The sequence below is a fragment of the Bacteroidales bacterium genome, from assembly GCA_035353855.1.
Lineage (GTDB): Bacteria > Bacteroidota > Bacteroidia > Bacteroidales > CG2-30-32-10 > DAOQAK01.
Map to the genome: position 1 here is coordinate 1 of DAOQAK010000023.1, position 54,339 is coordinate 54,339.

The 54,339-nt window shown below is 33.8% G+C and carries 41 protein-coding genes and 6 tRNA genes; 32 read left to right on the plus strand and 15 right to left on the minus strand.

Features of this window, described 5'->3' with window-relative positions:
* Positions 1-139 precede the first annotated feature (139 nt).
* Both pckA and PKK00_07310 read left to right on the plus strand, forming a co-directional pair.
* Positions 140-1,777, plus strand: a complete 1,638-nt coding sequence (gene pckA, locus PKK00_07305) for a phosphoenolpyruvate carboxykinase (ATP) (protein HNW98203.1) — start codon at positions 140-142, stop codon at positions 1,775-1,777.
* Between the two features lie 154 nt (positions 1,778-1,931).
* Complete coding sequence (locus PKK00_07310; protein ID HNW98204.1) at positions 1,932-2,126, plus strand: cold shock domain-containing protein; 195 nt, start codon at positions 1,932-1,934, stop codon at positions 2,124-2,126.
* A 78-nt stretch (positions 2,127-2,204) separates the two neighbouring features.
* Here the strand turns inward: PKK00_07310 and dnaN are convergent, their stop codons facing one another.
* The 3 genes from dnaN to gldG all read right to left on the minus strand — a co-directional run bounded on the left by dnaN (position 2,205) and on the right by gldG (position 7,014).
* A complete protein-coding gene (gene dnaN, locus PKK00_07315) occupies positions 2,205-3,332 on the minus strand; it encodes a DNA polymerase III subunit beta (GenBank protein ID HNW98205.1) in 1,128 nt (375 codons plus the stop codon).
* A gap of 80 nt (positions 3,333-3,412) precedes the next feature.
* Positions 3,413-4,483, minus strand: a complete 1,071-nt coding sequence (locus PKK00_07320; protein HNW98206.1) for a DUF4340 domain-containing protein — start codon at positions 4,481-4,483, stop codon at positions 3,413-3,415.
* Between the two features lie 26 nt (positions 4,484-4,509).
* Complete coding sequence (gene gldG, locus PKK00_07325; GenBank protein ID HNW98207.1) at positions 4,510-7,014, minus strand: gliding motility-associated ABC transporter substrate-binding protein GldG; 2,505 nt, start codon at positions 7,012-7,014, stop codon at positions 4,510-4,512.
* Between the two features lie 136 nt (positions 7,015-7,150).
* Here gldG and PKK00_07330 point away from each other — a divergent pair, with 136 nt between their 5' ends.
* Positions 7,151-8,386: a competence/damage-inducible protein A gene (locus PKK00_07330; protein HNW98208.1), complete on the plus strand. Its 1,236-nt coding sequence runs from the start codon at positions 7,151-7,153 to the stop codon at positions 8,384-8,386.
* A gap of 123 nt (positions 8,387-8,509) precedes the next feature.
* Here PKK00_07330 and PKK00_07335 read toward each other — a convergent pair whose 3' ends face one another.
* The 5 genes from PKK00_07335 to PKK00_07355 all read right to left on the minus strand — a co-directional run bounded on the left by PKK00_07335 (position 8,510) and on the right by PKK00_07355 (position 14,201).
* Positions 8,510-9,136 (minus strand): hypothetical protein, encoded by a 627-nt coding sequence (locus PKK00_07335; GenBank protein HNW98209.1) that lies wholly within the window; start codon positions 9,134-9,136, stop codon positions 8,510-8,512.
* Between the two features lie 559 nt (positions 9,137-9,695).
* A complete protein-coding gene (locus PKK00_07340; protein HNW98210.1) occupies positions 9,696-10,640 on the minus strand; it encodes an endo alpha-1,4 polygalactosaminidase in 945 nt (314 codons plus the stop codon).
* An 83-nt stretch (positions 10,641-10,723) separates the two neighbouring features.
* Positions 10,724-12,742, minus strand: a complete 2,019-nt coding sequence (locus PKK00_07345; protein HNW98211.1) for a glycosyltransferase family 39 protein — start codon at positions 12,740-12,742, stop codon at positions 10,724-10,726.
* Positions 12,743-13,283: 541 nt separating this feature from the next.
* Entirely contained in the window at positions 13,284-13,823 is a 540-nt protein-coding gene (locus PKK00_07350) for a DUF4395 domain-containing protein (GenBank protein HNW98212.1), read from the minus strand.
* A 303-nt stretch (positions 13,824-14,126) separates the two neighbouring features.
* Positions 14,127-14,201: transfer RNA gene (locus PKK00_07355), tRNA-Val, on the minus strand.
* 449 nt (positions 14,202-14,650) lie between these two features.
* Between PKK00_07355 and PKK00_07360 the strand changes: the two genes are divergently transcribed.
* The 19 genes from PKK00_07360 (at position 14,651) to PKK00_07450 (ending at position 32,095) form a co-directional block, all read left to right on the plus strand.
* Positions 14,651-16,834 (plus strand): S9 family peptidase, encoded by a 2,184-nt coding sequence (locus PKK00_07360; protein HNW98213.1) that lies wholly within the window; start codon positions 14,651-14,653, stop codon positions 16,832-16,834.
* A 143-nt stretch (positions 16,835-16,977) separates the two neighbouring features.
* A complete protein-coding gene (gene rpsU, locus PKK00_07365) occupies positions 16,978-17,175 on the plus strand; it encodes a 30S ribosomal protein S21 (GenBank protein ID HNW98214.1) in 198 nt (65 codons plus the stop codon).
* Positions 17,176-17,278: 103 nt separating this feature from the next.
* Positions 17,279-18,163, plus strand: a complete 885-nt coding sequence (locus PKK00_07370) for a tyrosine-type recombinase/integrase (GenBank protein ID HNW98215.1) — start codon at positions 17,279-17,281, stop codon at positions 18,161-18,163.
* A gap of 16 nt (positions 18,164-18,179) precedes the next feature.
* Entirely contained in the window at positions 18,180-18,479 is a 300-nt protein-coding gene (gene raiA / locus PKK00_07375; protein ID HNW98216.1) for a ribosome-associated translation inhibitor RaiA, read from the plus strand.
* Between the two features lie 190 nt (positions 18,480-18,669).
* Positions 18,670-18,743, plus strand: a tRNA-Thr gene (locus PKK00_07380).
* A 28-nt stretch (positions 18,744-18,771) separates the two neighbouring features.
* A tRNA-Tyr gene (locus PKK00_07385) sits at positions 18,772-18,853 on the plus strand.
* A 13-nt stretch (positions 18,854-18,866) separates the two neighbouring features.
* Positions 18,867-18,939 (plus strand) — tRNA-Gly (locus PKK00_07390).
* 8 nt (positions 18,940-18,947) lie between these two features.
* Positions 18,948-19,019 (plus strand) — tRNA-Thr (locus PKK00_07395).
* A 63-nt stretch (positions 19,020-19,082) separates the two neighbouring features.
* A complete protein-coding gene (tuf, locus tag PKK00_07400; protein HNW98217.1) occupies positions 19,083-20,270 on the plus strand; it encodes an elongation factor Tu in 1,188 nt (395 codons plus the stop codon).
* A gap of 76 nt (positions 20,271-20,346) precedes the next feature.
* A tRNA-Trp gene (locus PKK00_07405) sits at positions 20,347-20,419 on the plus strand.
* A 22-nt stretch (positions 20,420-20,441) separates the two neighbouring features.
* The gene (secE, locus tag PKK00_07410; GenBank protein ID HNW98218.1) at positions 20,442-20,633 is read left to right on the plus strand and encodes a preprotein translocase subunit SecE; all 192 of its coding nucleotides are present in this window, start codon (positions 20,442-20,444) and stop codon (positions 20,631-20,633) included.
* 72 nt (positions 20,634-20,705) lie between these two features.
* Positions 20,706-21,251: a transcription termination/antitermination protein NusG gene (gene nusG / locus PKK00_07415; GenBank protein ID HNW98219.1), complete on the plus strand. Its 546-nt coding sequence runs from the start codon at positions 20,706-20,708 to the stop codon at positions 21,249-21,251.
* Positions 21,252-21,296: 45 nt separating this feature from the next.
* Positions 21,297-21,740, plus strand: coding sequence for a 50S ribosomal protein L11 (gene rplK / locus PKK00_07420; GenBank protein HNW98220.1), 444 nt, complete (start codon positions 21,297-21,299; stop codon positions 21,738-21,740).
* A 48-nt stretch (positions 21,741-21,788) separates the two neighbouring features.
* Positions 21,789-22,484: a 50S ribosomal protein L1 gene (rplA, locus tag PKK00_07425; GenBank protein HNW98221.1), complete on the plus strand. Its 696-nt coding sequence runs from the start codon at positions 21,789-21,791 to the stop codon at positions 22,482-22,484.
* Positions 22,485-22,519: 35 nt separating this feature from the next.
* Positions 22,520-23,041 carry a 50S ribosomal protein L10 gene (gene rplJ / locus PKK00_07430; GenBank protein ID HNW98222.1) on the plus strand — a complete coding sequence of 174 codons (522 nt, stop codon included), beginning with the start codon at positions 22,520-22,522 and terminating at the stop codon, positions 23,039-23,041.
* A 31-nt stretch (positions 23,042-23,072) separates the two neighbouring features.
* Complete coding sequence (gene rplL / locus PKK00_07435; GenBank protein ID HNW98223.1) at positions 23,073-23,444, plus strand: 50S ribosomal protein L7/L12; 372 nt, start codon at positions 23,073-23,075, stop codon at positions 23,442-23,444.
* Between the two features lie 100 nt (positions 23,445-23,544).
* Positions 23,545-27,354: a DNA-directed RNA polymerase subunit beta gene (rpoB, locus tag PKK00_07440; GenBank protein HNW98224.1), complete on the plus strand. Its 3,810-nt coding sequence runs from the start codon at positions 23,545-23,547 to the stop codon at positions 27,352-27,354.
* A gap of 66 nt (positions 27,355-27,420) precedes the next feature.
* On the plus strand, positions 27,421-31,719 hold the full coding sequence (rpoC, locus tag PKK00_07445; protein ID HNW98225.1) for a DNA-directed RNA polymerase subunit beta': 4,299 nt from the start codon (positions 27,421-27,423) through the stop codon (positions 31,717-31,719).
* A 61-nt stretch (positions 31,720-31,780) separates the two neighbouring features.
* A complete protein-coding gene (locus tag PKK00_07450; protein HNW98226.1) occupies positions 31,781-32,095 on the plus strand; it encodes a DUF3467 domain-containing protein in 315 nt (104 codons plus the stop codon).
* Positions 32,096-32,470: 375 nt separating this feature from the next.
* On the opposite strand, the gene PKK00_07455 is transcribed toward PKK00_07450, so the two are convergent.
* Positions 32,471-33,565, minus strand: coding sequence for an ISAs1 family transposase (locus tag PKK00_07455; protein ID HNW98227.1), 1,095 nt, complete (start codon positions 33,563-33,565; stop codon positions 32,471-32,473).
* A gap of 302 nt (positions 33,566-33,867) precedes the next feature.
* On the opposite strand from PKK00_07455, the gene PKK00_07460 reads away from it, so the two are divergent.
* From PKK00_07460 to PKK00_07495, 8 genes are all read left to right on the plus strand, one after another.
* A complete protein-coding gene (locus PKK00_07460) occupies positions 33,868-34,563 on the plus strand; it encodes a hypothetical protein (GenBank protein ID HNW98228.1) in 696 nt (231 codons plus the stop codon).
* A 238-nt stretch (positions 34,564-34,801) separates the two neighbouring features.
* On the plus strand, positions 34,802-35,377 hold the full coding sequence (locus tag PKK00_07465; protein HNW98229.1) for a hypothetical protein: 576 nt from the start codon (positions 34,802-34,804) through the stop codon (positions 35,375-35,377).
* A 69-nt stretch (positions 35,378-35,446) separates the two neighbouring features.
* On the plus strand, positions 35,447-36,313 hold the full coding sequence (locus tag PKK00_07470) for a hypothetical protein (GenBank protein HNW98230.1): 867 nt from the start codon (positions 35,447-35,449) through the stop codon (positions 36,311-36,313).
* A gap of 97 nt (positions 36,314-36,410) precedes the next feature.
* Entirely contained in the window at positions 36,411-38,468 is a 2,058-nt protein-coding gene (locus PKK00_07475) for an RHS repeat-associated core domain-containing protein (GenBank protein HNW98231.1), read from the plus strand.
* A 20-nt stretch (positions 38,469-38,488) separates the two neighbouring features.
* Positions 38,489-39,187, plus strand: coding sequence for a hypothetical protein (locus PKK00_07480; protein ID HNW98232.1), 699 nt, complete (start codon positions 38,489-38,491; stop codon positions 39,185-39,187).
* A gap of 256 nt (positions 39,188-39,443) precedes the next feature.
* Positions 39,444-40,520, plus strand: coding sequence for an RHS repeat-associated core domain-containing protein (locus PKK00_07485; protein HNW98233.1), 1,077 nt, complete (start codon positions 39,444-39,446; stop codon positions 40,518-40,520).
* Positions 40,514-40,891 (plus strand): hypothetical protein, encoded by a 378-nt coding sequence (locus PKK00_07490; GenBank protein HNW98234.1) that lies wholly within the window; start codon positions 40,514-40,516, stop codon positions 40,889-40,891. Before PKK00_07485 ends, PKK00_07490 begins: the two co-directional genes overlap by 7 nt.
* Before the next feature lie 491 nt (positions 40,892-41,382).
* Positions 41,383-41,550 carry a hypothetical protein gene (locus PKK00_07495; GenBank protein HNW98235.1) on the plus strand — a complete coding sequence of 56 codons (168 nt, stop codon included), beginning with the start codon at positions 41,383-41,385 and terminating at the stop codon, positions 41,548-41,550.
* Positions 41,551-41,607: 57 nt separating this feature from the next.
* Here the strand turns inward: PKK00_07495 and PKK00_07500 are convergent, their stop codons facing one another.
* The 3 genes from PKK00_07500 to PKK00_07510 all read right to left on the minus strand — a co-directional run bounded on the left by PKK00_07500 (position 41,608) and on the right by PKK00_07510 (position 46,692).
* Positions 41,608-42,168 (minus strand): DUF4143 domain-containing protein, encoded by a 561-nt coding sequence (locus PKK00_07500; GenBank protein HNW98236.1) that lies wholly within the window; start codon positions 42,166-42,168, stop codon positions 41,608-41,610.
* A 225-nt stretch (positions 42,169-42,393) separates the two neighbouring features.
* Positions 42,394-42,744, minus strand: coding sequence for an AAA family ATPase (locus tag PKK00_07505; protein HNW98237.1), 351 nt, complete (start codon positions 42,742-42,744; stop codon positions 42,394-42,396).
* A gap of 708 nt (positions 42,745-43,452) precedes the next feature.
* Complete coding sequence (locus PKK00_07510; GenBank protein HNW98238.1) at positions 43,453-46,692, minus strand: PDZ domain-containing protein; 3,240 nt, start codon at positions 46,690-46,692, stop codon at positions 43,453-43,455.
* Between the two features lie 608 nt (positions 46,693-47,300).
* Between PKK00_07510 and PKK00_07515 the strand changes: the two genes are divergently transcribed.
* Positions 47,301-48,482, plus strand: coding sequence for an aminotransferase class I/II-fold pyridoxal phosphate-dependent enzyme (locus PKK00_07515; protein ID HNW98239.1), 1,182 nt, complete (start codon positions 47,301-47,303; stop codon positions 48,480-48,482).
* A gap of 271 nt (positions 48,483-48,753) precedes the next feature.
* Positions 48,754-50,676: a DUF349 domain-containing protein gene (locus tag PKK00_07520; GenBank protein HNW98240.1), complete on the plus strand. Its 1,923-nt coding sequence runs from the start codon at positions 48,754-48,756 to the stop codon at positions 50,674-50,676.
* Between the two features lie 116 nt (positions 50,677-50,792).
* Here the strand turns inward: PKK00_07520 and PKK00_07525 are convergent, their stop codons facing one another.
* From PKK00_07525 to PKK00_07535, 3 genes are all read right to left on the minus strand, one after another.
* Positions 50,793-51,548, minus strand: a complete 756-nt coding sequence (locus PKK00_07525; protein ID HNW98241.1) for a LytTR family DNA-binding domain-containing protein — start codon at positions 51,546-51,548, stop codon at positions 50,793-50,795.
* Positions 51,549-51,559: 11 nt separating this feature from the next.
* Complete coding sequence (locus PKK00_07530; protein ID HNW98242.1) at positions 51,560-53,893, minus strand: histidine kinase; 2,334 nt, start codon at positions 53,891-53,893, stop codon at positions 51,560-51,562.
* A gap of 82 nt (positions 53,894-53,975) precedes the next feature.
* Positions 53,976-54,339: hypothetical protein (locus PKK00_07535; GenBank protein HNW98243.1), on the minus strand; the 364-nt coding region annotated here is incomplete at its 5' end.

Sequence of the window (54,339 nt, forward strand, 5' to 3'; positions counted from 1 at the left end):
TTTCAGCTTTCTTTGTTCCCTGTTTGAAATTTTTGAGGAAACTCCAAAAATAATTGATAAAAAAATACCTGTACATTAAAGTATTTTATACTTTTGAGTACAAATTAATTTAACCGATTATTTATTTAAAATAAAAACCATGTCATGTAATTGTTGTAAGCCTGTAACGATTGATTTATCAGCGTATGGCATAAATGAAACAAAAGAGATTTTTTATAACCTCTCTTATGATGAACTTTATAAACACGAAACCAATCCTGCTCTTGAAGGACTTGAAAAAGGTTTTGTTACTAAGACCGGAGCATTGAACGTTGATACCGGAATTTTTACCGGTCGTTCACCCAAAGACAAATATATTGTTAAAGAAGAAACTTCTGAAAATAATGTATGGTGGGCTGCACCTAATCGTAAAGGTTCCGATAATAAACCTATCAGTGAAGAAGTTTGGAAATCATTGAAAGGAATTTCTCAGAAACAATTAAGTGGAAAAAAACTTTATATTGTCGATGCATTCTGCGGAGCAAATCCAAACACACGTTTGAGTCTTCGCTTAGTTACAGAAGTAGCTTGGGCAGCACATTTTGTAAAGAATATGTTCATTCGTCCTACAGAAGAAGAACTGAAAAATTTCAAACCCGATTTTTCAATACTTCATGCATGTAAAGCTACCAATCCCAACTGGAAAGAACAAGGCTTGAACAGTGAAGTTTTTGTTGCATTCAACCTGAAAGAAAGAATGGCTGTAATTGGTGGCTCTTGGTATGGCGGTGAAATGAAAAAAGGAATGTTTTCGGTTATGAATTATTTCCTTCCATTGAAAGGTATTGCATCAATGCATTGCTCAGCTAATATGGGAAAAGATGGCGATACTGCTATTTTCTTCGGATTATCAGGAACCGGTAAAACCACTTTATCTGCTGACCCAAAACGATTGCTTATAGGTGACGATGAACATGGCTGGGATGATGAAGGTGTTTTTAATTTTGAAGGAGGTTGTTATGCAAAATGTATTGATTTAAGCAAAGAAAAAGAACCCGATATTTACAATGCAATTAAACGTGATGCTTTGCTTGAAAATCTGGTATATGATAAAGAAGGAAATATAAATTTCAAAGATGGCTCGAAAACCGAGAACACCCGTGTTTCATATCCTATTTATCATATTAATAATATAGTAAAACCGGTTTCAAAAGGCGGGCATCCTAAAAGTATCATTTTCCTTACAGCCGATGCATTTGGCGTTTTACCTCCTGTTTCTAAATTAACGCCTGAGCAAACCATGTATCATTTTTTGAGCGGTTATACTGCAAAGGTTGCCGGTACCGAAAGGGGAATTGTTGAACCACAGCCAACTTTTTCATCATGTTTTGGCGCAGCATTCCTTTTATTACATCCTACTGTTTATGCAAAGCAACTTGCTGAAAAGATGCAGAAATATGGTTCATCAGCTTATTTGGTTAATACAGGTTGGATTTGCGGACCATACGGAGTAGGACACAGGATTGATATTCCTTCAACCCGCGCCATTATTGATGCCATTCTTGATGGAAGTCTTAAAAATGCAGAATACGAAAAACTTCCAATATTCGGATTAATGATTCCAAAGGCTATCAAAAATGTTGACAGTAAACTTTTACATCCTCGCAACTTATGGAAGAATCCGGAAGATTGGGATACAGCTGCAAAAAACCTTGCCGGAAAATTCATTAAGAACTTTGAGAATTTTACTGATAATGAAGAAGGTAAGCGACTGATAACAGCTGGTCCTTCAATATAACTTTTCCTTGTTTTTTATATAATACGATGTACTCAATATGTAGTATGTCGTATTTTTTTTTACTTTAATTTTAAGAAAATTATTGTTTGTTATAAAATTTAATTATATCTTTGTGATGCGAATAACTGAATTATTAATTTTAATTTTTTAATTAATGGCTACAGGTAAAGTTAAATTCTTCAACCGTAAAAAGGGTTACGGGTTCATCGTAGATGACGAATCCCAGAAAGAAATCTTTGTTCATATTACCGGTTTAATCGATCGCGATATGAAAGAAAACATGTCAGTTACCTTTGATATCGCCGAAGATGAAAAAGGTAAAAAAGCTGTAAATGTAAAAAAAGCATAATTTCTTTTTTTGCCCTTCATAAAAGAGGCGTTCCGTTAACGGAACGCCTCTTTTTTTTGTACCTGATATGAAAACCTGTTAGGTATTCAGCATTACAGGCATTACCAACATAAGCAGATCTTCATTTTTATTTTCTTTATCAACAGGAAGTAAAAGTCCTGCGCGATTAGGAGCTGACATCTCGAGGCAAATTTCATCGGTGTCAATGTTGTTAAGCATTTCTACAACGAATTTTGAGTTAAAGCCTATTTCCATATCTTCTCCATCGTACTGGCAGCTCAGGCGTTCTTTTGCTTCATTAGCAAAATCTAAATCTTCAGCTGAAAGTGTCAACTCTTTTCCGCTGATACGGAAACGTACCTGGTGAGTTGACTGGTTTGAAAATATGGAAACACGTTTAATCGAATTCAGGAAAGGAATTCGTTCAATAGTAAGTTTGTTGGGGTTTTCAGTTGGAATTACGGCAGAATAGTTCGGATATTTACCGTCAATTAGGCGGCATATCAGGCTGAAGTTCCCGTATTCAAAAAATGCATTGGTATTATTGTATTCAATTTTAACATTACTGTCTTCGTGTGAAAGCAAGTTTTTAAGCTGATTCAAGGGTTTCTTTGGAAGGATAAACGAAGCAGTCTCTTCCGATTTGGTATCCTTACGGGTATAACGAACCAGTTTGTGTGCATCGGTAGCTACAAATGTAACGCTGTTGCCTGCAATTTCGCAAAATATTCCTGACATTACAGGGCGAAGTTCATCGTTTCCGGCAGCAAAAAGAGTTTTGTTAATTGCTGTTGAAAGAACAAATGAAGGCAACTGTAATGATGAAGAATTACTGAGTGTAGGAGTTTTAGGGAATTCTTCGGCATTATGACCTGATAATTTATATTTCCCTTCTCCTGCTGATATTTCAATACCATAAGTTGATTTTATATCAATAGTAAATGTGATAGGAATATCAGAAAATGTTTTTAAAGTATCGAGCAATATTTTTGCTGGTATTGCAACACTTCCAGGTCTTTCAGCCTTAGTAACCGCTACTTTTGCAGTCATAGTAGTTTCTAAATCGGAAGCAGAAATAATAAGCCCTTCTTTATCAAGTTCGAAAAGAAAGTTGTCGAGTATAGGTAAAGTGTTGGTTGTGCTGATAACTCCGCTTATAGCCTGAAGCTGCTTTAATAATAATGTACTGGAAACGATAAATTTCATAAAAATGGTTTTATAATTTTGGTTTACAAAAATACTTTTTTTATGAAAAAATAAAAATTATTTTTTCTGCCTGCAATGTACTATTTTTTTTCGGATACCGGTGCTGTTTTAATAAAATATGAAAGCGGTCTCAGTATATTATCGAAAACATAGAACTGAATAATTGCAAAATCTTTATTATAGTTAAATAATGCATAAAGCCTGTCCTTATCATAAATCATTGGAGTTCCGTCAAGTTCCATTTCCCCTTCATAAGGCTTCTTGTGAAATGTTTTAATGCTTAATGATTTTCCTGTAATATCTGTAACAGTAAGAATATGATAAGGGGTTGTCATTATAATGGAATCTTTATTATGTAATTTAAAATCGGTAACCATTGATTCGTATCTGATGTTTTTGAAAGCAGAAAGAAAACGGAGAAGGTTAGTTGTATCGTAATTAGCGATGTAAGCATTTCTGGAAACAGACATTAATTTAAAATTGTTGTTTCCTGCATTTTCGACCAGGTATGATTGTTCTGGTTCTGATGGTATTTCCATTTTAACAGATTTGATATTCACCAGTTCAATATTAAAAATAGTTTGATCGCGCCAGTCATTTATCAGTGGGCTGAAGCGCGATGACAAATACCCATTGAACCCGGGAACATGTGTGATATAAGGTATTTCAGCATCTTCCAAAATCATATACGTTCCCATTAAGTTTTGTGTCTGGTCGCCAACATAATAAGTTTTAACAAGTTTTTCATGTGGGAAAAGTTCCAATCCGAGGAAATCAATGCGGTATACTGTTTGGTAAATTTCAACTTTCACTCCAATCGTTGATAAACGGGTTAACACATTTTCACGTGCTGTTTTAGGAACGGTTTCCTTTACTTCAACTTTCTTTATGGTTTTCAATAAAGTATTTATCTCATCATCTTTTGCAGGTAGTGAATCATTGATTCTCCAGTCGCCGGGAGATTTTTTAATAAGTGTCAGATGATGGTTCGATTTATCGGAAAGAAATATTTTTGTTATCAACGATGTATCGGCTACAGCAAAAGTGCTTTCTTTTGATGATAATGTGCTTTTAGCATCGTTATATGTATAAGCAAGTGCAATGAATATAAGCGCTAATGCAATTAGCAGGATCAACCTGTTTTTTTTCATAATAGGTAAAGAATTATATATTTATATTATCTGCGGTATTTACGTTTTCTGATTAAGCTTTGAATGATGCCGAATAGAATTATCAGGAATATCGGAAAACCAATATTGGTGATTTGAATCATCAGTTTTTGTTTTGATGTTTTTGTTTTATCAAGCAAACGGAGTTTTAGTTCGCGTGAACGTACTTCCATCAATCCGGAATCATCGCACATATAATCGATACAATTCAGAAGAAAGTCTTTATTGCCGAATGTTTCAGAAGTATATTTGTCATATCCCAGTGGTAATGGATATTTTACATCGCCATAGGTTTGTACCTGGTTTTTGATAATGTCTCCATCAGAAACTACTATCATTTGTGTTGGCACACCTTCTTCTTTGAAATCAATTTCTTTGTTACTTGCTATAGTATCTTCAAGACGATTCTTGAAAATGGAAGTAAATTTTCCTTCAAGTAAAACGGCAACAGGTAGGAACGATTTATTGAATAATCTTTCATCCGGTTGTTTCTTCATTATATCAAGGCTTATAGAAACAGGAGTTTGAAGGGTACGCGAATATTTTGAAGAGGTAAGAAGAATGGTTTTTGAAATGCCTTTTGCAGTAACAGTATCAATACTGCTGACGAATTCAAATTTAACGGCATTCAAATTATTCACGATAGGATTTTTTATTGCAGGCATCACTACAGGGAAGAAATACCATGGTAAATAGCTTAGTTGTGGCTGTGTACCGATGTTCCCGGTTTTAACGGGTATCGGCATTGCATCAATATCCTGTATCAGGTCATAGTTCAGGCGGACACCATATTTGAATAACTGGTCTTCAATGCCCAGTTTCTGTGCTATTCCAATAGTTGCATCGGAAGCACGCAGACTGTCCATGCTGGCGAATATAGGGTCGATAAGCCACAACACTTTCCCGCCTTTCATAATGAACTGGTCGATAATGAATTTATCTTTTATATCAAAAACAGAATCGGGTTTTGCAATAATGATGGCTTTAAAACCTTTAAGAGCTTTAAGCTGATGGTTTATAGTTACACGTTCCACATTGTAATAATCAGACAGCGTTGTTGAGATATCCCCGGTTTCGTATTTGTCCAGTTCTCCATGTCCTTCAATAAATGCAATTTTCGGTTTTGTAACAGAGGATAATTTTTTAATAACACTGGCAATATTGTATTCAAGGGTTTGGATGGAATTATTCAGTACGGCTTCGCGTGCAACTCCTAACTGTGTGTTAAGCAGCTGCAGCGGAAGTTCTCGCCCTTTATACGATACAATAGCTCCCGGAAAAATTACTTTCTGGCTTGTGCCGTCATTGGTTTTCTCCTGGATACTGGTAGGAAGCAGCCCCGACTGTACAAGTTGTTTATATAGATTTTTAAATTGTGTTTTATCTTCATCCGCATTGGGATTGATAAATTCATATTCGATGTTGTCGGAATAAGCCCTGAACTGGTTAAGCATTTCGCGAGTTTCATTCCGTAAATGCTTAAACCCGGCAGGTAGATCCCCATCGAGATATATTTTAAAATACACAACATCATCCAGGTTCTTAACGATTTTCTTTGTAGTTTTTGATAATGTGTAACGTTTTTCGGAAGTTAGGTCTAACCTTGCAAATACAAAGGAACTAATGATGTTTAATGAAATGATAATTAATAAGCTTAGTGAAAAATTTATGATATTCTGTTTTATAAGATTATTTTTTTTCGATACTTCAGTAACTTCATTATTCTTATCAGTTTGCTTTTTATTTTTAAAAAAGAAAAAAGTTTTTTTTGTTTCATGACGGCTCCATTTCCTGCTTTCGAGCGAAACTTTACTAAGCAATATAAAAATAATGATTACACTTAAAAAGTAAAGTATATCTCGTGTATCAACAACACCGCGGCTTATAGAAGAATAATGAACATTGATTCCAAGTTGTTGTATGTAAAATGAAAGACCTCCGAAAAAATCAAATGAATAAATCATTTCAAAGCCCATGTAAACAAAGGCACATAACAGAAGGGATATGATAAATGAGATGATCTGGTTATCGGTAAGCGATGATGCAAATAACCCGATAGATACAAATGTAGCAGCAAGAAATAGCAGCCCGATGTATGAACCCCATGTACCTCCCGCATCAAGGTTTCCGATAGGGCTTCCCAGGTAGTAAACTGTAGCGTAATAAATTAATGTAGGGAGTAAAGAAAATAAAACCAGTACAACACCGGCCAGGTATTTTGCCATAACAATCTGTAGGTCGGATATTGGTTTGGTTAAAAGCATTTCAATAGTTCCACTGCGTTTTTCTTCGGCAAAAGAACGCATCGTAATTGCCGGGATAAGAAACAGGAAAACAAATGGTGCGAGCATAAATAACCCGTCGATATTGGCATAGCCATTTTCCAGTACATTAAAGTCGAGTTGGAAAACCCAAAGGAATAAACCGTTTATAAGCAGGAATACTGTTATTACTATGTAGCCGATTAAAGAACTCAGGAAGTTCCTGATTTCACGTTTGAAAAGTGTATACATTCAGTGAAAGATAAATTTTTAAAACTATTTGCGAAATTAATCTTTTTTATGATTTTGGTAGAATCGTTTAAGAAAAATTAACATTGATATTGTTTGCACTTTTTCTGCTAATTTTACACGATAAATATATTTTGAAATGAAAGCGTACATAATAAATATTGGTGATGAGTTGCTGATAGGGCAGATTGTGAACCTTAATGCATCGTGGATGGCAGAACAATTGAACCTGGTAGGGGTTGAGGTTTGTAAAATTATTGTTGTAGGTGATAAAGAGGAAGATATTAAAAATGCATTATACGTTGCCACAATGGAAGCTGATTTGATTTTTCTTACCGGCGGACTTGGCCCTACGAACGATGATAAAACCAAAGATGTATTGTGTGAATATTTCAATACAAATCTGGTTATACATGAACCTTCATTAAAAATGATTACCGAGTTGTTTAAAGCAAGAGGTTGGGGACTTACTGAACTGAATCGTAAACAAGCTGAAGTCCCTGAAATATGTAAAGTCATTTTGAATAAACAAGGTACTGCTCCCGGTTTATGGTTTGAACAAAATGAAAAAATATTTATTGCTACTCCCGGTGTTCCTTTTGAAATGAAAGCGATGATGCTTGAACATATTCTTCCTGCTATTGAAAAACTTTTAAAAGCGCCATGGGTAGTGCATAAAACCATACATACACAGGGCGTAGGAGAGTCGTTCCTTGCTGAAAAAATTGCATCGTGGGAAAATGGAATACCATCACATATCAGCCTGGCTTATCTACCTTCGCCCGGTTTGGTAAAATTACGTCTTTCAGCTAGAGGCAATGATAAAATGCAATTGAGAAAAGATATCAATGAACAAATAAAAAAATTATTGGAAATAATCCCTGATTTTATTTTCGGATATGATAGCGATACCATTGAATCGGTTGTTGGAAATATTTTAAAAGAAAAAAACAAAACGATGTCTGCTGCCGAAAGCTGCACTGGTGGAGCTATTGCGCAGCGCATTACTTCGATTGCCGGAAGTTCAGCATATTTCAAAGGTTCAGTTGTTGCGTATTCCAATGAAGTGAAAGAAAATATTCTGGGTGTAAACCCTGCAACGCTTTTGAAGTTTGGCGCTGTTAGTGAAGAAACAGTAAAAGAAATGGCAGCAAATGCAAGAGCGAAATTAAAAACCGATTATTCTGTTGCAGTGAGTGGTATTGCCGGTCCCGATGGCGGAACTCCTGAAAAACCTGTAGGTACGGTATGGATAGCTGTTGCTTCTGAAAAAAATATTATTGCTAAAAAATTTCAGTTCGGGAATAATCGGCTTGTAAATATTGAACGTGCTGGTGTAACCGCATTGAGTATGCTTATGAAATGTATAAGTTGATTTTAGTTTTTGCCTAAAATTTTTTATTAAAAATTCCATAGCATCATAAACCATCAACCAAACCAGCGGCTCAACCTAAAAACCTATAACAAATATTCAATAAATAAACTTTTGTCTTTTATTTTAATGTCTATGCCTTCCTGAATGTTTTGATGGGAAAATATAAGAAGCAATATAACCGATATTGTATGTTGATGAATTGTTATCGCCTTGACCGTAACGGAAGTAAAATGAAGCAATGCCGCTTTCTGCACGATAACCAATTTGCATTTCACCAACATAAGTTTTAAATAGATCTCTGGTTGTTAATCCCTGGAATTCCGTTTCAAGTCCGTAAATTTCTGTCATGGAATATTGCAACCCTCCGCCCAACGAAAAGCCGAATTTGCCTGTATTGTCAGTTAAACCTGAAAGTCCGCCAAAATTCATTTTGCATAAAAAGGGAAACGATAATGCTCCTATTCCTTTGAATTCTTTATAACAGAAAGCTGTAATTCCCCAGTTTATCTGCACTTCTCCTGATATAGAAAATTTATTATATCCTAAAAATAATTTTGGTCCTATAATAATATTTGCAATAGCATTACCTGCAGTATGAAGTGTGGTGTCGCCTGCTCTTTCAGGGTTTGTAAAATGTTCATATAAATCTAAACCATAATTGAATCCCATCCTGACCTGCGATTTTACAGGGGAATTTGAAAAAAATGGAATTAAAATTATTGAAATGATAATTATTTTAATCGGTTTCATGCTATGAAATTACAGTAAAACCTAATGGTAATAATGAATCCAAAATTTCAGTTGTGAACATTTTTATTAACTGATGTTACGCAAAATCATTATTTGTATCGAAACAACATTATTTTATTATACCGATTGTATATATGTAATAGTCCAATAAATTGTACTATAACATCTATGTCATCGGCATAACCATTGTAAAATTTAAAATATTCTTTGGACTATTTTAAATTAACAATTGGTATTATATGTCTCGTTAGGGACAACAGCTTGGTAAAAAAGGTACAACTCACTCCTTGTTGTACCGTAGGTACTAAACTTTCAAGACCACATAGCTTTCAAATACGTTCAGTTAATTGGGTTGTGCCTATCTGCCTCGTCGGCAAGACAGGCAGCACACAACTTCATAGTGGTTATATATTTTACAAGCGGTTATGCCTACCTGCCTCGTCTCGTCGGCAAGACGGGCGGCATATACTCTTAAATCCTTATTAATTAAAGTTTTTAAAATTTTATTTTGAGTTTTGCGTAACATCAATTATTAACTAATTGATGATTGCAGGAAAAACTAATCTTTAAAATATAAAAAATAATAAGCTTCAACATTATCAAGGTAAGCACCGTCGAATCCGGCATCAGTAATTTTTTTAATGTACGAATCATCGTTGCCGTAAATAATTTCCTGCCATTCTTTATCCCAAAATTTTACCCATCTTTCGTCTTTATATCCTTCGTATTTCCTTTTCATCCAGCAAGGGTGAATAGTGTTCCATTTCTTTTTCCAGTAATATCGCCAGTTTTCAGCAGCGCCAATATTAATATAAGAAATTAATAAACGTTTTCCTCCATTGGCTTTTGTTTTAAGTTGCGATATTTCTGTTGATGTAAGTATGTCATCGTTGAAAAATAAATCCATTATGATTACATCAAAATTAGTAGCGTCAATAGCATTTATCATTTGTTCTTTGGAAGAAAAATTATCGGTATTTATGAGATACAGATAATTTTTAGCTTCTTGCAAAGTATTGATATCATTAGTGTTTTCGTTGATTACACTGTCGGGGATATATTTATAATCATAATTTTCGCTTGAGCGCGGAAAGCATATAAAGCCTTCGCTTTGGCTCAACTGTATTGCATTTGCAATATTTGTATTATCACTAACATAATCGGCAACTAAAACTTTTTTTGAAGAATTTTTTATTTTACGTGCCATGAATAATCTCCCATCATCTTCAACAGGGCCTTCTTCATAAAATAATGATTCAATACCAATGCCGTCGATGGCTGAGATATACGTAGCATTAAATCCTTCTGTTGTATCACAATCAGTGAATGCCAGTTCAATTCCGTTCTGTGGTATAATTATAAAACCGGGTTTTATTTTTTTTGAATAATCAGAAATGCTGATGATAAAATCCTGCATTTTTATTGCGGCTTTGTCGGAACGCTTTTCTTTGGAGCAGCTTATTAATAAGGTAATGATTAAAATATAGAAAAATATTTTTTTCATTATTTATTCTTTTTATGATGGAAGCAATTTTCCCGGACTTGTTTTCTTGTGATGTTAATAGCTTGTCCGAATTTTTTTATTAATTAAAATATTTTAAATCCGAAATCATCGATGAATAAATCATTTTTCCCTGTATTCCAAATGAACAATGAAAATTCATAATCATTACTTTTTACCTGGGGTAATTGAAATAGTAAATCTACTTTTTCCCATTTTTTTTGATGTTGTATAATATCGTTTAAATTATAAGTTTTATAATATGTGTTTTGTCCGTTTTCGCTTATTGATACAACAATTTTACAATCGTTTAATGTTTCATAAAAAAAGTTTGAACTGAATAATAATATTCTGCTTTTGTTTGTTATTGAAGGTAATTCCTTTGTTTTGTATGTTATGCCGTATTCTTCATTTTTTGTCAACATGCCGGATTTATTACCTGAAAATGAAATCGTAGTAGTTGAATTTGTATTCTGCCATGAGTCAGTAGCACTCGTATCGTATGTCATAGTGGATTGAAAAACGGGAGATTTATCATTAATGCCAATAAACTCGTAAAGCGTTTTATTTACCGAACTGTCATCTGATTTGCAAATCGAGATTTTACCGTTATCATCGATCTTTTTTATTTTTGAGATTATTTCAGGGTATTGTGAATAAATGTCGGAAAGGAAAAATTCATTTTGAAAAACAACATAATCGTAATTCCATTGTAATGCTTTTGAAATATTTTCTTTTGTCGTCGATAAAACAAAATATCCTTTTCTACCCATTAGTATAAAGGGTATATTTGGTGCATAGGCATCAATCACTAACATTTTTGAATCAGTGGGTATATGTATAGAATCCAGGTATACCTTGGAATTTTTAAAATTATTGATTGTGGCCATAGTCCTGTCCCATTCACCTGTAATTCGTCGGTCTTTTTGTGAATATGCAGCATTGATAATCATTGGAACACTAATTAACAATATTATTAATAAAAAAATTAAGTTGCTTCTTTTTGTATTTATTGACGGGATTATTGAAACCACAATGACCAGGAGCAAAATAACTGGTAAATAAAAAGTATCCAGAAAATAATAGTCATGCTCAGGAAACTGGTGAAGCATTAATAAAGCAAAACAAACACATCCGCAAAAAATTATAAACATCAAAAATAATAATGTTAGTATTTCTTTTTTTATTTTAATCTTTTTTGCAATGATTATTATAATTGAAGTTATTACTAAAACAAATAAAACTACGTAATGAATAGTTGAAAAATATTGAGTAAGCCAATTATGTTTTACAATTTTTATAATCTCGATTGCATCATGAATGCTTGTTACTGGCAGTAAAAAATTTAAAAAAATGGACCCATATTTCTCTCTTAAATATTTATTATAAAAATAAATAACGATTATTGACGCTAAAGAAATAAGAACAGGAATTATTTTTTGTTTTATTTGAGTCTGACCACGAATTATTCGAATTATTTCAAGACCATAAATCGCAAGTAAAAAAATAATAAACGTTGTTCTGCTTAGTGCAGCCAAAGTAATAAAAGCTATGCAAATATTAAAATGATTATTGTTTTTATTTAGTATATATTTTGTGTAAAAATAAATGCCAATAATTGTATTTGCTAAAGAAGGTATTGTAGGCAGAAATCCATTTTGATAATATACAAAAACGGGCGATGTTGCAGCGAATACAGTAATAAATATTGATTTATTAAAACTTCCGGTTAAAAGATGAGATAGTTTAAATAAAAAATATAGTCCCAGAAAACTATACAGCAAAATATATAATCGAAAAATCCAGGGTGAGTTGTCGCCCGATATTTTCATAAAGACTGCAGGTATAAAATCATGTATGGGAAAATCAACAGCAGTAATACTTTCATGAGATGGTGATTTCCTGCTATCTGGATATAGTACAAAAGTTTCAGGTTTGAAAAAATTTAGGTTGTTGTTTACAAATCCCAAAGCAAGTGCATATCTGTCCGATTGTGACCACGCGTGAATGTGTGAAGGAAATTCATTTATGTTTTTATAATGAAATAATATCCCTAAAAATATTATTATTATAATTGCTGAAAAGTTTTGTTGTTTTATTCTCATGGTATGATGGTATGTTTGCTGACAAATATGAAGTTTTTTAGTGGTGAAAATTACTATTAAAATTTAAACAAGCCAAATAAAATAAATACATCGCTCAGTTTTCCATATCTGCATCATATCCTGAAAGCGTATGATTATGATTTGATACAAATCTTTTTGATCAACCATTGTAAAATTTAAAATATCCTTTAGGCTATTTTAAATTAACAATTAGTATAAATCATTTTCGTATCGGTATAAAAACAATTTCGAATATCCATTATTCAATATCGAATGATGAAGTAAAATTTGGGTATTGGAAATTCTATGTTCGTTATTGGATATTAAAAATACATCAATTCGTTTTATACCGACAGAAAAGAGTTTTGCAAAAATATTTTTTGTTTTCTGTACGATATAACTCGTTCTAAACAGTTTTGCCATTGCAAACCTAATAAGAACGAGTATAATTTTAATACCAGGAATTATAAAAATCAGCAGGAAGTTTCTCTCAGTATGTTGGTGTAGGGATCAAACCAACGATATTTAAAAATCAAGTGGCTTATTTCTTAACATCGCAGCTATCCCCCATGCAATTGGGTCTTTCTTTAGGCTTAGGGAGAATTTTTACACGAATGAATATATCATACACTTTGCATCCTACACAAATAGCAAAAGCTGTTTCAAGGTACAGCATAAGCAGGCAAAGCATACAAAGCGGACATACTGTATGGAAAAGCGATCCGTCATTTTGCAGGAAGAGTGATAAAACAAAAATGGTAGAAGAAAGTAACAACCCAATGCTCCAGGCAAACTTCTTCTGAACAGCACCAATAGGAATAGGTGTCTGCTTTCTGACAAAAATCCACGCAAGTAAAACTGTAGGTGAGAATTTAGGATTTATAAAAAGACCGATCAGAAAGTTGATTACCAATCCACCCATAACATAAGGAATGATCACATACTTATGTAATACAAATCCGTTAATAGTCGCAATAAGTCCGAAAAGGAACATGATCCCGGCACTTGCTCTCATGCGCCTTTCGTTTAATACCTTGTAGGGTTTTCCGTCAATGTATTCGCCAAAACTAAATGTAGACATATTTTATTTCCTCCTTTGCAAAGATATTATAAGTATACAGAATCTTAGCAGATTTGTAAAGCAAAATGCGCTTAGATTCTGTTATGCCGATTTATCCCGACTTGTCGTGGATAGGAAATTTTTGCAACCGAACTTGTGAGCTCATGAATACCTTCAAAATAAAATAAGTTATGAATAAATCATTTCCGTATCGGTATACATATATAAATAATGATTATAGCCAATATCGGTAATACCTTATTTATATAAATTATCAAGGATTGTATTTATAGAAATAAAAAGTTTTAGCGAATTGAAACTTAGTGAGTCTTAGCAGGATCGAACTGCTGACCTCTTGCCTGTCAAGCAAGCGCTCTAAACCAGCTGAGCTAAAGACTCTTTTTGTTCTTTATTGTTTTTTATACAGAATCTTAGCAGATTTGTAAGCAAAATGTGCTTAGATTCTGTTATGCCGATTTATCCCGACTTGTCGCGGATAGGAAATTTTTGCAACCGAACTTGTGAACTCATGAATACCTTCAAAATAAAATAAGTTATGAATAAATCATTTCCGTATCGGTATAATTTATTGATACAAATTTAATGTTTTTAAAAAACCAAACCTGAAATTATTTTTATAATTTCGCTTCATTAATAATATTCTTTAATATGAAATATTCATGCAAACGAAAAATATACACTAAACAAAATGATTAAAATAAGTGAAGAAAAAAAAAGCATGGATATTCACGAGCAAGCCAGTGTTGCGCCCCGATGAATATCGGGGGTGCGAGCGAGCCTGCCCGACTGGCAAGGCGGGTAATTATAAAAACTTAAAATTTAAACAGATGAAAAAAATATTCCTTATATTCCTAATTGTAACAGGCTGCTTATCCCTTAATGCACAGGGAATAAAAAAAGATATTACCCTGGAAGACATCTGGCAAAACTATATTTTTTATCCGCAATCGCTGGGCGATGTGGTTCATATGAAAGACGGTGAGCATTACTGTATGCTCGAAAACGATATCATGATCAACGAATATGAGTACAAAACAGGAGATAAAATCAAAACTATAGTAAGCACTGACCAACTTATACCTGGTGGCGGGAAAGAAGGCATCGCTATTGATGATTATAAATTCAGCGATGATGAAACAAAAATTCTTATTGCAACAAACACTGAAGATATTTATCGTCATTCCAGCATTTCTGATTATTATATCTGGGATATCAAAACAGAAAAACTTTCTAAATTATCGAATGGCGGAAAGCAGCGGCTGGCGGCATTTTCACCTTCCGGAAATAAAGTCGCATTTGTAAGAGACAATAATTTATTCATTAAAGATTTGAATTCAAATAAAGAAAATCAAATTACTTCCGACGGGCTTTTGAATAACATCATTTATGGAACTACTGATTGGGTTTACGAAGAAGAATTCAGCTTTACCAATGCGTTCTTCTGGTCACCAAATGGCGATAAACTGGCATATTATCGGTTTGATGAAAGTAAAGTAAAAGAATTTGATATGGTACTTTATGATAGTTTGTATCCTACCTTATATAAATATAAATACCCCAAAGCCGGTGAAGATAATTCGATAATAGGAATTTATGTTTACGATTTAAACTCTGCAAAGACCACAGCAATGGACATTGGTAAAGAAACCGATATTTATATTCCGCGCATAAAATGGACAATGGATAATGATATTCTTGCTATTGAGCGCATGAATCGTTTGCAAAATAAATTTGAAATCCTTTTAGTCAACGCAAAAACAGGGAAATCAAATGTGGTATATAAGGAAGAAAATAAATACTATATCGAAATTACCGATGATCAGCTTACATTTCTGAAAGACGGGAAACACTTTGTAGTTACAAGCGATAAAGATGGGTACAATCATATATACTTGTACAAACTTGACGGAACATTGATAAAGCAGCTTACTTCCGGGAAATGGGATGTTACCGAATTAAAAGGTATTGATGAAAACAAAAAAATAATATATTATATTTCTGCTGAAGAATCACCTATAAACCGAGCACTGTATTCTGTAAAGCTTGATGGCACTGGTAAAATAAAACTTTCAAAGAAAACAGGAACTAATGATGCCCGCTTCAGTGAAACGTATAAATATTTTATCAATGATTGGAGTGATGTTAACACACCTTCTTATATAAGTATAAATAAAGTCGACGGAAAAGAAATCAAAGCGCTGGTTGAAAACAAAGATTTAATAAATCTTACAAAAGAATATGGATTTACTTCTACTGAGTTTTTTACTTTCAAAACTTCTGATGGTGTCGAGCTGAACGGGTGGATGATAAAACCACCTTATTTTGATGCTAATAAAAAATATCCTGTATTGATGAATGTATACGGAGGTCCGGGAGTTCAAACCGTTCAGAACAGTTGGGGGTATTTCGATTTGGCATGGCACCAGATGCTTGCACAAAAAGGTTATATAATTGTTTCGGTTGATAATCGCGGAACAGGGGCGAGGGGAGCCGATTTTAAAAAATGCACCTACGGACAATTAGGTAAACTTGAATCCAACGATCAGATTGAAGCAGCGAAATACCTGGGAACGCTTTCATATGTTGACAAAACACGCATCGGTATTTGGGGCTGGAGTTACGGTGGATACATGACCGCATTGTGTTTAACAAAAGGCGCCGATTATTTTAAAACCGGAATTGCTGTTGCGCCTGTTACCAACTGGCGGTATTACGATAATATTTATACCGAGCGTTACATGGGACTTCCTAAAGATAATGCAAGTGGCTATGATGAAAACTCGCCTGTTAATTTTGCAAAAAAACTGAAAGGGAATTTCCTTTTGATTCACGGTACAGCTGATGATAACGTGCATTTCCAGAATTCAATGATGTTGTCGAATGCTTTAATTAAGGCCAACAAGCAGTTTGATGAATTCTTTTATCCTAATAGAAACCATAATATTTCCGGTGGATATTCACGGTATCACCTTTTTAAAAAGATGACGGATTTTATTTTAGAAAAATTATAAATCATTACGACTTTGTTTTCATTTTGAGAAAGTTCAATGTAAAAAAAACACGAAGTCATTTTTTTATATTAAAATAAATTTATATTTTTGCAATCCAATTAAAAAAAACACATTTAATAACAAAAGAAAGAAAGAATTTAAAAATGATTATTGTTCCAGTAAAAGAAGGCGAAAGCATTGACAAAGTTTTGAAAAAACTTAAACGTAAATTCGAAAAAACCGGAGTTGTTAAAGAATTACGCGAAAGGCAGAAATTTACAAAACCTTCCATAAAAAATAGAGACCAAAGGTTAAAAGCCATATATATTCAGAAACTTCAACAAAGTTTACCTGGCGCATAAGAAAGATATTTTTCTTTTATAAGGAAGAAATATTTGTATTTACTGTCATTATGGTAGTATATGGGATACAAATATTTCTTTTTTTTTGTCCTAAACTCAAGAAATGTCAAGGGAGCGATTTATACAATATATAAAGTTCGAAAAGAGATATTCTGTGAATACGGTTATTTCTTATGAAAACGATTTATCCCAATTTGAATCTTATCTGAATAATGAATTCGGCATAGCCGGGGCATTTAATTCCGATTACCTGCAAATACGCTCATGGCTTGTATCCCTTATGGAAAGTGGCATTACCGCACGCTCCGTTAACCGGAAAATTACTACATTGAAAACCTATTTTAAATTCTTAATCAAAGAAGGTATTATCAAAGAAAACCCAATGGCAAAAATTCTGTCGCCTAAAGTTTCAAAGCGACTTCCTGTTTATGTGGAAAAAGAAAAAATGGATTTATTATTTGATAAAGTAGATTTTGGTGAAGGTTTTTCCGGTTCAAGAAATAAGCTTATTTTTGAAATGTTTTATTTAACAGGTATGCGTTTATCGGAATTGGTGAATTTAACAGAGAATGATATCGATTTAGTTAAAAAAAATGTTAAAGTAATTGGAAAGCGTAATAAGGAACGATTGATACCGTTAAGTAATACATTGGAAAAAGAAATTTCAGAGTATCGAAAATTAAAAAACGAATTACCAGAAAGTTATGAAAGGAAATATTTTTTTATTACAAATAAAGGTAAAAAAATATATCAAAAATTTGTTTACCGGCTGATAAATTATTACCTTAGTGCTGTAACAACGTTGGATAAAAAAAGTCCACATATTTTAAGACATACATTCGCTACTCATATGTTGAATAATGGGGCCGACTTGAATGCAATAAAAGAAATATTGGGGCATGCCAACCTTTCTGCAACGCAGGTATATACTCATAATACAATTGAAAAGTTAAAAAAAGTTTATAAACAATCACATCCAAAAGCTTAAAAAAACAGGAGGATTTATGAAAGTCAAAATTAGTACCATCCACTTTAAAGCGGATAAAAAACTTGAAGATTTCGTTCAGGAAAGATTACAAAAATTATCAGGTATTTATGATGGTGTTATTGGCAGCGATGTAACACTTAAACTTGATAAAAACAGTACCACTGAAAATAAAGTTGCAGAAATCAAACTATTTATAAAAGGAAATGATTTATTTGCAAAAAAACAATGTAAGAGTTTTGAAGAAGCTACCGACACGGCAGTTGATGCTTTGCGTAAACAATTAACCAAATACAAAGAAAAGATTCAAGGACTATAAAAAATAATTAAAATTTATTTAGTTGATAATCAATAAATTAATATTTGAGTAAAAATTATCGAAAAAAAGTTTGGCAAAATTTTTGGTTATTAATAAATGTATTTATACATTTGCAGACCTTTTTAATGGGGTCTGCTTTTTTTATGTCTTTTATCAGGCAGTACAGTAACCTCAAGTTCTTAAGGGTAATGCCGATGTAGCTCAGTTGGCCAGAGCAGCTGATTTGTAATCAGCTGGTCGGGGGTTCGAATCCCTCCATCGGCTCAAAGTTCTTTTAAATTCTGATTTATGCGGGGAGGTACCAGAGTGGTCAAATGGGGCAGACTGTAAATCTGTTGGCGACGCCTTCGGAGGTTCGAATCCTCCCCTCCCCACGCTAATGTTTATGCGGAAGTAGCTCATTTGGTAGAGCGGTAGCCTTCCAAGCTACAGGTGGCGGGTTCGAGCCCCGTCTTCCGCTCATGACAGGCCGGTGTAGCTCAGGGGTAGAGCACTTCCTTGGTAAGGAAGGGGTCATGAGTTCAAATCTCATCATTGGCTCAAAAAATAAAAATAAAAACTCAGGTAATTAAATAAAATTTAAAACTCTAATATCAAATCTATATGGCAAAAGAAAAATACGATCGTTCCAAACCACACGTGAACGTAGGTACAATTGGTCACATTGACCACGGTAAAACTACTTTAACTGCAGCTATTACTTTGATTCTTGCTGAAAAGGGATTATCAGAGTACAGGTCATTCGACTCTATTGACAATGCTCCAGAAGAAAAAGAAAGAGGTATTACCATCAATACCGCTCATGTTGAATATTCAACATCAAAAAGGCATTACGCTCACGTTGACTGCCCCGGACATGCTGACTATATTAAGAATATGGTTACCGGTGCTGCTCAAATGGACGGTGCGATATTAGTTGTTGCTGCAACTGATGGTCCTATGCCACAAACTCGTGAACATATTCTTCTTGCATATCAGGTTGGTGTTCCTAAAATGGTTGTATTTATGAATAAATGCGACATGGTTGACGATCCTGAATTATTAGACTTGGTTGAAATTGAAGTAAGAGATCTTCTGACTTTCTATAAATTCGACGGTGCAAATACTCCGGTTATCCGTGGTTCTGCTCTTGGTGCTTTGAATAAAGAACCAAAATGGGTTGATAAATTAATGGAATTGATGGATGCTGTTGATAGTTATATTCCTCTTCCTGTACGTGACGTGGAAAAAGAATTCTTAATGCCAGTTGAAGACGTTTTCTCAATTACAGGTCGTGGTACTGTTGCAACAGGAAAGATTGAAACAGGTGTTATCAATTCAAGTGATCCTGTTGATATTATTGGTATGGGTGCAGAAAAACTGAAATCAGTTGTTACAGGAGTTGAAATGTTCCGTAAGATTCTTGATAGAGGTGAAGCTGGAGACAATGTAGGTTTATTATTAAGAGGTATTGACAAAGACGAAATCCGCAGGGGTATGGTTATTGCAAAACCGGGTTCAATTAAACCTCACAAGAAATTTAAAGCAGAAATTTACGTATTAAAGAAAGAAGAAGGCGGACGTCATACTCCATTCCATAATAAATACCGTCCTCAGTTCTATTTCAGAACTACCGATGTTACTGGTGAAATAGTTCTTCCAGAAGGTATGGAAATGGTAATGCCTGGCGATAACCTTACTATTACAGTTGAACTGATTGCTGAAATCGCAATGAACCTGAATTTACGTTTTGCAATTCGTGAAGGTGGCAGAACAGTAGGGGCAGGACAGGTTACTGAAATTTTAGATTAATACAGATATTAATAAAAAGTTGATAGGGTATTTCGGTTTTTCCGGAATACCTTTCTCTGCTAAAATAAAAAGGTATACGGGTGTAGCTCAATTGGTAGAGTAGCGGTCTCCAAAACCGTTGGTTGGGAGTTCGAGTCTCTCCACCCGTGCAAGTAAATAATATAAGTAAGAATGAAAAAAATAATAGGTTATATAAAGGAAACTTACGATGAATTGTTACACAAAGTTTCCTGGCCCTCTTGGAGTGATTTACAAAGTAGTGCAATTGTTGTGTCTATTGCTTCCCTAATCATTGCCCTTGTGGTATATTTGATGGATGCTTCATTTAGTACTATATTGAAACAGTTTTACAAATTGTTTTAATGAAGTGTAATATGCTGAAAAATAATCTATTTTTTTATAAATAAATCAACACTTTTCAATCTGCAGCGTAATATGAGCGAACAGGAACCTAAAAAGTGGTATGTGGTGCGTGCTATCAGCGGGAATGAAAAAAAGGTGAAGCAGTATATCGAGAATGAGATAAACCGTTTAAACCTTAGTGAATATGTTTCCCATGTACTCATCCCTACTGAAAAAGTATATCAGATCAGGAAAGGAAAAAAAGTTAGCAAAGAGCGAAACTATTTTCCCGGATATGTTCTGATTGAAGCTATTCTCACAGGGGAAATTCCACATATCATTAAAAATGTACCCGGGGTTATTGGATTTCTCGGGTCAAAAGGGGAACCTGTACCAATGCGTCCTTCAGAAGTGAACAGGATTCTCGGTAAAGTGGATGAACTTTCTTTGAAAGAAGAAGAATTAAATGTTCCATTCATTGTTGGAGAAACAGTTACTGTAACTGACGGACCATTTAATAGTTTTAGCGGAGTTATTGAAGAAATCAATGAAGAAAAGAAAAAGCTGAAAGTTATGGTTAAAATTTTTGGCAGGAAAACTCCACTGGAATTAAGCTTTATGCAAGTTGAAAAAGAATAATTAACAGCCATCCCGTAAGGGATCAAAATCAAAAACAGATTAAAAATGGCAAAAGAAGTTAGCGGATTAATTAAACTACAAATCAAAGGTGGTCAGGCCAATCCTTCACCTCCGGTAGGACCTGCATTGGGTTCTAAGGGTGTGAACATAATGGAATTCTGTAAACAGTTTAATGCTCGTACTCAGGATAGTGCCGGTAAGGTTATCCCGGTAATCATTACTGTTTATAAGGATAAAACTTTTGATTTTATTATTAAAACACCTCCTGTTGCTGTTCAACTTATTGAAGCTGCAAAATTAAAATCAGGTTCTCCGGAACCTAACCGCAACAAAGTTGGATCAGTTTCTTGGGATCAAATTAAACTAATTGCCGAAAATAAAATGCCCGACCTGAATTGCTTTACTGTGGAATCAGCTATGAGAATGGTAGCAGGAACAGCAAGAAGCATGGGTTTGACCATTAAAGGCAATGCTCCTTTTGAATTATAACTAACTGTAGAGGGGATTTAATAATAAGTTATTAGAAAAAACTAAAAAATGGCAAAACTTACAAAAAAACAGAAAGAAGTTTTAGCTAAGTTCGATAAGGACAAAATCTATTCTTTGTCAGAAGCGGCAGCACTGGTAAAAAGTGTTAACTATACCAAATTCGATGCATCGGTTGATGTTGATGTACGTTTAGGTGTAGATCCCCGCAAAGCAAACCAAATGGTAAGAGGTATCGTAACGCTTCCTCACGGTACAGGTAAAGTTGTAAGAGTTTTGGTGCTTTGTACTCCGGATAAAGAAGAAGAAGCTAAAGCAAACGGAGCCGACTATGTTGGACTGGATGAATATGTTGAAAAGATTAAAGGCGGTTGGACAGATGTTGATGTAATAATCACTATGCCCAGTGTTATGCCTAAAGTAGGTGCTTTGGGAAAAATTCTTGGCCCGCGCGGACTTATGCCAAATCCTAAAACCGGTACGGTTACTATGGAAGTTGGTAAAGCTGTAAAAGAAGTAAAAGGCGGAAAAATTGATTTTAAAGTTGATAAATATGGTATCATTCATACCCGCGTTGCGAAAGTATCGTTTGATGCAGAAAAAATTGCCGACAATGCCAGAGAACTGTTGCAGACTATCATTAAATTAAAACCTGCATCAGCTAAAGGTACCTATATCAAAAGCATTTATATGTCCAGCACCATGAGTCCGGGTATACAGATTGAACCAAAATCTGTATCCTTATAATTATTGGTGTTCTAAATTATGAAGAATTAAATGATATGAGAAAAGAAGACAAAAATCAGATCATCGATTCCCTGGTAGAACAACTGAATAAACACAGCAACTTCTATCTGGCAGATATTTCTGAATTGAATGTTGATACAACAAATAAACTCAGAAGGCTTTGTTTCAGAAGAAATGTTGAGCTTCAGGTTGTAAAAAATACCTTGCTTAAAAAAGCGATGGAAAAAACCAATAGGGATTTTGGTTCATTATACGATGTATTAAAAGGTACTACTTCAATCATGTTCTCCGATACAGGAAACGTTCCTGCACGATTAATAAAAGAATTCAGGAAGAATTTTCCTAAACCTGTTCTTAAAGGTGCATATGTAGAAGAAACATGTTTTGTTGGTGCAGACCAATTAGAGGTACTTGTAAATATTAAATCTAAAAATGAACTTATCGGCGATATCGTTGCATTGTTACAGACACCTGTAAGAAATGTAATAGGAGCCTTACAATCAGGCGGTCAAAACATCGCAGGAATCGTAAAAACATTATCAGAAAAAAGTAATTAATCAATTTGTAAAACAATAAAAATAAAATAAAATGGCAGACATTAAATCTTTAGCAGAACAGTTAGTAAACCTTACTGTAAAAGAAGTTAACGAATTGGCAAAAGTTTTAAAAGAAGAATACGGTATTGAGCCAGCAGCCGCAGCAGCAGTAGTTGCAGCACCTGCAGCAACAGCCGCAGCAGCTGAAGAAAAAACACAGTTTGATGTAGTTCTTAAATCAGCCGGTCCTCAGAAACTTGCTGTTGTTAAATTAGTAAAAGAGCTTACCAGTCTTGGTCTTAAAGAAGCAAAAGAATTGGTTGATGCAGCTCCAAAACCTATAAAAGAAGGTATTACTAAAGACGAAGCTGAATCATTGAGAAAACAATTAACTGAAGCAGGAGCAGAAGTTGAAGTTAAGTAATAATTTGATAATTATTTAAGTACAGGCTTTTTTATATAAGAGGCCTGTACTTTCTTATTTTTTTAATCACTTTATTTACGTTAACTTAAATCTTCCAACCTTGGCACAGAAAAATATTAAACAGCGCGTCAATTTTGCGTCAACGACAAATCAGTTTGATTATCCTGATTTCTTGGATATCCAGTTAAAATCCTTCCAGGATTTTTTTCAATTGGAAACCACATCTGAAGATCGTAAGAACGAAGGGTTATATAAAGTTTTTGCAGAAAATTTCCCAATTACTGATGCAAGAAATAACTTCGTTCTTGAATTCTTAGATTATTATATCGATCCACCCAGGTATTCAATTGACGAATGTATTGAAAGAGGTCTTACTTATAGTGTTCCTCTTAAAGCAAAATTGAAATTGTATTGTACCGATCCTGAACATGAGGATTTTGAAACCATCATTCAGGATGTGTATTTAGGTACCATACCTTATATGACTCCTAAAGGCACTTTCTGCATTAATGGTGCTGAAAGAGTTGTGGTTTCACAGTTACACCGCTCACCCGGTGTGTTCTTCGGTTCCAGCAGGCATGCTAACGGAACACCTTTATATTCGGCACGTATCATTCCTTTCAAGGGTTCATGGATGGAATTCGCTACCGATATAAATAACGTGATGTATGCTTATATCGACCGTAAGAAAAAATTACCTGTAACCACTCTTTTAAGAGCTATAGGTTTCGAGAGCGATAAAAGCATCCTCGAAATATTTGGTTTAGCTGATGAAATAAAAGTCAGCAAAACCGGCCTGAAAAAATATGTTGGTCAAAAACTTGCCGCAAGAGTATTGCGTTCATGGGTAGAAGATTTTGTTGATGAGGATACCGGTGAAGTTGTTTCAATAGAACGTACTGAAGTGATTATTGACCGTGAAACGGTTCTTACCAATGAACATATCGACCTGATCGTTGATGCAGGTGTAAAATCTATCCTTGTTCATAAAGAAGAAAGCAACTATTCCGACTATGCAATTATCTATAATACCTTACAAAAAGATACTGCAAACTCGGCAAAAGAAGCTGTTGAATATATTTACCGTCAGCTTAGAAATGCTGAACCACCTGATGAAGAAACAGCACGCGGAATTATTGAAAAACTTTTCTTCTCAGACAAACGTTACGATTTGGGTGATGTTGGACGTTACCGTATCAATAAAAAATTGAATCGTGATGCTTCTATCGATAGTAAAGTTTTAACAAAAGAAGATATTATTTTAATTATCAAGTTCCTTATTGAACTTGTTAACTCTAAGGCTGAAGTGGACGATATTGACCACTTGAGCAACAGAAGAGTCAGAACAGTTGGCGAGCAGTTATATGCTCAGTTTGGTGTTGGTCTTGCACGTATGGCAAGAACAATTCGCGAAAGAATGAATGTTCGCGATAACGAAGTGTTTACTCCTACCGATTTGATAAATGCAAAAACACTTTCTTCCGTTATCAATTCATTTTTTGGAACTAACCAATTGTCGCAGTTTATGGACCAGACCAATCCTCTGGCAGAAATTACTAATAAACGAAGATTATCAGCATTGGGCCCCGGTGGATTATCACGCGAGAGAGCAGGGTTTGAAGTACGTGACGTTCACTACACACATTACGGACGACTTTGTACTATTGAAACACCGGAAGGACCGAACATCGGACTTATTTCATCGCTTTGCGTTTATGCAAAAATCAATCAGCTCGGTTTTATTGAAACACCTTACCGCCTTGTGAAAGAAGGAAAGGTTGAGCTGAAAGAAAAGCCTATTTACCTAAGCGCTGAAGAAGAAGAGATGAAAGTAATTGCACAGGCAAATACTCCTCTTTTAGCCGATGGAAATTTTGAAGAACCCAAAATCAAAGCCAGATACTTAGCCGATTATCCAATTGTTGAGCCTGAAAAAATCGACTTGATGGATATCGCGCCTAACCAGATTGCTTCTATTGCTGCATCATTAATCCCGTTCCTCGAACATGATGATGCCAACCGTGCTCTTATGGGGTCGAACATGATGCGTCAGGCAGTTCCACTGTTGAAACCTGAAGTTTCTATAGTAGGTACAGGACTGGAAGGCACAGTTGCAAGAGATTCCAGGGTACTTATAAATGCAGAAGGCGAAGGCGTTGTTGAATATGTTGATGCAAATGAAATTGTAATCCGTTATTCAAGAACGGATGATGAGAAACTTGTAAGTTTTGATGATGATATCAAATCTTATAAACTTCTTAAATTTTCTAAAACAAACCAGAATACTTGTTTGAACCTTAATCCTATTGTACAAAAAGGGGATAAGGTTAAAAAAGGACAGGTTATTTGTGAAGGTTATGCAACTAAGAACGGTCAGATTGCATTAGGACGAAATCTAATGGTAGCTTTCATGCCATGGAAAGGATATAACTTTGAAGATGCAATCGTAATTAATGAAAAAGTTGTTCGTGAAGATTGGTTTACTTCATTGCATATTGATGAGTATATTCTTGAAGTTCGCGATACCAAAAGAGGTATTGAGGAATTAACAAATGATATTCCTAATGTTAGTGCAGAAGCAACAAAAGACCTGGACGAAAACGGTCTGATACGTATTGGTGCTGAAGTTGTTGAAGGGGATATTCTTATAGGAAAAATTACACCAAAAGGCGAAACCGATCCAACTCCTGAAGAAAAATTACTCAGGGCTATTTTCGGTGATAAAGCCGGTGATGTGAAAGATGCTTCTCTGAAAGCGCCTCCATCATTACGTGGTGTAGTTATCGATAAAAAATTATTCTCCCGTGTAATAAAAGATAGAAAGACAAAAACTAAAGAAAAAGTTCTCCTATCTAATTTGGAAGATAATTTCAATAAAGCTGAACAAGAACTTAAAACAAAACTTGTAGATAAGCTTATTATATTGGTTTCAGGTAAAACTTCCCAGGGTGTTCATAACAACTTTAAAGAAGTGGTGATTCAGCGTGGAGCTAAATTCACACAAAAGATGTTGATGGGTATTGATTATACTTCTGTGAACCCTAACAAGTGGACAACTGATAAAGACAAAAATGATTTAATTAAGGAATTACTCCATAATTATAATATCAAACTTAAAGATATTCTTGGACATTACAACCGCCAGAAATTCTCGGCTACTGTTGGTGATGATTTACCAAGTGGTATTGTACAACTTGCAAAAGTTTTTGTTGCTAAAAAACGAAAACTAAAAGTGGGCGATAAAATGGCTGGTCGTCACGGAAATAAAGGTATTGTTGCAAAAATTGTTCGCGACGAAGATATGCCTTTCCTTGAAGATGGCACACCTGTAGACATTGTTCTTAACCCTCTTGGCGTACCTTCGCGTATGAACCTTGGGCAGATTTATGAAACTGTTTTAGGTTGGGCAGGAAAGAAAATGGGTATACAGTTTTCTTCACCGATTTTTGATGGAGCCACAATTGAAGAAATCAATGAATATATGACCAAAGCAGGTTTACCCGAAAACGGAAAAGTATTCCTTTATGATGGTGGAACCGGCGAACGTTTCGATCAATCAGCTACTGTTGGTGTAATATATATGATGAAACTGGGACATATGGTTGACGATAAAATGCATGCCCGTTCTATAGGCCCATACTCATTAATTACTCAGCAACCTCTTGGTGGTAAAGCACAATTTGGAGGACAGCGTTTTGGTGAAATGGAAGTTTGGGCACTCGAAGCATTCGGTGCAGCTAATATTCTTCAGGAAATCTTAACAGTAAAATCCGATGATGTTGTTGGAAGAGCCAAAGCATACGAAGCAATTGTTAAGGGCGAAACCATGCCGACTCCTGGTGTTCCTGAATCATTCAATGTATTGGTTCACGAGTTAAGAGGACTTGGTTTGAATATCTCATTTGATTAATTTCAAATTTAAACTTGAAATATAACAGTACAAATTTTTTCTTAGTTAAATATATCGATACAATATATGGCCTTCAGAAAAGAGAACAATGTAAAGAGCATCTTCAATAAGATAACGATAAGTTTGGCTTCACCTGAAGCAATACTTGAACGTTCCAGCGGAGAAGTGCTTAAGCCTGAAACCATCAATTACCGTACATACAAGCCCGAACGCGATGGATTGTTTTGCGAAAGAATATTCGGACCGGTGAAAGATTGGGAATGTCATTGCGGCAAGTACAAAAGAATACGTTACAAAGGTATTGTTTGCGACCGCTGCGGTGTTGAAGTTACCGAAAAAAAAGTAAGAAGAGAAAGAATGGGGCATATACAGCTTACAGTTCCTGTGGCTCATATATGGTTTTTCCGTTCATTGCCGAATAAAATTGGCTATCTTCTGGGATTGCCTACTAAAAAGCTTGATACCATTATTTATTACGAAAGATATGTTGTGATAAATCCGGGTGTAAAACAGGTTGATGGTGTTAATTATCTTGATTTTCTTACAGAAGAAGAATATTTCAATATTCTGGAAACTCTTCCTAAAGAAAATCAAATGCTCGACGATGACGATCCAAATAAATTCATTGCAAAAATGGGTGCCGATGCGTTACATGATCTATTATCAAAATTGGATTTAGATCAGCTTTCATACGATTTGCGTCATAAAGCAAATAATGAAACATCACAGCAAAGAAAACAGGAAGCTTTAAAAAGATTGCAGGTTGTTGAATCTTTCCGCGATGGAAACAAACGCCTTGAAAACAGACCTGAGTGGATGATTGTTAAAGTAGTTCCAGTTATTCCGCCTGAACTTCGTCCTCTTGTTCCTCTTGATGGTGGTCGTTTTGCTACATCTGATTTAAATGATTTATACAGAAGAGTTATTATTCGTAATAACCGTTTAAAAAGATTAGTTGAAATTAAAGCTCCCGATGTTATCCTTCGCAACGAAAAGCGTATGTTACAGGAAGCTGTTGATTCATTATTCGATAATTCAAGAAAAGTAAATGCAGTAAAAACCGAATCGAACCGTGCTTTAAAATCATTAAGCGATAGTCTTAAAGGTAAACAGGGGCGTTTCCGTCAGAACTTACTTGGTAAACGTGTTGATTATTCTGCACGTTCGGTAATTGTTGTAGGTCCTGAACTTAAGCTGCACGAATGCGGTATTCCAAAAGACATGGCTTCTGAATTATTCAAGCCATTCATTATCCGCAAAATGTTGGAGAGAGGTATTGTAAAAACCGTTAAATCAGCAAAGAAAATAGTTGACCGCAAGGATCCTGTTGTTTGGGATATTCTTGAAAATGTTTTAAAAGGTCACCCTATATTACTGAACCGTGCGCCTACACTGCACCGTTTAGGTATCCAGGCTTTCCAGCCTAAATTGATCGAAGGTAAAGCTATTCAGTTACACCCGCTTGTTTGTACCGCATTCAACGCCGACTTCGACGGTGACCAGATGGCTGTTCACGTTCCACTTGGTCATGCTGCGATACTTGAAGCACAAATGCTGATGCTGGCTTCGCATAATATTCTGAACCCTGCTAACGGAGCGCCTATTGCTGTTCCTTCGCAGGATATGGTACTGGGTCTTTATTATATGACCAAAGGCCGCAAGAGCAATAATGATCATATTGTTCATGGTGAAGGAATGAAATTCTATTCTCCTGAAGAAGTTATTATCGCGTATAATGAGAAGAAAGTTGACCTTCATGCTTTTATTAAAGTAAGAACAGAAGATAAAGGCGAGATAAAAATAATTGAAACTACTGTTGGGCGCGTTCTTTTCAATCTTGTTGTTCCTAAAGAATATGGTTATATCAATGAACTTTTAACGAAGAAATCGTTAAGAGATATCATTGGTGACATATTGAAGAAGACAGGTATTAAAGCTACGGCAAAATTTCTTGATGATATTAAAGATCTTGGGTTTAAGATGGCATTCAAAGGTTGTTTATCATTTAAACTCAGCGATGTTGTAATTCCTGATGTAAAAGAACAATTCATTAAACAAGCCAATGGTGAAGTGGATGAAGTAATGAATAATTACGGAATGGGATTCATTACAAACAATGAGCGTTATAACCAGATTATTGATATCTGGACACATACCAATTCTAAGATTACTCAATCCCTGATGGATCGTTTATCGAAAGATCATAGTGGATTCAACCCTGTTTATATGATGCTTGATTCTGGTGCCCGTGGTTCCAAAGAACAGATTCGTCAGTTGTGCGGAATGAGAGGTTTGATGGCTAAGCCACAAAAATCAGGCGCTACAGGTGGTGAAATTATTGAGAATCCTATTATCTCTAACTTTAAAGAAGGCCTTTCTATTCTTGAGTACTTTATCTCAACACACGGTGCACGTAAAGGTCTTGCCGATACTGCTCTTAAAACAGCTGATGCCGGTTATTTAACACGTCGTTTGGTTGATGTGGCTCAGGATATTGTTATTAACGAGGAAGATTGCGGAACATTGCGCGGATTAACTACAAGCGCTTTGAAAAACAATGAAGAAGTTGTTGAAAGTTTATACGACAGAATTCTTGGTCGTACTACCTTACACGATATTTATCATCCATTCACCGGTAAACTGATTATAGCAGCCGGACAAGAACTTACAGAAGATGTATGTTCAGAAATTAAAGATTCTCCTATTGAATCAGTTGATATTCGTTCCGTGTTAACCTGTGAATCGAAACATGGCGTTTGTGCAAAATGTTACGGACGTAACCTGGCTACAGGTTATATGGTGCAGAAAGGCGAAGCCGTTGGAGTTATTGCAGCACAATCAATCGGTGAACCGGGAACACAGCTTACTCTTCGTACATTCCATGTCGGTGGTGTGGCTGGTGTTAATATTGCTTCTTCATCAAGCGTTGAAGCAAAATTCGATGGAATCGTTGAATTTGAAGAGTTACGTTATATTGAATATGAAGCATCAAAAAGCGAAAAAGGTAACGAACCTGAAAAATATGATATCGTTATAGGTCGTTCCGCTGAAATGAGGATTGTTGATAAGAATACAAAAATTATTCTTACCAATAGTCAGATTCCTTATGGCGCAAGATTATTCTTTAAAAACGGTGATGTTGTTAAAAAAGGCGATTTGATTTGCGACTGGGACCCATTCAATGCAGTTATACTTTCTGAACATTCAGGAAAAGCAGCATTTGAAAATATCATTGAAAATATGACATTCCATGTTGAATCGGATGAACAAACCGGTTACCATGAAAAAGTTATTATCGAAAGCCGCGATAAGAGCAGGAATCCTGCTATTAATATTGTTGATTCTACAAAAGAGATTATCAAGACATACGATTTACCTGTAGGAGCACATATCATTGTCAGCGATCACGATAAAATTAAAGCTGGAGATATACTTGTGAAAATCCCGAGAAATGTTGGGAAAGCAGGCGATATCACAGGCGGACTTCCACGTGTTACTGAATTATTTGAAGCACGTAATCCTTCTGACCCGGCTATTGTTTCCGAAATTGATGGTGTAGTTTCATTCTCTAAAAAAATTAAAAGAGGAAATCGTGAGGTTATCATCACATCGAAAACAGGAGAAGAAAAACGTTACCTGGTTCCATTATCAAAACAAATACTTGCACAGGAAAATGACTATATAAAAGCAGGTACTCCTTTATCTGATGGCGCTATTACACCTTCCGATATTCTGGCAATTAAAGGACCTACAAAGGTTCAGGAATATTTAGTGAACGAAGTACAGGAAGTTTATCGTTTACAGGGTGTGAAAATTAACGACAAGCATTTTGAAGTTATTGTTCGCCAGATGATGCGTAAGGTTGAAATTGTTGACCCAGGCGATACTAAATTCCTTGAAGGAGAAATTGTAAATAAAATTGATTTCTTTGAAGAAAACGATTGGATATTTGGGAAAAAAGTTGTTGTTGAAACCGGCGAATCACCAAACCTGAAACAAGGACAAATTATTACTGCACGTAAATTACGCGATGAAAATTCATTGCTGAAACGTAAAGATAAGAAACTTGTTGAAGCACGCGATGCTATTCCCGCAACATCCAGCCAGATATTACAGGGTATTACCAGGGCTTCATTGCAGACCAAGAGTTGGTTATCAGCTGCATCATTCCAGGAAACTACCAAGGTGCTTACTGAAGCTGCCGTTAGTGCAAAAGATGATGATTTGGCAGGCTTGAAAGAGAACGTTCTTGTAGGTCATTTAATTCCTGCCGGAACAGGATGCCGTGATTATGATAACATAGTTGTAGGTTCAATGGAAGAATATCAAAGCTTGTTAGCATCAAAGGAAGCAGTTGCTGAATAATAGTTTAGAATGCGAATCGTAAACCTGATCCGTCATGGCGGACTAAAATCTAAAATTGAAAATGGCAGACGAACAAAACGTAAATAACCAGGTGAACATCGAGCTACCCGAAGATGTAGCAGATGGAATATATTCAAACCTGGCAATAATCACGCATTCCAATTCTGAGTTTGTAATTGATTTCATAAAAATGCTTCCGGGAATTCCAAAAGCAAAAGTGAAATCACGTATTATTCTTACGCCTCAGCATGCAAAACGATTGCTTACTGCTTTAAAAGAAAATATTGCCAAATACGAAGCGGCACATGGCGCTATCAAAGTAACTGATATTACTTCATTTCCGATGAATTTCGGTGGTCCGTTACCTGAGGCATAAAAAGAAAAATTTCATATAGAATTATAAAAGCTGTTTCTGTTTAGGAACAGCTTTTTTTATTCGTTAACTTGTTTAAACTTGCCGTTAACTTATTCAATAGAACCCAAAACTGGCAGGGCAAACGCATCTAAATTAATACAAATACTATGAAGTTCAACTGTTTATAAAAATACATAATTCAAATATTTTTAATTTTTGATTAAATTTTTAAAAATGATTTCAGTGTTTTCAATGGTTGTAGAAGCTAAAATTTAGATGCGTTTGCCCTGCCAAAACTGGTTAGTAGTTTTATTTGATTTTTTTATAGGTTTATCTTTACTATGATAAAATTGATATAAAAAAATTATTATTATAAAATATCAGGGCGAACGCATTTTAATTTTTCAAGATTTTTAAAAGGAAATCATTATCCCAAGCAGCATCAAGTCTTTTGCCCCTTACACTACGTTTCTTTGATTTATCTTGTTTGACCAAAGTAAGAGCGACTCTATTGATAATTGAAAAGTTTTCAATAGCATTAACATTATGTTTCATGCTCCTATCCTCTCCAAAAGAAACATCTAAAACCCAATGCAAGGAATTTTCTATTCCCCAGTGTTTTCTTATAGCTTCTCCCATTTTTTTTGCGTCAGGTTGTAGGCTGCTTATATAAAATCTGGTCTCTGTTTCTATTTTACTATTGGATTTAATTGTTCTTTGCGCTTCTACTTTTATTATTGATTTCATATCCTTCCATTTTTGAGTACATGAGATATGTGAAAGATCAGTGTATACATAACATTTTCGCTGTTCAATCCGTCCATGCCCAAAATCATTTTCCTCAAATTGGTCAATCGGTTTTGTAAATCTGACAACATCTGGAATGCCTTCTTCTAATGTACCCTGATTACCTTTAACGGCCAATATATAATCAGCTCCTTTCCTCTTAATTTTTTCTGCTATTTCTGTCTGGCATCCCATTGCATCTATTGTAACAATGCAGCCGTTGAGTTCAAGAACTTCCAAAAGTTTTGGTATTGCTGTTATCTCGTTTGATTTTTCATCCGTTTTTACCTGGCCCAATAGCATATGATTGTTGCTTGACCAGGCACTAACCATGTGTACAAAGGATTTAGAACCCTTATTTCTGGAACCTCTTATGGTTTTACCGTCGATACTGACAATTTCTCCTTCTGTTATTTTTGCTATTGACTTTACCCAATTTATAAATGCTTCTTCAAGCTGTTTGGGATCCAATAAACTAAAGAGCCTATTAAATGTATCGTGAGAAGGAATGCCGTTGGGCAATTTCAAAAACTTTCGTAACCATGACTCTTTCGCTATTCCATAGTTCTCTATATCATTCCATGTCTCAGAACCACATATCACTGCTGCTATCGTGATGAAAATTATGTCCTCTAATAGATGTTCCTTACACCTTTCTATTCGGGGATCTTTTATTTCTGTAAAAAAATTAATTGGTGCTTCCATTTTTTCCTGAAAGCAACTAATTTTTTTATTCCATACGACAAATTAATATGGGTAGTTTTCAATATCGCCCTGTTTGTAATTATAATGCGTTCGCCCTGAGGACACTCGTCTTGCCCTTGACATTTTCGGAAATACGGCTACCTTTGCTTCTCGGAAGATGAAGGACGATTTAAACGAAAATGTTCTAAACTCTTTTAAAAAAAATGTCCAACTTATAGGGGGTTAAGACACTTTTTCAATAAGTACGACTATTTTCAATACGGTACATACAATTATTATGGTTATAGTAATCCTTATTCGCTATGGTAACAGGTTTAAAATTGTTTATATTGAGTTTTGGAGTGCTTTTTTATTCTTGTGCTGGTATTGTTCCCATAAGAGTTAAAAAGAATTTTACACTTTGCTATGACTCAAATGCTAATAATAACCATTCAAAAATTCAAATGAATGGTTATTATATGTTTATTAATAATTATCGATACACATACGATTATAATGGAAAATTAACCGATACAGTTCCCTGTAATCCTACTTATCATAGAATAATATTTTTTAAGGATGGTATAGTTGTTAAAGGACAATTTGGAGGGTTAAAATGTGCCAATTGTGATACTGAAACAACAAATCAGTTTTTAAAAATGGTATCGCAGAACAAACAACCTGAAACATCTGTTTTCTATGGATATAATTGGGGCGTATATAAAGTTATTGGTGATACAATAAAAATGCAAACTGTAAATTCTCAAACATGGCCTAATCCATATTGGTACTTATTTGAGAATTGGTATTTAATAAATAATGATAGTTCCCTATCTCCAATTTATAGTAAGAATTTGATTGATGACAAAGAAATAAGAGGAGATGCTGAAATACCTAAAACATATAAATTTATTGAAACCAATTTACAGTTACCATCGGATACCTGGTTAAAAAAGGAGAAATGGTTTTGGTGTAATAAAGAAGATTGGAAAATATATATAAAAAATAAAAATAAATAACTTTGTGAAAATATATGATTTAGAACTTTTAAAAAAATGTATTAAACCTAAAAAAAATGATTAAAAGACTTGGAATAAAATATAATATTTGGCTAATCCTGATATTTATAAGTATTCAATCTTCCTCACAAAACATATTCACAAAAAAAGGTATATGGGAAATAATCCTTGGTATGTATTTAGTGCAAATTATCTTGAATGTCAAAATAGAATATTAAATTATAATCCTTAAAAACAAATGAAAATAAAATTAAATTTTTATATAAAAAAAAAGCTAGGTTTACTTATAATATTCATAGCTTTAATATTTAATTTAAAAGCCCAAGATAGTACAAATATTTTTATTAAAATTAACGCCCCTGCAAAAATTAAAAAAAGTGGTATAGTAAAAGTAGAGTTATTTTTAAATAATAATAGCGATAGTACAATTTGTTTAATGAAACAAAAAATCATTCAGACAAATTTATATAGCTTGAACCTAGATAAAAACTTATCAAAATGGCAATTGATATTAATGAAAGATGATTCTATCTTAGAATGTTCTTATTCGCTTGGATTTTATGATGAAGTTCAAAATAAAAATTGGAAATATTTTAATAAGGAAGAATCATTTTGTGTAAATGCTCATTCAACATATGTTTTTAAATCTTACCTCTATATATTTCCCATAAAAAGATTTATTCGAAATGAAAAGTATAAGGTAAAAATCTATTATCCGTCAAAAGCAATTAGTTACCCTAATAAAAATATATTTATTTCAAATAATGATATTGAAACTTCAACTTATTTTGAGTTTATTTATACAGGAAAATAAATCACTATTACAAAGGTCAAGCATATTTTTAAAAAATTACAAAAGTGTTCATCAATTAGTAATTTATTTATGATTAATGTAAAGAATAAACATTTAATAATGTTATTGTGCCTTGTATTTTTATACTTTACAATTTATTCGCAAAACATATATACAAAAAAAGGTATATGGGAAATTAATGGTGGGTACGATATAAATGTTCCTAAAGTTTCGAATTATAATTATATTCAATTTATTGGAACAGATCCATCATATGCTCCATATAATAGCTATATTGATGTAAACGTGAAACCGATTACTGTTAAAACTCCTTATATTAACTTATGCGGGAATTTTCTTATACATAATTTCAATGACAAAAATATATTCCGTTTAGGGATCGGGGCCTTCTATTATCAAAGAAATTACCAGTTTACATATTCTGGTAAAGATATAACAAGATATACGGTATATTTCCCTTCAATACCAGATTCAGCAATTCATATAGGAAAAGAAGCTTACAACATGAATAATTTTGGAATAAATTTTTCTTTTATTCATTATTATAAATTAGCTAAGATTGGTTTTCTATTTAATAAATTAGAAGTAAATTTTGCAAATCCGTATATCTACCATCATAAATTTAGTGATACTTCTCGTTATGTAAACGGAAAAGTTAGTATAACAAATTTTTATGGGTACAAAGGTATTCATACAATGATTGGGTTCCCTTTACCTACCATGACATTAAATTATTATTTAGGGTTTAGTTTTATCCTATTTCCAAATCTTTCTATTACTCCAAATATTGGGATGCTATTGTTAAGAAAAGATTTTGATAATAAAAGACATATACATTATTGGGATCAAGATTTGTTTAATGAAGGAACATACCAGATTAATAAACATTATCTTTTTATGAGGGGAGGTATTACTTTGAATTTTACATTTAATTAACCCTTCTTTAATAAAATGGTTCAAATCAAGACTGCTATATGAACGTAGATAAATTGATTATTCTATTAGAAATAATAATAAACCTCATGGTGTGGGTATGCTTTCTTCATTAACTTCTTCGAATGGTTATGCCGAAAATTATACATACAACGATCTCAGCCTTATATCAAAGAAAATTACAACCATTGATGGTACTTCATATTCGCAGGATTATACCTACGATAATTTAAGCCGTCTGCAAAATTATTCATACCCTTACAATAGCTCTGCTGAATTTTCGTTACAATACCAATACAACACTATAAGCGGCGATTTGCAAAAAATTATTAATACCAATACCTCTGATGTGATTTGGGAATGTTCGACAGTGAATGCGCTTGGACAGATTAGTTATTACAAAACCTCAAACGGTATTATTAGAACAGATAAAATATATGATCCGGTTAATCATTTGTTAACGGGTATAAGTTCAAGTACCGGAGGTATGGTTAATTACAAGCAGTTACTGGAATACACGTACAATAGCAAATTCCAAATGGAAACCCGTAGTGATAATATAAATAATATTACCGAAACATTCACTTACGATAAAAATCGCTTAAGCTCATCATTAGTTACAGGGCAGTCTATAGTTGAAACAACATTTGAAGATGCGACCGGTAATATTGAATATAAAACCAATTTGGGCGACTATGATTACGAGCTTGCGCAACCTCATGCAGTAAATAAAATAACACCGCATACAGGCGAAAATACTATTGTTTCGACTGATCCACAAGTAATAAATTACACTTCGTTCAATAAAGTAAACGATATTACCGAAGGCGATTATTACATGGACTTTGTATATGGCGCCGACCATCAGCGTATAAAAACCGAACTAAAAAACAGTTCGGGCAATTCGTTAATAAAACAAAAATATTTTATTGATAATTTAGAAATAGAGAAAAATGCGGATAACTTGTATCGGAAATTATTTTACATTTACGCTACCACAGGCATAGTGGGTATTTATGAAATGAAAAGCACAGGAATAAATAAAATGCACTACGTGTATACCGACCATTTGGGTTCCTATAATGTAATTACCGATGCAACTGGAAACGTTGAAGAACAATTAAGTTTTGATGCGTGGGGACGCAGGCGTAATGCAACCGACTGGAGTTACACTAATTTGCCAACTACATTTTTATTCGACCGTGGTTATACCGGGCACGAACATTTGGATGTATTTAATTTAATAAACATGAATGGACGTATGTACGACCCATTAGTTGGGCGTTTCCTTAGCCCCGATAATTATACACAAAGTGCTACCACGCAGGGCTTGAACCGCTACAGTTATTGCTTAAATAATCCATTAGCTTATACCGACCCAAGTGGGTATTTAGCTTATGGTGCAGGTTACAACACAGGACAAGATTTGGCAGCTATTAATCATCAGTTGCAAATGGAAAACTATGATTGGTTTAATGATTTAAAAGCTGCTGTTGTTAAAGGTGGCAATTCAATAAGTTTTACTTTTACAAATGTATCAGGTTATGGTGAAGGAGCTGATGGGTGGTATACATCTGCTGAAAAAGCTGCGAAAGCGATAACAGATTATGTGCTTAAAATTTCCCAAGCAAATGCTACTGCCTCGTTGAATGGGTGTGGTTTTATTAAATTCTCGGAGGATGGTGTATATATTACAAGAACTGGTGCTATTAAAACTTTAAAAGCTGAAGAAGGTGAAAACGCTAAATATTGTTCAACAGTAATAATTTATAACGGTAAAATACTATACTCGGGTTATTTAGTTGCAAGTGAAGCAGGTTATAATTTAGGAACAAGAGACAAATTACTAAATAGTCAATATAAATTGTTAGCTGATGATGAACATAAAATTGTTGCAGGTACTACAAATAAATGGCCTTCGTTTCTAATTGATGAAGGAAATCCAAATACAAATGATGATGATATTTTGTTGCATCCAGGTTATATGATAAATAATTTCTGGGGTTGCTGGGGATTTAGTGAAGATTTGCCTGCGATTGAAGTCAATGGACCTCATTATGATAAAATGCTAAGATTAAATTATAAGAACATGGAGAGTATAATTCTAAATCTGCAAAAAAATTATTATGATAAGGGCATCTCAATATATTTAAAATAAAAAATCAAAATCCATGTATTATGAAACTACAATATATTTATATTATATTCTTAATGTTTATTACAAATTGTAAAGCACAAGATACAATTAAAAAAAATAATTTTAACAACGGTTTAGCAAATTATAAACTAAAAAATTATAAACAGTCATTAATTGATTTTGATAAAGCAATTAATGCTGATTCAAATTATGCAGAAGCATATTATCAGAGAGGTTTGGTAAAAGAAAAGTTACAAATGAATTGCAAAGAAGCCTACACTGATTATACTAAAGCAATATGTCTAGGAATAAATAAAGCAGAAGTATATTGTGCAAGAGCCTTTTCAATGAATTGTGATGCTTATATTGACAGTAAATATAATAAATACATATTTGACGATATTGAAAAAGCTTTATATTTGGATAGTACATATGCAGGGGCATATGCTACAAGAGCAATCTTTCGAATTTATCGTTATTATGATTCTACAAAAGTATTTTCTGATCCTATCCCCGATTCCATTTATAAAATGGCAATTAATGATTATGATAAGGCTATAAAATATGATACTATAAATACATATTATTATGTTAATAGAGGTTTGTACAAAATACATATTAAAGAAATCGAAAATGCTTGTGAAGATTTTAAAAAAGCAGCAGAAATGGGGGGGGATTACGAAAAACAATATTATGATATTTATTGTATAAAACAGAATGGTATAAAAGAAAATAAATAATTATTTTCTTTATGAGCCTGTTTAAAATTTTATAAAATATTTTACTATCAGTAACTTATAAAATTACATTTATATTATAATTAAAGAACTTGTTTTCTTATAAAGCCCATTATTTCTGTATTTTGATTTTTATAAAAATAGTATACATAAAATTAATGAATGAAATTTAAACAGGCTCTATACTTGAAAAATGAAATTGAACTTGGATAAAATGATGAAACATTTTTAAAGATATATAAAAATTTATGTAAATAAAATGCACTACGTGTATACCGACCATCTGGGTTCGTATAATGTAATTATCAATGCAGCAGGAAATGTTGAAGAGCAATTAAATTTTGATGCATGCTTGCCCGTCCGTAATGAAATGAAGGCGGGGGGACGCAGGCGTAATGCAACCGACTGGAGTTACACTAATTTGCCAACTACATTTTTATTCGACCGTGGTTATACCGGGCACGAACATTTGGATGTATTTAATTTAATAAACATGAATGGACGTATGTACGACCCATTAGTTGGGCGTTTCCTTAGCCCCGATAATTATACACAAAGTGCTACCACGCAGGGCTTGAACCGCTACAGTTATTGCTTAAATAATCCATTAGCTTATACCGACCCAAGTGGGTATTTAGCTTATGGTGCAGGTATAACAGCCTTAAATGGGGGTAATTATGATGATGTGTTTGGCGGCATGGTTTCAGGTGCTGTTATGGGTGGGTTCTCAGGTGCTGCCGCAGGTGGTGTGAATGCTGCTTTTGGAGATTTTAGAGGTGTTGCGGGTGGTGGTTTGAAAAATGCATTGTATGAAGTTGGTTTTTCTTCAATTAAAGGAGGAGCATCTGGACTTGCTGCAGGTGGAGTAATGGCTGCAATGAATAGAGATGCCTCTTATTTATGGAAAGGAGCTGCTTATGGCGCAGCATTTGGCGCAGGGATGGCAGGAATGAGAATTGCAACAATGGGACCTACATTTATTCCAGACCCTGAAATATACTGCGATTTAGAGGATTATGGGCAAGTATATAGAAGCGGTTCTATATTCACTCCTAGAGGTGCTGGTATTACTTTAGGTCGAAATGTTGTGGTTAAATTAACAGGAAATACTGATTATGACAGGTATTTGCTTCATCATGAGACAGGGCACATTATTGACATCAATAAAATGGGGGCTTATGGATTTTATAGAAGAACGTTGTCGGAATACAGACAATATAGTTTAAAATATGTTTATGATACACCTGGTACATTAGAGTGGTCTGCGGAGTCACATGCATTTCAAAGACTTGGTTATATTTATAATTCATTTGGTAAAATTCAATATACATGGTAGCACAAAAAAAATATTTATCTAGGTATATAAAACTGTATTTGGTTTTGGCTTTGCTTATTCTGTTCATTTATTCTTGTGATTGCATACAACATGTTCAAGGTGTAATTATAGATTCATCGACAAAGGTTCCCGTTGATAGCTCAAGTATTACAAGATATTATAAAGGTGACACAGTGAATATTCACAATGGATGTTTGTATACTGATATAAACGGACGATTTGAATTTACAACAATGGCAGGCGGTTTATTTGGATGTCCTCGAATTAGGTTATTGATAAAAAAAGAAGGCTATGAGGCTTTAATTAAAGAATATCGGTCTTGTTGTACAGATAATGACACGATATTACTGAAAAGGACAATAAAAAAATAAGAAAAGTTATTGATAATGCTAGTTCGCCATCGTGCAGAATGATAAAATAAATATTAATTACCTGAATAAAACAAAAGCCCCGAATCTTTTTCATTTCGGGGCTTTCAATAAAATATAGGGATAGTCCTTTAATAAAAAGGGGGATATTTTATTTAAAGAATTCCTGATAACTTGTATCGGAAATTATTTTACATTTACGCTACCACAGGCATAGTGGGTATTTATGAAATGAAAAGCACAGGAATAAATAAAATGCACTACGTGTATACCAATCATCTTGGTTCGTATAATGTATACAGAATCTTAGCAGATTTGAAAAGCAAAATGTGCTTAGATTCTGTTATGCCGATTTATCCCGACTTATCGCGGATAGTGAATTTATGCAACCGAACTTGTGAGCTCATGAATACCTTATCGGTATAATTACCGATGCAAGCGGAAATGTTGAAGAGCAATTAAGTTTTGATGCATGCTTGCCCGTCCGCAATGAAATGAAGGCGGGGGGACGCAGACGTAATGCAAGCGATTGGAGTTATACAAATGTTCCAACATCGTTTATATTTGACAGGGGATATACAGGGCATGAACATTTGGATAATTTTGCGTTAATAAATATGAATGGGCGACTTTATGATCCAGCGATAGGGCGAATGCTTTGAGTAAAAAAGAAAACAATTTTATACGCTAATAAGGGAATTCAGAATTGAGATTTAGAATCATGAAATATATTCAAGATAATTATCTTTGTTGATTACAATAAATTTTGAGTCGGGATAAGTTTGTTTCCATGCAGCAGGAGTTTTGCATTTTGAAGTATTGTATTTAATTTCAAATGCAAATAATTTTCCATCGCGTTCTTCAATAAGGTCAATTTCCTGCTGGTCGTATGTCCTCCAGAAAAAATAATTTGAATGAACTTTCGAAAATTTCTGAAATTTAATTCTTTCGCTTATAATATAATTCTCCCATAATTGCCCTGTATCATTTCTTAATTCAAGTGTATTGAAATTTGAAATTACAGCGTTACGAATACCATTATACCAGAAATAATATTTTGAATTTTTTACAATTTCTTTTCTTAAATTTTTACTGAACCCGTTTAATTTAAAAATGATAAAAGTTTTTTCAAGCAGGTCTATGTAGCGTTCAACAGTATTACGGCTTAATGATACTTTTTGCCCTATTTCAGAATACGAGACTTCGCTACCTGTTTGAAATGCAAGCAAACGAAGAATATTAAGTATTTTGTAAGAGTTTTTTATATTATCCAATTCCAAAATATCTTTCAGTAAATATGAGTTAATAAGACTGTTTAAATATTCCTGTTTTTCGGCAAAACTTTTTAATAAATATGTTTCAGGATAAATTCCATAGATTAACTTATGTTCAAAATTAGCTTTTGATTCTATAATATTTTCATGTTTTTTTAACTCACATTGTGCAAATGGAAAAAGATTAAAGTTAATATTTCTGCCTGTAAGCGGTAGCGGTTCACCTAATTTCTATGATATATCAAATACTGATGAGCCTGTTGCAATAATAGTGAGCCCCGGTATTTCGTCAATCATCAGTTTAAGAATATTTCCTATTGAATTTATTTTCTGCGCTTCATCAATTATTAATAATTTATTTTTCCCGATTATATTTCGATAATTAGCAATGCTTCTTTTTTCAAGTAATGATGATGTTGTATAATCATCGCCATTTAATAATAAATAGGGTGTTTTAATTTCTTTGAGGATTTGTTTGATGAAAAAAGTTTTCCCTGTGCGTCTTGCGCCAAGTAAAACCAATACTTTTCCCGATTTTATCTTTTTTAAAAACTCATGTTTTATATATCTTTGTATAATCATTTTGTGTTAATTTATTTAATTAGATGAACAAATTCACATTAATTCATTCAACAAAACAAATAATAATGCATATTTCAGAAGTCAGAATGCAGAATGGAATTGGAAGTTTAAAATCAACAGTTATTAATAACTACAAATGACGATGAATGACTATGAACTATAGTGAAGCGTATGATAAAAATATCTTTGCGCCCTTTGTGTAAATTCTTTGTGTTTCTTTGCGGTTAATGGATAAGCAGATAAGGGAATTTAATATGCAGTATTCAGTCAACAGTTGGCAAATTACAATGTATGACTCTGCACGGCAAGCTAATGACTATTAATAAATGTCTGACAAATTTCTCTGTGAACCTTCGTGGAATCTTCGTGTAGCTCTGTGTAAAAAAAAAGAAAACAAGTTTATTAGATAACAAGGAAATTCAAAAGTTGGAAATCAAATAGCAGTCTTCGGTCATCAGTTAGCAATATTCAATCATGACTACTAATGACAATGAATGACAGCGCAGCGTAATAACTATTTAACAACAAATGACAAATGAGGTATAAGGGTATAAGGTATAAGGTATAAGGGTATAAGGTATAAAGTATAAGGGTATAAAGTAACATCAAGCCCCATTACGGTTAATAATACCAAACGCCAAACATTGAACATCAAACATCAAACGTCGAACATCGAACATCGAACGTCAAACGTCAAACTTAAAAACCTTACTTCGTTTTATCAGGAAAATCGGGTATTCCCGGAAGGTCTTTGTAATTTTTTAAATCTTCCAGAATTTGTTTTATCGCAGCATTAAGCTGTTCATCTTCGCCGCTGTATTCTTTTGCAGGGTCGTTGTCCACTTCAATATCAGGCTCTACACCATGGCCTTCAATAACCCATCCTTTGCCTTCGCTGCTGTAATGCCCGAATTCAGGGCGAAGCAGGTAGCCGCCATCCATCAATGGCAATGTGCCGCGTATTCCGATAACACCGCCCCATGTGCGTTTGCCAATAAGTTTACCGATGCCAAGCTTTTTGAATTTGTATGGGAACAAGTCGCCGTCTGATGCAGAGTAATTGTCAATTAAGCAAACTTTTGGTCCATATAAAACTGCTTCCGGACTTTTTTCCGGTGTGGTATTTCTCGACATGCCCATTATTTGTACCTCGCGTATCAGGCGTTCAATAATCATTGGTGAAACATTTCCGCCACCATTTCCGCGGTCGTCGATGATTAATGCTTTCTTGTTTAACTGCGGATAAAAATGTTTTACAAATTCATTCAAACCATCAACGCCCATGTCGGGAATGTGGATGTAGCCTACTTTTCCATCAGTTGCTTTATTTACATTTTCAATATTTTCCTGTACCCAATTGTAGTAATACAAATCGGATTCATCAGAAACAGGAACAACAATTTCTTTATGACATCCTTGTGTAGTCGATATTTTATTAATAGTCAGTTCAACTTGTTTATTTGCAGTGTTTACAAAAAGTTCGTAAATATCTTTTACATTTTTAGTTGATTTGCCGTTCACTTCAATAATAAAATCTCCTTCGTCAACATTAACACCAACGGCTGTTAGCGGTGATTTAGTTTTTGCATCCCAATTTTCGCCTTTTAATATTTTATCTATTTTAAAATATCCGCTTTCTGTGTCTTTGGTAATTTTAGCGCCAAGCAAACCTGTTTTGATTTTTGTAACTTCAGGAATGTCGCCGCCACCGGTATATGCATGACCAATATTTAATTCGCCAATCATTTCGCCAATGATGTAAGTTAAGTCAGCACGATGATTAACATAGGATACAAGAGGTTCATATTTGTCGTGCATCTTCTTCCAGTTCACGCCATGCATATCGGGGTCGTAAAAGAAATCGCGCATTTGCCGCCAGCTTTCTTCAAATATTTCTTTCCATTCCGCTTTTTTATCAACCCAAATATTCATATCGGAAAGATTTACATTATCTTTAAGTTCTATGTTCGACTTAGGTAAATCAATGATGTAGAAGCTACCATCTTTACTGACCAGCATTTTCTTTTTATCGAAACTTACTTCATAATCGTTGCATTCAATAATTTTATTTTCTTTCTTTTCTTTAAGATCAAAATCTTTTAAAGCTGCTGATTCTTTATCAGAGCGTGCCATGTAATAAACCTGGTCGCCAATTACATTTATATTCCAGTAGGTGCCAGCATCAATGGTAAGAACAACAATGCGGTCTTTTATTCCGGTAGTATCAATACCTGTATCGGTTTTTGTTTCCGATGGTTTATCCTTGCTGGCAGTATTGACAGTCATTTCATTTTTAACAGCTACTTCATCATTTTCGGGTTTAAGAGGATTGGGGACAGATTTGTTAAGTGTTACAAAATAGATTTTACTCATATTGGAATAAGCGTAATTCCATTCAACAGCGCTGTATGTGGGATTGAAGTCCCTGTTTGATACAAAGTATAAATATTTTCCGTCGCTGCTGAACGAAGGAGAACCCGATTCGTACCATTCATCAGTAACTGCACATTTCGATTGCGAATCAACATTGTACAAATAAATTTTGCTCATCGTTGATTTTACTGGACGCGTGTATGCTATCCATTTCCCATCGGGCGACCAGGTGTAATCAGTGAATTCCCAATCTTTGTCATAGTCAATTTGTGAAACTTTTTTTGTTTCAATGTCGACATATTGGAGGCGAAGTTTTTTATCGGCCCACATAATTTTTTTACTATCGGGCGACCATGCAAGCGCGTATTTGTATGTATCGGCATTCTTGGTAATTTGAACCGCCTTACCTTCGCCATTCTGCGGAATGATAAAAATTTCATCTTCGCCGGTTGTATCAGAAATATAAGCGATATATTTTCCGTCGGGCGACCATGCAACATTACGTTCGTGAACACCTGATGTTTGTGTAAGGTCGCGTGTAATGCCTGATTTTGCTGGTACGGTGAAAATGTCACCACGTGCATCAAAAGAAACTCTTTTGCCATCGGGCGAAACAGATGATGAATTGATGAACTTGGCTGCATCTTTAAGTTCATTGCGTCCGGTAACCTGGTCATCAGCAATAATGATTTTTATTTTTTCAGTTTTCTGTGTTGTGATGTCGAAAACATAGATGTAGCCGCCATTTTCAAAGATGATGGCATTATCACCTAATGATGGGAATTTAATATCGTATTCAGTGAAGTTGGTTATTTTTTTGGTTTCTTTGCTTTTGATGTCGTAACAAAAAAGATTCATTGTTCTGTCGCGGTCGGAAATGAAATAAATTTTATCACCAACCCACATGGGCATTATATCCTGAGCTTCGTTGTTTGTAATGTTCTCGGTTTTTTTTGTGGCGAAATCGTAAATCCATATATCATCGGCCATTCCGCCTTTATAATATTTCCATGTTCTGAATTCACGGAATACGCGGTTGTATGCGAGTTTTGATTTATCGGAATTGTATGAACAAAATCCACCACAGGGTAATGGGAGTTCGGTAGACATTCCGCCGCTTACATTTGAAAGAAATAACTGTCCTTTGAAATCGTTGAACGATTGTTTACGTGAACGGTAAACTATTGTGGAATCATCGCGCCATGTCATCACAATGTTGTTGGGGCCCATACGGTCCGAAACTTCATCACGACCAAGAGTGGCGGTATATGTTAATCTTTTGGGAATGCCGCCTTCGGCAGGAATCGTATACACTTCAGTGTTTCCATCGTACTGACCGGTGAATGCAATTCGTTTTCCATCGGGTGAAAAGCGTGCAAACATTTCATATCCTACGTCGCTGGTTATTTTACGGGCAACACCTCCGTTTTTTTCAACGGTATATAAATCGCCTGCGTAGCTGAATACAATTTGATTTCCATGAATTGCCGGAAAGCGCATCAAACGGGCTTCCTGCTGTGCTGCTGAAGTTAATATTATAAAAGCAAATAGGCTGAAGAAAAATATTTTTTTCATTTTTTATAGTTTTTATGATGAGCAAATGTAAAAATTATATTGAACAAAATTATAGTATAACAATTAGTGAAACTTTCATTTCAATATCGTAATTATAAAATTAAATCAGGTATAAAGTTATAGAGAGAATGCAAATTTATACCGACAGAAAAAAGGTTTGCAAAAATATTTTTGTTTTCTGTACGGTATAACTAGTTCTAAACAGTTTTGCTTTTGCAAACCTGATAAGAACGAGTATATATTCACTGCTTTCCGTCGAATTATTTTTCGTACCTGTGACATTTTTTTAGCCTCTTTAGAAACAGCATATTTGTATAAAGTAAAATGATAACAACATATAAGTCCTGACCACATTGCTATCAGGCAGGTATAACTGAACATGGAGTATTTTGCTTTTACAAACTTGCCAGGATTCAGTTTATATTGAATAATTTTTTAATTTTGCAAATAAACTTTTTAAATGAATAACCATATTTTAAATTAATTACTCCCTATTTGATATGAATACTTTCAAGGAATATGGCAGCGTTTTTTAATTCATTAATACGAAACGTTAAATTCCTTTTCTAAAGAAAAAATAAATTTACTTTTTTATATAAACTTTTTTTATGAATTCAAAAGATTTAAAATTTAATTCCAAACTCATTCATGCAAGTCATTTTAATGACCAGTTTGGAAGTGCAACAGTTCCTATTTATCAGACTTCAACATTTGCATTTGAAAATGCTGAACATGGAGCAAAATGTTTTTCGGGCGAGTCAAAAGGTTTTATTTATACCCGCATTGGTAATCCAACTGTACGTTCGCTTGAACAAATGGTTGCTGAATTGGAAAATGGTTACGATGGAATTGCTACAAGCTCCGGAATGGGCGCTGTTACTACAATATACATGGCATTATTAGGACAGGGGATGCACATGGTAAGTACTGATGCAGTTTACGGCCCTTCGCGTGTGGTAATGGAAACCATGTTTGCAAAATTTGGAGTGGAGTCAACATATGTAAACACATCTAAAATTGAAAATGTAATAAAAGCAATAAAACCAAACACCAAGGTTTTATACCTCGAAAGTCCCGCCAATCCTACAATGGATATTACCGATATTAAAGAATGTTCGCGCATTGCTCATGAAAAAGGAATATTGGTTGTTGTAGATAATACCTTCTGTAGTCCTTATTTACAAAGACCACTGGATCTTGGCGCCGATGTTGTGTTTCACAGTATGACAAAATTTATCAACGGTCATGCCGATATTGTTGGAGGTATCATTGTTTCTAAAGCTGCTGAAGTATATAATCGTATTCGTTCAGCAATGATAAATATGGGCTGCTGTATTGACCCACACCAGGCTTATTTGGTGATACGAGGGTTGAAAACACTTGGTATTCGCATGGACCGTTCACAGGAAAATGCAATAAAAATTGCTGAGTACCTCGAGAAACATCCTAAAGTAGAATGGGTAAAATATCCCGGGTTGAAATCACACCCGCAATATAATCTTGTTGAAAAGCAGATGGCAGGTCCCGGTTCAATGATTAGTTTTGAACTTAAAGGCGGAGTTGAAGCAGGAAGAATTTTAATGGATAATGTAAAAGTTGCTATTCTTGCAGTTTCGCTTGGTGGTGTTGAAACATTGATACAGCATCCGGCATCGATGACTCATTCAAAAATGAGTAAGGAATCAAGGATACAATCCGGAATTACCGACGGGCTTGTAAGATATAGTGTTGGTATTGAAGATTTAAGCGACCTTATTAGTGACCTGGAACAAGCTTTGAATAAAATTTGATTTTGAAATTTTTAATGTTTGCTTATATTTGCATTATAATAATTTAATTATTTGTCAATTTATAAATAAGTTCGATCAATAAAATTGCAAGATATACGCGGAATTTATAAATTATAATTTTGCTTATTTACTGTTTAATTTTTTCTGGTTTAACAATATGAATCAGGCATTAATTAAGTTCTTTTCCGGTTTATTCCGGTAATAAATAAAGCTCTTTGTGAGTTATTTAATTTAGAAAACCAAAACTTTAATTAGTATTAATTTTTATTGTATGGAAAAAGATGACACTCAGAAATTGGATAATGAGAATTCGATCCAAAATGAAAATGTAAATGATTCATTTCAGGTTGAAACAAAAAATGAAAATGCAGATGTTGCAGTTTCTGAAAATAGTCCTGCCGAATTAGAGATTCAACCTGAAGAAACCGAAAAACTTATTAGCGATATAGAACAGCAGCATGAAGGTGTTGTTGTGAATAAGGATTATGACAATATGTCGAGAGAGCAGCTGGCTGTAGTTCTTGAAGATATCGTTAAAACGGATGATGTTAACACTATCAAAACAGATATTGCACTCATTAAGGTTTCTTTTTTGAAAAAAGAAAAAGAAAACACCGAAGTATTATTAAATAAATTTATTGGCGACGGTGGGAAAAAAGAAGATTTTTCTCATGTGCCCGATAGTTTTTCAGAACGCTTTAATGCTGCATTCGAAATATATAAAGATAAAAAAACGCGTCTGAACGAAGAACTGGAAAAACAAAAACAGGAAAACCTGAAAATTAAAATTCAGATTCTTGATGAGCTGAAACTTCTGGTTGAATCGGAAGAAGAACTTAAGAAAACATATGATGCATTTAAAACCCTTCAGGAACGCTGGAAAGAAATAGGTCTTGTTCCGAAAACTGAAATCAATAACCTGTGGCAGAATTACAATTATCTTGTAGAAAAATTTTTTGATAAGGTTAAAATCAACAAGGAACTTAAAGACCTTGACCTGAAAAAAAACCTGGAAGCAAAAATTGACCTGTGTGAAAAAACAGAAGAATTATTACTTGAAACGTCTGTTTTAAAATCGTTCAGGCAGCTACAGAAATATCATGAAATGTGGCGTGAGATAGGTCCCGTTCCTCAGGATAAGAAAGATGAAATATGGGAACGCTTTCGTAATACAACCGAAAAGCTCAATGAACGTCGCAGAGAATATTATTTAAAACTTAACGAAGAGCAGGAAAAAAATAAAGATACCAAAACCGCTCTTTGCGAAAAAGCGGAACAGGTTGCTGAAATAATTTGTGCTACAGCAAAGGAATGGCAGGAACAAACAACCATTCTTAATGATATGTTGCAATCATGGAAAACCATTGGCGCTGCAGCAAAGCAGGAAAATGATGATTTGTGGAAACGTTTTAAAACAGCTATTGATAATTTCTTTAATAATAAAAAGGAATTTTTTGGTAAGTTGAAAGATGAACAGATCAATAATTACAATCAGAAACTCAATCTTTGTTTACAAGCAGAAGCTGTGAAAATCAGTACCGAGTGGAAACGTGCTACCGACGACCTTATCCGGCTGCAACACGAATGGAAAAAAATAGGACCGGTTCCCAAAAAATATTCCGATAAAATATGGAAACGATTCAGGGCTGCATGTGATGAATTCTTTAATAATAAATCATCATACTATTCAAACATCGATGCTAAAGAAGAGGAAAACCTTAAATTAAAGAATGAGTTGTTGGAACAACTTAAGAATTATCAGTTTGGCGAAGATAATAATGAGAACCTTAAAATTATAAAAGACTTTCAGCGCAAGTGGATGGAAATTGGTCATGTTCCTGTTAAGTTTAAAAATGACCTTCACCGTGAATTCCGCGATGCTGTAGATGCACATCTTGATAAATTAAAGATTAGTACAGTAGAAAAAAATACGATTGGTTTTAAATCGAAATTTGAGAACATTGCTCATAATCCCGGCGCAAACCAGGTTATTTTTAAAGAAAAATCATTCATCATAAATAAAATAAATGCTTTGAAGAATGATATTAAAGTTTGGGAAAACAATATTGGGTTCTTTGCTAATTCAAAAAAAGCAAATGTTCTGAAAGAAGAATTTTTAAATAAAATTGAAAAAGCAAAAATGGATATAAAAGTACTTGAGGAAAAGTTGAAGTTTTTGAGGGAAGTGAAATAAGAGGAGTAGTAAGCCGTCTGCTGTGACGGAGTTCAAGTATTAGGAAATAAAAAAGCGTGAGGGCGCTGCGGCTTTGCCGCAGCGCCCTCACGCTTTTTGTAATATCAATTACGAAATCAAATTTCAAACATTTGTTTTATCTCGGAATAGTACATTCGTCCGCTTACAAGCTTGGTTTGGGCTTTATCGTTCATGATAAAAACAAACTTGCCCTTAAAATATTTATGTATTTCCTTAACATGATCGCGGTTTATCAATATCGATTTTGAAATCCTTAAAAAATCTTTTTGAAGTTTTTGTGAGAGATGTGATAACGTTTGGTCAGTAATAAACGTTTCGTTATTCTGGTTATAAAAATTCACATACTTTTCATTAGCTATAAAATAAATGATATCTTCAATTTTTACCGGGATGATTTTATTTCCTAATTTATGCGCAATGCTTGTAACTAAAGGCGTTTTCAGGTTTATTTGTTTGATGTTTTCGTAAAGTTCATTATTGTTTCCATTACTTATTTTTTCAATTTTCTGAATAGTAAGTTGAAGTCTTTCGCTTTCTACTGGCTTTAACAAATAATCAACAGAGTAGGTGTTGAATGCTTCAAGAGCATACTGGTCGTAAGCGGTACAAAAGATCACAAAAGGTTTGTGTTCCAGGTCAGCAAGCATGGTAAAAACATTTTTCCCCGGCATTTGTATGTCGAGGAAGATAATATCGGGTTTTTCTTTTTCAATTTTTTCAAATGCTTCATCACCATTCACTGCTTCCCCGCAAACATTAAACTGGTTTTGATAATCGTTCAGAAGGCGCATCATTCGTTGTCTTGCCGGTTTCTCATCATCAATGATTAAGGTTTTCCAAGGCTTTTTCATACTCGTTAAAATTATTTTGAAAGTGTAATTACTAATTTTTTTTCAGGCTGATTGATAAATCCGATCTCGAATGGTTTTTTATAAAGCAGTTTGAATTTCTCATAAGTATTCTGCAATCCGTATCCTGAGATAAGTCCACCGGGAAATTCCGGACCGTTGTCAAAAATTTCAATAACTACTTTTTGTTCTTTTTCAAATATTCTTATTTTGATAATCCCTTTTCCGGTAATCTTTGAAATGCCATGTTTTACTGCATTTTCGGTCAACGGTTGTAAAATGAATTTCGGGATTTTAAAATCATACAAATCGTTTTGCACTTCAATATGATATTCCAATTTATCTTCAAAACGGTTTTTCTCAACTTCAAGATAAATCTCGGTCATTTCAACTTCTTCTTTAATTGTGGAATAGTGATTATCTTCTTTGTTGATGTTGTACCGGAATAATTTCGAAAGTGATAATGCCATTTTTTCAGTTCTTGCGGCATCAATATACGCCAATGATGCCAATGAGTTTAGCGCATTGTAAAGAAAATGCGGGTTAATACGTGCCTGCAAAGCATTCAGGTCGGATTTGAATTTTAATTCTTTTTGTTTTGACAGTTCCAGTTCTTTTTCCTGCAATAGTCCTGAGATTTTATTTTTTTGAAAACGCTCGTAAATGCGGTATAATGTAATTAAAAATGGTACTATTAATATTTTCCAGTCAACTATTGAAAGATAAACAATCTCAGGTGCAAAAAATAAATACATAAACTGGTAGGCAAGCCAGATACAGAAGAATGAAAAAAATAAATTTAAAATAATAACAAGCCATTTAGTTTTAATTTTATTCAAAAATGTATCGAGAGCAAGAAATAATAACCCTATAATTATAAAAAACGGAATGAAGAATACTTCAAAAATGAGCAAAACTCCTGCTTCATGGAAATCACCATAAACAAATTTTCCGATAAGTAGAAGTAATATTGTAATTGTTGGTACCTGCGCAATTAGTGTAGCTTCGATAATTCTTCTTATTATTTTTGATTTTATTTTACCTACTCTGAAATTAAAACCGTAATAATTATATATTTCCGAAAAAATAAATAAAATGCAACCTGTTAAAAATAAAACGAAAAAGAATAACCCGCTTTTATCTTCATAATAAGTGTTGGGGGCGTCAATTATAATATTTTGTACTTCATATTCACCGCCTATAGAATAAAGAGTTTTAAGCAAGTATTTGTCGTATGAAGATAAACTGTCGCTATAATTAAAAATTGAACCAGCAACATTATTATTTTTAAATTCTCCAAGCAATCCTATGATATCTCTTTTAATAATTAACGGCCTGTTTTCTGTATCAATATCTGGGTTGATATACATTTTACATGCAGTATGAAAAGGGAAGAATATATTTTTTTCAACAAATTTATAACCTCCGTCGATTTCTTTAAATACATTTTTAATTAAACTTGAATCATAATCTCTTTTTATAGAATCAAATTTTAGTATTAGTGAAGGTTGATGATCAACAATTTTAACTTTTATGGTTTCTAATAAACTATTGAGTTCTGTAGCAAAATCAGTTATAACTTTAACATCTTCTTTGCTTGGATGACCTTCAATTTTAATTCTCAGATCATTTTTCATTAAATTCAAATCGTATGTATAAGGCTTGAATGAAACCGTTTTTCTAATGAATTCGTTGTTGTAGTTGTCAATTACTTTATATGTTTGAGAGGGGACAACCCGTAAAGTTCTATCAGGGTTTTGAACAACAATATTTTCAATATAAAATTTTTGCCCAACATCTAATTTTTGTAAATGTTTTAATATGTTTTGAGAAAATATGGAATCTTTTGACTCAACCTCATATAAATCGCCATGCTCATTAAAAGTAATTGTAAAAGAAACAATTTTAAAATTTGAAAATTTATTTTTTACTACAAATTTTTTAGATTTTATTAAAGAATTTATTTCAATAGCTCCATCCCATTTATTCTCATCTATATCTAAATATACTTTTGGTTCGGGAATTGGAAATATTTGTAGAGGAAAGCATACTTTTTCATTAATGCATAAAGTGCTATTACCTATTTTATTTGGTGTAATGTTAAACCATCCATTTTTTATAGGTTCAATTTTTCCATAATCGTATCCGAAAAAGTACATTTCTTTTGGGTCGTCAGCTTCGATTTTTATTGTTGACGTTATGGAATAATATAAATTACCGCCCAATATACTTACTTTATACCCTTTCCAATGGTATGATGTCCAAATTGTATCATTACTTGAAGCAAACGATAATTGTGTATTTATTAAGATGTAAAGGAATATTATATTAAAGATTTTAGATTTCATTGTTTTTAGATTTGATATTATTTAAATTTCAAGAAACAACAGTATTAATGCTAAATATGTATTTTCCTTAAAAGTTGAATTATTATTTATTATAGCCATCTGAATTTGATTTCGTATCTGGCTTTTGAATTACTTGTAAATTGAAACTAACTTTTTTATTAATCAAAAGAGTAGTAGAGCCTGTTTTTTTTGGTGTAATATAAAACCAACCGTTTTTTATAGGTTCAACAACACCATCTTCATATCCGAAAAAGTACATTTCTTTTGGGTCGTCAGCTTCAATTTTAATAATTGTTTTTATATTGTAATACAAGTTACCACCCATTACGCTAACTTTATAACCATCCGAATGATAAGATGTCCATGTAGTATCGTTATTTGATGCATTTGTTTTTATCAATAGTTCGTTAATTTTTTTATACGTTTTAACAAGCAATTTTACCAAG

What these genes read in the sequence shown, in the direction of transcription:
- pckA (HNW98203.1), top strand. Translation starts at nt 140, where the DNA reads ATGTCATGTAATTGTTGTAAGCCTGTAACGATTGATTTATCAGCGTAT.
- PKK00_07310 (HNW98204.1), top strand. Translation starts at nt 1,932, where the DNA reads ATGGCTACAGGTAAAGTTAAATTCTTCAACCGTAAAAAGGGTTACGGG.
- dnaN (HNW98205.1), bottom strand. Translation starts at nt 3,332, where the DNA reads ATGAAATTTATCGTTTCCAGTACATTATTATTAAAGCAGCTTCAGGCT.
- PKK00_07320 (HNW98206.1), bottom strand. Translation starts at nt 4,483, where the DNA reads ATGAAAAAAAACAGGTTGATCCTGCTAATTGCATTAGCGCTTATATTC.
- gldG (HNW98207.1), bottom strand. Translation starts at nt 7,014, where the DNA reads ATGTATACACTTTTCAAACGTGAAATCAGGAACTTCCTGAGTTCTTTA.
- PKK00_07330 (HNW98208.1), top strand. Translation starts at nt 7,151, where the DNA reads ATGAAAGCGTACATAATAAATATTGGTGATGAGTTGCTGATAGGGCAG.
- PKK00_07335 (HNW98209.1), bottom strand. Translation starts at nt 9,136, where the DNA reads ATGAAACCGATTAAAATAATTATCATTTCAATAATTTTAATTCCATTT.
- PKK00_07340 (HNW98210.1), bottom strand. Translation starts at nt 10,640, where the DNA reads ATGAAAAAAATATTTTTCTATATTTTAATCATTACCTTATTAATAAGC.
- PKK00_07345 (HNW98211.1), bottom strand. Translation starts at nt 12,742, where the DNA reads ATGAGAATAAAACAACAAAACTTTTCAGCAATTATAATAATAATATTT.
- PKK00_07350 (HNW98212.1), bottom strand. Translation starts at nt 13,823, where the DNA reads ATGTCTACATTTAGTTTTGGCGAATACATTGACGGAAAACCCTACAAG.
- PKK00_07360 (HNW98213.1), top strand. Translation starts at nt 14,651, where the DNA reads ATGAAAAAAATATTCCTTATATTCCTAATTGTAACAGGCTGCTTATCC.
- rpsU (HNW98214.1), top strand. Translation starts at nt 16,978, where the DNA reads ATGATTATTGTTCCAGTAAAAGAAGGCGAAAGCATTGACAAAGTTTTG.
- PKK00_07370 (HNW98215.1), top strand. Translation starts at nt 17,279, where the DNA reads ATGTCAAGGGAGCGATTTATACAATATATAAAGTTCGAAAAGAGATAT.
- raiA (HNW98216.1), top strand. Translation starts at nt 18,180, where the DNA reads ATGAAAGTCAAAATTAGTACCATCCACTTTAAAGCGGATAAAAAACTT.
- tuf (HNW98217.1), top strand. Translation starts at nt 19,083, where the DNA reads ATGGCAAAAGAAAAATACGATCGTTCCAAACCACACGTGAACGTAGGT.
- secE (HNW98218.1), top strand. Translation starts at nt 20,442, where the DNA reads ATGAAAAAAATAATAGGTTATATAAAGGAAACTTACGATGAATTGTTA.
- nusG (HNW98219.1), top strand. Translation starts at nt 20,706, where the DNA reads ATGAGCGAACAGGAACCTAAAAAGTGGTATGTGGTGCGTGCTATCAGC.
- rplK (HNW98220.1), top strand. Translation starts at nt 21,297, where the DNA reads ATGGCAAAAGAAGTTAGCGGATTAATTAAACTACAAATCAAAGGTGGT.
- rplA (HNW98221.1), top strand. Translation starts at nt 21,789, where the DNA reads ATGGCAAAACTTACAAAAAAACAGAAAGAAGTTTTAGCTAAGTTCGAT.
- rplJ (HNW98222.1), top strand. Translation starts at nt 22,520, where the DNA reads ATGAGAAAAGAAGACAAAAATCAGATCATCGATTCCCTGGTAGAACAA.
- rplL (HNW98223.1), top strand. Translation starts at nt 23,073, where the DNA reads ATGGCAGACATTAAATCTTTAGCAGAACAGTTAGTAAACCTTACTGTA.
- rpoC (HNW98225.1), top strand. Translation starts at nt 27,421, where the DNA reads ATGGCCTTCAGAAAAGAGAACAATGTAAAGAGCATCTTCAATAAGATA.
- PKK00_07450 (HNW98226.1), top strand. Translation starts at nt 31,781, where the DNA reads ATGGCAGACGAACAAAACGTAAATAACCAGGTGAACATCGAGCTACCC.
- PKK00_07455 (HNW98227.1), bottom strand. Translation starts at nt 33,565, where the DNA reads ATGGAAGCACCAATTAATTTTTTTACAGAAATAAAAGATCCCCGAATA.
- PKK00_07460 (HNW98228.1), top strand. Translation starts at nt 33,868, where the DNA reads ATGGTAACAGGTTTAAAATTGTTTATATTGAGTTTTGGAGTGCTTTTT.
- PKK00_07465 (HNW98229.1), top strand. Translation starts at nt 34,802, where the DNA reads ATGAAAATAAAATTAAATTTTTATATAAAAAAAAAGCTAGGTTTACTT.
- PKK00_07470 (HNW98230.1), top strand. Translation starts at nt 35,447, where the DNA reads ATGATTAATGTAAAGAATAAACATTTAATAATGTTATTGTGCCTTGTA.
- PKK00_07475 (HNW98231.1), top strand. Translation starts at nt 36,411, where the DNA reads ATGCTTTCTTCATTAACTTCTTCGAATGGTTATGCCGAAAATTATACA.
- PKK00_07480 (HNW98232.1), top strand. Translation starts at nt 38,489, where the DNA reads ATGAAACTACAATATATTTATATTATATTCTTAATGTTTATTACAAAT.
- PKK00_07485 (HNW98233.1), top strand. Translation starts at nt 39,444, where the DNA reads ATGCACTACGTGTATACCGACCATCTGGGTTCGTATAATGTAATTATC.
- PKK00_07490 (HNW98234.1), top strand. Translation starts at nt 40,514, where the DNA reads ATGGTAGCACAAAAAAAATATTTATCTAGGTATATAAAACTGTATTTG.
- PKK00_07495 (HNW98235.1), top strand. Translation starts at nt 41,383, where the DNA reads ATGAAGGCGGGGGGACGCAGACGTAATGCAAGCGATTGGAGTTATACA.
- PKK00_07505 (HNW98237.1), bottom strand. Translation starts at nt 42,744, where the DNA reads ATGATTATACAAAGATATATAAAACATGAGTTTTTAAAAAAGATAAAA.
- PKK00_07510 (HNW98238.1), bottom strand. Translation starts at nt 46,692, where the DNA reads ATGAAAAAAATATTTTTCTTCAGCCTATTTGCTTTTATAATATTAACT.
- PKK00_07515 (HNW98239.1), top strand. Translation starts at nt 47,301, where the DNA reads ATGAATTCAAAAGATTTAAAATTTAATTCCAAACTCATTCATGCAAGT.
- PKK00_07520 (HNW98240.1), top strand. Translation starts at nt 48,754, where the DNA reads ATGGAAAAAGATGACACTCAGAAATTGGATAATGAGAATTCGATCCAA.
- PKK00_07525 (HNW98241.1), bottom strand. Translation starts at nt 51,548, where the DNA reads ATGAAAAAGCCTTGGAAAACCTTAATCATTGATGATGAGAAACCGGCA.
- PKK00_07530 (HNW98242.1), bottom strand. Translation starts at nt 53,893, where the DNA reads ATGAAATCTAAAATCTTTAATATAATATTCCTTTACATCTTAATAAAT.